The 55749-nt window shown below is 76.0% G+C and carries 57 protein-coding genes and 1 pseudogene (1 of these 58 only partly in view); 28 read left to right on the top strand and 30 right to left on the bottom strand.

The window, feature by feature from the left end; all coding sequences use genetic code 11:
* The 3 genes in view from WAA21_RS14065 to WAA21_RS14055 are tightly spaced (at most 14 nt apart) and all read right to left on the bottom strand, a layout consistent with a single transcriptional unit that may run on beyond the window.
* Positions 1–269: the 5' portion of a putative RNA methyltransferase gene (locus WAA21_RS14065; protein ID WP_336923453.1), read on the bottom strand. Its footprint begins 571 nt before the window's first position; 269 of the gene's 840 nt are visible here — the first part of the coding sequence; it begins with the start codon at positions 267–269; the stop codon falls past the left edge of the window.
* Between the two features lie 14 nt (positions 270–283).
* The gene (locus WAA21_RS14060) at positions 284–949 is read right to left on the bottom strand and encodes a response regulator transcription factor (RefSeq protein WP_336923451.1); all 666 of its coding nucleotides are present in this window, start codon (positions 947–949) and stop codon (positions 284–286) included.
* Positions 946–2295 (bottom strand): PspC domain-containing protein, encoded by a 1350-nt coding sequence (locus WAA21_RS14055; protein WP_336923449.1) that lies wholly within the window; start codon positions 2293–2295, stop codon positions 946–948. Before WAA21_RS14055 ends, WAA21_RS14060 begins: the two co-directional genes overlap by 4 nt.
* A gap of 329 nt (positions 2296–2624) precedes the next feature.
* Here WAA21_RS14055 and WAA21_RS14050 point away from each other — a divergent pair, with 329 nt between their 5' ends.
* Together WAA21_RS14050 and WAA21_RS14045 are read left to right on the top strand one after the other, a co-directional pair.
* Positions 2625–3950 (top strand): PspC domain-containing protein, encoded by a 1326-nt coding sequence (locus WAA21_RS14050; protein ID WP_336923448.1) that lies wholly within the window; start codon positions 2625–2627, stop codon positions 3948–3950.
* Positions 3951–4000: 50 nt separating this feature from the next.
* Positions 4001–4270 (top strand): hypothetical protein, encoded by a 270-nt coding sequence (locus WAA21_RS14045; protein WP_336923447.1) that lies wholly within the window; start codon positions 4001–4003, stop codon positions 4268–4270.
* A 54-nt stretch (positions 4271–4324) separates the two neighbouring features.
* Here WAA21_RS14045 and WAA21_RS17970 read toward each other — a convergent pair whose 3' ends face one another.
* Positions 4325–4711 (bottom strand): pentapeptide repeat-containing protein, encoded by a 387-nt coding sequence (locus WAA21_RS17970; RefSeq protein WP_442893295.1) that lies wholly within the window; start codon positions 4709–4711, stop codon positions 4325–4327.
* Between WAA21_RS17970 and WAA21_RS14040 the strand changes: the two genes are divergently transcribed.
* A complete protein-coding gene (locus WAA21_RS14040; protein ID WP_336923446.1) occupies positions 4710–5612 on the top strand; it encodes a Gfo/Idh/MocA family protein in 903 nt (300 codons plus the stop codon). The two genes, WAA21_RS17970 and WAA21_RS14040, sit on opposite strands and share 2 nt — an antisense overlap.
* Here the strand turns inward: WAA21_RS14040 and WAA21_RS14035 are convergent.
* The gene (locus WAA21_RS14035) at positions 5603–6535 is read right to left on the bottom strand and encodes a nucleoside hydrolase (protein ID WP_336923445.1); all 933 of its coding nucleotides are present in this window, start codon (positions 6533–6535) and stop codon (positions 5603–5605) included. The two genes, WAA21_RS14040 and WAA21_RS14035, sit on opposite strands and share 10 nt — an antisense overlap.
* Before the next feature lie 52 nt (positions 6536–6587).
* Here WAA21_RS14035 and WAA21_RS14030 point away from each other — a divergent pair.
* Together WAA21_RS14030 and WAA21_RS14025 are read left to right on the top strand one after the other, a co-directional pair.
* A pseudogene (locus WAA21_RS14030) lies at positions 6588–7610 on the top strand (DNA glycosylase AlkZ-like family protein).
* Positions 7611–7644: 34 nt separating this feature from the next.
* Complete coding sequence (locus WAA21_RS14025) at positions 7645–8535, top strand: LLM class flavin-dependent oxidoreductase (RefSeq protein WP_336923444.1); 891 nt, start codon at positions 7645–7647, stop codon at positions 8533–8535.
* A gap of 11 nt (positions 8536–8546) precedes the next feature.
* Here the strand turns inward: WAA21_RS14025 and WAA21_RS14020 are convergent, their stop codons facing one another.
* From WAA21_RS14020 to WAA21_RS14010, 3 genes are all read right to left on the bottom strand, one after another.
* Positions 8547–8918 carry a type II toxin-antitoxin system VapC family toxin gene (locus WAA21_RS14020; protein WP_336923443.1) on the bottom strand — a complete coding sequence of 124 codons (372 nt, stop codon included), beginning with the start codon at positions 8916–8918 and terminating at the stop codon, positions 8547–8549.
* Positions 8915–9166, bottom strand: a complete 252-nt coding sequence (locus WAA21_RS14015; RefSeq protein WP_336923442.1) for a type II toxin-antitoxin system Phd/YefM family antitoxin — start codon at positions 9164–9166, stop codon at positions 8915–8917. The genes WAA21_RS14020 and WAA21_RS14015 overlap by 4 nt, the downstream gene beginning before the upstream one ends.
* 66 nt (positions 9167–9232) lie before the next feature.
* Positions 9233–9997, bottom strand: coding sequence for an isocitrate lyase/PEP mutase family protein (locus tag WAA21_RS14010; protein ID WP_336923441.1), 765 nt, complete (start codon positions 9995–9997; stop codon positions 9233–9235).
* An 83-nt stretch (positions 9998–10080) separates the two neighbouring features.
* On the opposite strand from WAA21_RS14010, the gene WAA21_RS14005 reads away from it, so the two are divergent.
* From WAA21_RS14005 to WAA21_RS13990, 4 genes are all read left to right on the top strand, one after another.
* Complete coding sequence (locus WAA21_RS14005; protein WP_336923440.1) at positions 10081–10653, top strand: hypothetical protein; 573 nt, start codon at positions 10081–10083, stop codon at positions 10651–10653.
* 135 nt (positions 10654–10788) lie between these two features.
* Positions 10789–12186 (top strand): NAD(P)/FAD-dependent oxidoreductase, encoded by a 1398-nt coding sequence (locus tag WAA21_RS14000; RefSeq protein WP_336923439.1) that lies wholly within the window; start codon positions 10789–10791, stop codon positions 12184–12186.
* 112 nt (positions 12187–12298) lie between these two features.
* The gene (locus WAA21_RS13995) at positions 12299–12979 is read left to right on the top strand and encodes a hypothetical protein (protein ID WP_336923438.1); all 681 of its coding nucleotides are present in this window, start codon (positions 12299–12301) and stop codon (positions 12977–12979) included.
* Positions 12980–13039: 60 nt separating this feature from the next.
* Entirely contained in the window at positions 13040–16480 is a 3441-nt protein-coding gene (locus tag WAA21_RS13990) for a BTAD domain-containing putative transcriptional regulator (RefSeq protein ID WP_336923437.1), read from the top strand.
* Positions 16481–16515: 35 nt separating this feature from the next.
* On the opposite strand, the gene WAA21_RS13985 is transcribed toward WAA21_RS13990, so the two are convergent.
* The 5 genes from WAA21_RS13985 to WAA21_RS13965 all read right to left on the bottom strand — a co-directional run bounded on the left by WAA21_RS13985 (position 16516) and on the right by WAA21_RS13965 (position 21792).
* Positions 16516–17193 (bottom strand): hemerythrin domain-containing protein, encoded by a 678-nt coding sequence (locus tag WAA21_RS13985; RefSeq protein ID WP_336923436.1) that lies wholly within the window; start codon positions 17191–17193, stop codon positions 16516–16518.
* Positions 17194–17394: 201 nt separating this feature from the next.
* Positions 17395–18819, bottom strand: coding sequence for an ATP-binding protein (locus WAA21_RS13980; protein WP_336923435.1), 1425 nt, complete (start codon positions 18817–18819; stop codon positions 17395–17397).
* Between the two features lie 24 nt (positions 18820–18843).
* Positions 18844–20514: an FAD-dependent oxidoreductase gene (locus WAA21_RS13975; protein ID WP_336923434.1), complete on the bottom strand. Its 1671-nt coding sequence runs from the start codon at positions 20512–20514 to the stop codon at positions 18844–18846.
* On the bottom strand, positions 20514–20789 hold the full coding sequence (locus tag WAA21_RS13970; RefSeq protein ID WP_336923433.1) for a UBP-type zinc finger domain-containing protein: 276 nt from the start codon (positions 20787–20789) through the stop codon (positions 20514–20516). Before WAA21_RS13970 ends, WAA21_RS13975 begins: the two co-directional genes overlap by 1 nt.
* Before the next feature lie 118 nt (positions 20790–20907).
* Positions 20908–21792, bottom strand: a complete 885-nt coding sequence (locus WAA21_RS13965) for an SDR family NAD(P)-dependent oxidoreductase (protein ID WP_336923432.1) — start codon at positions 21790–21792, stop codon at positions 20908–20910.
* A 98-nt stretch (positions 21793–21890) separates the two neighbouring features.
* Here WAA21_RS13965 and WAA21_RS13960 point away from each other — a divergent pair, with 98 nt between their 5' ends.
* Positions 21891–22505, top strand: coding sequence for a TetR/AcrR family transcriptional regulator (locus WAA21_RS13960; protein ID WP_336923431.1), 615 nt, complete (start codon positions 21891–21893; stop codon positions 22503–22505).
* 94 nt (positions 22506–22599) lie between these two features.
* Complete coding sequence (locus tag WAA21_RS13955; RefSeq protein WP_336923430.1) at positions 22600–23496, top strand: GNAT family N-acetyltransferase; 897 nt, start codon at positions 22600–22602, stop codon at positions 23494–23496.
* An 8-nt stretch (positions 23497–23504) separates the two neighbouring features.
* Here the strand turns inward: WAA21_RS13955 and WAA21_RS13950 are convergent, their stop codons facing one another.
* Positions 23505–23825, bottom strand: coding sequence for a tetratricopeptide repeat protein (locus tag WAA21_RS13950; protein WP_336923429.1), 321 nt, complete (start codon positions 23823–23825; stop codon positions 23505–23507).
* A 7-nt stretch (positions 23826–23832) separates the two neighbouring features.
* On the bottom strand, positions 23833–24402 hold the full coding sequence (locus tag WAA21_RS13945; RefSeq protein WP_336923428.1) for a winged helix-turn-helix transcriptional regulator: 570 nt from the start codon (positions 24400–24402) through the stop codon (positions 23833–23835).
* 84 nt (positions 24403–24486) lie between these two features.
* Here WAA21_RS13945 and WAA21_RS13940 point away from each other — a divergent pair, with 84 nt between their 5' ends.
* Positions 24487–25050: an acyl-CoA thioesterase gene (locus tag WAA21_RS13940; RefSeq protein WP_336923427.1), complete on the top strand. Its 564-nt coding sequence runs from the start codon at positions 24487–24489 to the stop codon at positions 25048–25050.
* A gap of 4 nt (positions 25051–25054) precedes the next feature.
* Here the strand turns inward: WAA21_RS13940 and WAA21_RS13935 are convergent, their stop codons facing one another.
* Entirely contained in the window at positions 25055–25492 is a 438-nt protein-coding gene (locus WAA21_RS13935; protein WP_336923426.1) for an Lrp/AsnC family transcriptional regulator, read from the bottom strand.
* Between the two features lie 110 nt (positions 25493–25602).
* Between WAA21_RS13935 and ddaH the strand changes: the two genes are divergently transcribed.
* On the top strand, positions 25603–26472 hold the full coding sequence (gene ddaH, locus WAA21_RS13930) for a dimethylargininase (protein ID WP_336923466.1): 870 nt from the start codon (positions 25603–25605) through the stop codon (positions 26470–26472).
* A gap of 13 nt (positions 26473–26485) precedes the next feature.
* Here ddaH and WAA21_RS13925 read toward each other — a convergent pair whose 3' ends face one another.
* Positions 26486–27292: a hypothetical protein gene (locus WAA21_RS13925; RefSeq protein WP_336923425.1), complete on the bottom strand. Its 807-nt coding sequence runs from the start codon at positions 27290–27292 to the stop codon at positions 26486–26488.
* Positions 27289–28008 carry an ABC transporter ATP-binding protein gene (locus tag WAA21_RS13920; protein WP_336923424.1) on the bottom strand — a complete coding sequence of 240 codons (720 nt, stop codon included), beginning with the start codon at positions 28006–28008 and terminating at the stop codon, positions 27289–27291. Before WAA21_RS13920 ends, WAA21_RS13925 begins: the two co-directional genes overlap by 4 nt.
* A 183-nt stretch (positions 28009–28191) precedes the next feature.
* Here WAA21_RS13920 and WAA21_RS13915 point away from each other — a divergent pair, with 183 nt between their 5' ends.
* From WAA21_RS13915 to WAA21_RS13900, 4 genes are read left to right on the top strand one after another with little or no spacing between them, the layout of a single operon-like run.
* Positions 28192–29442 carry a sensor histidine kinase gene (locus tag WAA21_RS13915; RefSeq protein WP_336923423.1) on the top strand — a complete coding sequence of 417 codons (1251 nt, stop codon included), beginning with the start codon at positions 28192–28194 and terminating at the stop codon, positions 29440–29442.
* On the top strand, positions 29439–30203 hold the full coding sequence (locus WAA21_RS13910; RefSeq protein WP_336923422.1) for a response regulator transcription factor: 765 nt from the start codon (positions 29439–29441) through the stop codon (positions 30201–30203). The genes WAA21_RS13915 and WAA21_RS13910 overlap by 4 nt, the downstream gene beginning before the upstream one ends.
* Complete coding sequence (locus WAA21_RS13905) at positions 30200–30778, top strand: DUF1697 domain-containing protein (protein WP_336923421.1); 579 nt, start codon at positions 30200–30202, stop codon at positions 30776–30778. Before WAA21_RS13910 ends, WAA21_RS13905 begins: the two co-directional genes overlap by 4 nt.
* A 13-nt stretch (positions 30779–30791) precedes the next feature.
* Complete coding sequence (locus tag WAA21_RS13900; RefSeq protein WP_336923420.1) at positions 30792–31814, top strand: ketopantoate reductase family protein; 1023 nt, start codon at positions 30792–30794, stop codon at positions 31812–31814.
* 76 nt (positions 31815–31890) lie between these two features.
* On the opposite strand, the gene WAA21_RS13895 is transcribed toward WAA21_RS13900, so the two are convergent.
* The gene (locus WAA21_RS13895) at positions 31891–33114 is read right to left on the bottom strand and encodes a S8 family peptidase (protein ID WP_336923419.1); all 1224 of its coding nucleotides are present in this window, start codon (positions 33112–33114) and stop codon (positions 31891–31893) included.
* 233 nt (positions 33115–33347) lie between these two features.
* On the opposite strand from WAA21_RS13895, the gene WAA21_RS13890 reads away from it, so the two are divergent.
* Positions 33348–34436, top strand: coding sequence for an alkene reductase (locus tag WAA21_RS13890; protein WP_336923418.1), 1089 nt, complete (start codon positions 33348–33350; stop codon positions 34434–34436).
* A 24-nt stretch (positions 34437–34460) separates the two neighbouring features.
* Here WAA21_RS13890 and WAA21_RS13885 read toward each other — a convergent pair whose 3' ends face one another.
* Both WAA21_RS13885 and WAA21_RS13880 read right to left on the bottom strand, forming a co-directional pair.
* Positions 34461–35138 (bottom strand): Pr6Pr family membrane protein, encoded by a 678-nt coding sequence (locus tag WAA21_RS13885; RefSeq protein ID WP_336923417.1) that lies wholly within the window; start codon positions 35136–35138, stop codon positions 34461–34463.
* Positions 35139–35196: 58 nt separating this feature from the next.
* Positions 35197–36783 (bottom strand): multicopper oxidase family protein, encoded by a 1587-nt coding sequence (locus WAA21_RS13880; RefSeq protein WP_336923416.1) that lies wholly within the window; start codon positions 36781–36783, stop codon positions 35197–35199.
* A gap of 149 nt (positions 36784–36932) precedes the next feature.
* Here WAA21_RS13880 and WAA21_RS13875 point away from each other — a divergent pair, with 149 nt between their 5' ends.
* From WAA21_RS13875 to WAA21_RS13860, 4 genes are all read left to right on the top strand, one after another.
* Positions 36933–37502: a hypothetical protein gene (locus tag WAA21_RS13875; RefSeq protein WP_336923415.1), complete on the top strand. Its 570-nt coding sequence runs from the start codon at positions 36933–36935 to the stop codon at positions 37500–37502.
* Between the two features lie 22 nt (positions 37503–37524).
* The gene (locus WAA21_RS13870) at positions 37525–37896 is read left to right on the top strand and encodes a helix-turn-helix domain-containing protein (RefSeq protein WP_336923414.1); all 372 of its coding nucleotides are present in this window, start codon (positions 37525–37527) and stop codon (positions 37894–37896) included.
* 232 nt (positions 37897–38128) lie between these two features.
* On the top strand, positions 38129–38776 hold the full coding sequence (locus tag WAA21_RS13865; RefSeq protein ID WP_336923413.1) for an RNA polymerase sigma factor: 648 nt from the start codon (positions 38129–38131) through the stop codon (positions 38774–38776).
* A complete protein-coding gene (locus WAA21_RS13860; RefSeq protein ID WP_336923412.1) occupies positions 38773–40083 on the top strand; it encodes a hypothetical protein in 1311 nt (436 codons plus the stop codon). Before WAA21_RS13865 ends, WAA21_RS13860 begins: the two co-directional genes overlap by 4 nt.
* A gap of 71 nt (positions 40084–40154) precedes the next feature.
* On the opposite strand, the gene WAA21_RS13855 is transcribed toward WAA21_RS13860, so the two are convergent.
* Positions 40155–40772, bottom strand: a complete 618-nt coding sequence (locus tag WAA21_RS13855) for an ATP-dependent Clp protease proteolytic subunit (protein ID WP_336923411.1) — start codon at positions 40770–40772, stop codon at positions 40155–40157.
* Positions 40773–40907: 135 nt separating this feature from the next.
* On the opposite strand from WAA21_RS13855, the gene WAA21_RS13850 reads away from it, so the two are divergent.
* A complete protein-coding gene (locus tag WAA21_RS13850; RefSeq protein WP_336923410.1) occupies positions 40908–41111 on the top strand; it encodes a type II toxin-antitoxin system VapB family antitoxin in 204 nt (67 codons plus the stop codon).
* Entirely contained in the window at positions 41108–41509 is a 402-nt protein-coding gene (vapC, locus tag WAA21_RS13845; protein ID WP_336923409.1) for a type II toxin-antitoxin system VapC family toxin, read from the top strand. The genes WAA21_RS13850 and vapC overlap by 4 nt, the downstream gene beginning before the upstream one ends.
* A 12-nt stretch (positions 41510–41521) precedes the next feature.
* Here vapC and WAA21_RS13840 read toward each other — a convergent pair whose 3' ends face one another.
* Positions 41522–42538 (bottom strand): YihY/virulence factor BrkB family protein, encoded by a 1017-nt coding sequence (locus WAA21_RS13840; protein WP_336923408.1) that lies wholly within the window; start codon positions 42536–42538, stop codon positions 41522–41524.
* A 104-nt stretch (positions 42539–42642) separates the two neighbouring features.
* On the opposite strand from WAA21_RS13840, the gene WAA21_RS13835 reads away from it, so the two are divergent.
* The 3 genes from WAA21_RS13835 to WAA21_RS13825 all read left to right on the top strand — a co-directional run bounded on the left by WAA21_RS13835 (position 42643) and on the right by WAA21_RS13825 (position 45133).
* Complete coding sequence (locus tag WAA21_RS13835; RefSeq protein ID WP_336923407.1) at positions 42643–43437, top strand: hypothetical protein; 795 nt, start codon at positions 42643–42645, stop codon at positions 43435–43437.
* 106 nt (positions 43438–43543) lie between these two features.
* Entirely contained in the window at positions 43544–44764 is a 1221-nt protein-coding gene (locus WAA21_RS13830; RefSeq protein ID WP_336923406.1) for a DUF418 domain-containing protein, read from the top strand.
* A 96-nt stretch (positions 44765–44860) separates the two neighbouring features.
* Positions 44861–45133, top strand: coding sequence for a GlsB/YeaQ/YmgE family stress response membrane protein (locus WAA21_RS13825; RefSeq protein WP_336923405.1), 273 nt, complete (start codon positions 44861–44863; stop codon positions 45131–45133).
* Positions 45134–45220: 87 nt separating this feature from the next.
* On the opposite strand, the gene WAA21_RS13820 is transcribed toward WAA21_RS13825, so the two are convergent.
* On the bottom strand, positions 45221–47806 hold the full coding sequence (locus tag WAA21_RS13820; protein ID WP_336923465.1) for a replicative DNA helicase: 2586 nt from the start codon (positions 47804–47806) through the stop codon (positions 45221–45223).
* A 641-nt stretch (positions 47807–48447) separates the two neighbouring features.
* On the opposite strand from WAA21_RS13820, the gene WAA21_RS13815 reads away from it, so the two are divergent.
* Complete coding sequence (locus WAA21_RS13815; RefSeq protein WP_336923403.1) at positions 48448–49800, top strand: MATE family efflux transporter; 1353 nt, start codon at positions 48448–48450, stop codon at positions 49798–49800.
* Between the two features lie 117 nt (positions 49801–49917).
* Here WAA21_RS13815 and rplI read toward each other — a convergent pair whose 3' ends face one another.
* From rplI to WAA21_RS13785, 6 genes are all read right to left on the bottom strand, one after another.
* A complete protein-coding gene (gene rplI, locus WAA21_RS13810) occupies positions 49918–50364 on the bottom strand; it encodes a 50S ribosomal protein L9 (RefSeq protein ID WP_336923402.1) in 447 nt (148 codons plus the stop codon).
* A gap of 14 nt (positions 50365–50378) precedes the next feature.
* Positions 50379–50624, bottom strand: a complete 246-nt coding sequence (gene rpsR, locus WAA21_RS13805; protein ID WP_336923464.1) for a 30S ribosomal protein S18 — start codon at positions 50622–50624, stop codon at positions 50379–50381.
* Positions 50625–50765: 141 nt separating this feature from the next.
* Positions 50766–51371 carry a single-stranded DNA-binding protein gene (locus WAA21_RS13800; RefSeq protein WP_336923401.1) on the bottom strand — a complete coding sequence of 202 codons (606 nt, stop codon included), beginning with the start codon at positions 51369–51371 and terminating at the stop codon, positions 50766–50768.
* A gap of 14 nt (positions 51372–51385) precedes the next feature.
* The gene (gene rpsF / locus WAA21_RS13795) at positions 51386–51676 is read right to left on the bottom strand and encodes a 30S ribosomal protein S6 (protein WP_336923400.1); all 291 of its coding nucleotides are present in this window, start codon (positions 51674–51676) and stop codon (positions 51386–51388) included.
* A gap of 189 nt (positions 51677–51865) precedes the next feature.
* The gene (locus WAA21_RS13790; RefSeq protein ID WP_336923399.1) at positions 51866–53287 is read right to left on the bottom strand and encodes a hypothetical protein; all 1422 of its coding nucleotides are present in this window, start codon (positions 53285–53287) and stop codon (positions 51866–51868) included.
* Positions 53284–55503: a transglycosylase domain-containing protein gene (locus WAA21_RS13785; RefSeq protein WP_336923398.1), complete on the bottom strand. Its 2220-nt coding sequence runs from the start codon at positions 55501–55503 to the stop codon at positions 53284–53286. The genes WAA21_RS13790 and WAA21_RS13785 overlap by 4 nt, the downstream gene beginning before the upstream one ends.
* Positions 55504–55749: the final 246 nt, after the last annotated feature.

Here is a 55749-nt window from a genome sequence, read left to right as displayed (position 1 = left end):
AGCAGGCCGGCCGGCGGCGCGGCCGCGACGAGCGCGTCGCGCACCGTCGCCGTCACCGGGTCGTAGGCGCCCGAGCCGAGCACTCGCGCGCGGGCGGCGACCATGTCGGTGGTGTCGGCACGCAGCCGCGTCCCGCCGCTCAGCAGGACCACGTGCCCCTGTCGCGCCACGTCGAACGAGTGCCCGTCCGCGCACCGCAGGGCGCGCGGCGTCCCCTCGACGAGCGCGAGCGACGCCCCGCACACCGGGCACGCGAGCGCCGGGGCCACCCGGTCCAGCGCGCTCAGAGGATCCGCCTCTCCGCCGCCCAGCGGGTGAGCTCGTGGCGCGAGGACAGCTGCAGCTTCCGCAGCACGCTCGACACGTGCGTCTCGACCGTCTTGACGGAGATGAAGAGCTCGCTGCCGACGTCCTTGTACGAGAAGCCGCGCGCGATGAGCCGCATCACCTCGCGCTCGCGGGCCGTCAGGCGGTCGAGCTCGTCGTCGACGACCGCGAGGTCGGTGGCCGCGGTGCCGAACGCGTCGAGCACGAAGCCTGCCAGGCGCGGCGAGAACACGGCGTCGCCGTCGGCGACCCGGCGGACGGCGTCGACGAGCGCCGGGCCGTCGACGGACTTCGTCACGTAGCCGCGGGCGCCGGCCCGGATGACGGCTATGACGTCGTCGGCGGCGTCGGAGACGCTGAGGGCGAGCGCCCGCACCGGCGCGCCCTCGGGGGTCCGCAGGTGCGCGGTGCGGCGCAGCACCTCCGCGCCACCGCCCCCGTCGCCGCCGGGCAGGTGCACGTCGAGGAGCACGACGTCGGGACGCTGCGCGGTGACGACCGCGACGGCCTCGTCGACGTCGCCGGCCTCACCCACCACCCGCAGGTCGGGGGCGAGCGCGGCGAGCTCGGTCCGCACCCCGGTCCGGACCACCCGGTGGTCGTCGACGAGCACGAGCCTCATGCGTCCTCCTGCGGGGCGTGGGTGGTCCGGGGTGCCGGGTCGGCGGGCCGGGCGGGCTGGGCGGGCGGGGCGGGCTGGGCGGCGAGGTGCAGCGGGAGGTGCAGCGAGACCTCGGTGCCGCCGCCGGGGGCGCGCCTCACGCCGGCGCTGCCGCCCGCACGACGCATGCGGCCGAGCACGGACTCCCGCAGCCCGAGCCGGTCCGGCGGCACGCGCTCGGGGTCGTCGAGGTCGGCGAGGTCGAGGCCGTCACCGCGGTCGGTGACGAAGGCCCGCACCTCGCCGTCGGCCACCTCGACGTACACCTGCACGGGCGGACGCGCGTGGCGGACGGCGTTGAGCACCGCCTCCCGTGCGGCCGCGACGAGGGCGGCGGAGCGGTCGTCGAGCGGGCAGTCGCCCACCTGCACGACCTCGACCGGGACGCCGTGGTCGTCCTCGACCTGCGCGACGGCGTCGGCCACCGCGCTCGCGAGCGTCCCCTCGCGACCGGCGGCGTCGCCGTACAGCCAGCCCCGCAGCTCCCGCTCCTGGGCGCGGGCGAGCCGGGCGACGGCCTGCGGGTCGTCCGGGCGCCGCTGGATGAGCGCGAGGGTCTGCAGCACCGAGTCGTGCAGGTGCGCGGCGATCGCCGCGCGCTCGGTCTCCCGCACCCGGGCGAGCCGCTCGGCCTCGGAGCGGCGCCACAGCGTGAGGACGGTCGGCGCGACGAGCAGGCCCACGCCGCCGAGCACCGCGACGCCGGCGAGCAGCGCGGGACGCAGGGCCTGCGCGTCGGTGCCGGTGAGGGCGAGCAGGAGGATGCCGGAGCCCGCGAGGCCGACGCCCGCGAGGAGCCGGAGCGTGCCCGAACCGGTGCCGCCGGTGGCGCCGTCGACGAGGCGGCGTCGCTCGGTCGTACCGAGGGTCGACCACGTGAGGAACGCGCCGGTCGCGACCACCGCGAGCGGCACGACCGTGCCGACGGGCACGGCGACGTCGAGGCGCTGCAGGAGGAGCACGGCCCCCGCCACGAGGAAGCCGACGCCCCACAGCAGCCACACCAGCTGCTCCCCACCGGGGGTCCAGCGGCGGCCGCGTCCTCCCGCCGTCCGCGGCGCCTCACCGGCCGGGAGCACGCCGTCGCGGCGCGGGACGGCGACCCACAGCAGCAGGTAGACGAGCGGTCCGATGCCGGCGACGAGGGTGGCGACGAGGAAGGCGGCGCGGACACCGGCGACCGGCGCGCCGAGGTGGCGGGCGACCCCGGACGCGACGCCCGCGACCCAGCGGTCGCCCGGCTCGCGCTCCAGCGGCGGCCGCGGCGGCCGCTCGCTCGCGCCCCGCACGGGCGTCCCGGTGCTCACGTCCCCATCCTCCCGCCCCCGGGCCCGCCGCGGACCAGGGTCGGACCCCGGTACCTGCCGCGGCTCGTCCGGGGCGGGACCAGGGGCGCGCTCAGGGTCGTCCCCGATGTGCCGGGGGGTGCCGGAGCGGAAGCGTGTGCGGCATGACGGACGACGTGCGAGACCCGGCCGGCCCCGACGCCGGCCCCGCCGGCTCGGCTGCCGGCCCTGCCGCTGCCGGGCCCGGTGCCTCTGCTGCCGGACCTGGTGCCTCTGCTGCCGGACCCGGGGACGTCCCTCGGCCCGGCGCGACCGGCGCCGCTGGCACGCTCGAACAGCTGTGGCGGGCGATGCGCCGGACCGGCATCCGCCGCCCGACCGACGACCGCTGGCTGGGAGGTGTCTGCGCGGGCACCGCGCGCCGGCTCGGCGTCGACCCGCTCCTGCTGCGCGTCGCGCTCGTCGGACTGACGGTGCTCGGCGGGGTCGGCGTCATCGCGTACGCCCTCGCGCTCGTGCTGCTGCCCGACGCCGACGGCCGCATCGAGCTGGAGCGTGCGAGCCACGGCGACCTCACCGGCACGACGGTCGGCGCGGTGGCCCTGCTCCTGCTCGGTCTCGTCTCGCCCGGGCCGTGGGACCTGCTGCGCGGCGGTCCGCTGGTCGACGGCGGCGACCTCGTCGGAGCCGTGGTCGTGGGGACGCTGCTGCTCATCGGGCTGTCGCTCCTGCCCCGGCTCGCGGGCGCGTCGGCCGCCACGGGTGCCACGACGGACGCGGCGTCGGAGGCGACGGCGCCCTGGAACGAGGCGTACGGCACGAGCGCGTCCGGCGCCACGGGCTACGGCACCACGGGCTGGTCGGGCCAGGGGTACGAGGCCACCGGGTCGGTGTCCACCCGCTACGGGACGTACCCGTACGCGACCACGGCGGCCGGCACCACGTACGGGAGCCCGACGTCCGGCGACCCCACCGACCCTGGCACCGGTGCCGGGACTCCGGTCCCGCCCCACCGACCGACGCCCGGGCCGCCCGCCTACCGGCCGAAGCCGCCGCAGCGCCCCGGACCCGGGGCGGCCGTGTCGTCGGCCCTCGTCGGTCTCGCGCTGCTCGTGGCGGGCGGGCTGTGGTTCGCCACCGAGGCGGACCTGCTGCCCGGGCGGCCTGCGGTCGTGGCCCTCGCGGGTGCGGCGACCCTGCTCGGCGCGGCGATCGTCGTGCTCGGTCTCGCCGGTCGCCGGGACGGCGGGGTCGGCGGAGCCGCGTTCCTCGTGGTCGTGCTCGCGGGGGCGGTGCTCGTGGTGCCGAGCTGGCGGACCACCCAGCTCGTCGGCGAGGCGGTGTGGCAGCCGGAGAGCGTCGCCGCGGCCGAGCGCGGCGGCAGCATCGGGCTCGGCTCGGGCGTCCTCGACCTCGGTGCCCTCACGGAGCCCACGACCGGGACGGTCCGCATCCCCGTCCGCAGCGGCATCGGCAACCTCGAGGTGCTCGTGCCGGAGGGCCTCGACGTCCGCATCGAGGCAGGCGCCCTCGTCGGCGCGGTCCGCGACGAGCGCGACGACGTCGTCGAGGACGGTGTCGGCGTCGAGCGCACCCTCGCCGGCGACGACCCCGTCGTCGTCGTCGACGCCCGCGTGCTCGTCGGCGAGGTCGTGGTCAGCGGGGTGCCGCGGTGAGCGAGCAGCCGACCCCGAGCCCCGACCACCGACCTGAAGGAGCAGTCCCCGTGTCCGACACCACCACCGCCCCCGTCCCGCTCGCGCCGCAGGGCCCGGCCGTCGGCACCCTCGTCTGGGGCGTCGTCGTGCTGGCCGTCGGCCTGCTACTGGGGGCTCGCGAGGTCACCGACATCCGCGTCGACTACAGCCTGCTGCTGCCGGTCGGCCTCCTCGTCGTCGGGGCCCTGCTCGTCGTCGGCGCCCTCGTCACCGCTGTGCGGTCGTCCGGACGGCGGCGCCCCGGCGGGGACGACCGCGGACCGGCCGACGACGGCTGACACCGTCGCGAGCCGCCCCGGTAGGTCGTGCACGACCTTCTGGAGGCATGGTGCTCACGACGTGAGTCGCGCACGCCTGAGTCGCGCACGCCTGAGTCGCGCACGCCTGAGTCGCGCACGCCTGAGTCGCGCACGACACGGTCGTGCGCGACACGGTCGCGTGCGAGACGGTCGCGTGCGAGACGGTCGTGCGCGAGACGGTCGTGCGTGAGCCAGCGCGTCGCACCACCCCTCCCCGACGGTCGTGCACGACCGACCTGCCCGTAGGGACCGAACGCGCGACCACACCGACCGCGCGACCAGACCGACCGGACCGACCGGACCGACCGGACCGACCGCCCGACCGCCCGACCGGCGACACCGGCGCGACCGGCCAGACCGGCGCAACCGGCGCGACCGCGTCCGCCGGGACCGTGGCTCGGGTGGCAGGCTGCAGGTCATGCGGTTCGGGGTCGTCGGCACGGGCGGGTGGGCGCGCGACGTGCACGCGGCGGGCGTCGCCGCGACCGAGGGGGCCGAGGTCGTCGCCGTCTGGGGCAGGGACCGCGGCCGGGCCGACGCGCTCGCCGCCGAGCACGGTGCCCGTGCCCTCGCCGGGGAGGCGGAGGTCGACGACCTGCTCGACGCGGTCGACGCCGTCACGTTCGCGGTCCCGCCCGACGTGCAGGCGCCGCTCGCCGAGCGCGCCGCCCGCGCCGGACGCCACGTCCTCCTGGAGAAGCCGACCGCCCTGACGGTCGAGCGGGCCGAGGCCGTCGACTCGGCCGTGGCCGACGCGGGAGTGGCCTCGGTCGTGTTCATGACGGCACGGCACACCCCGGCCGTCGTCGACTGGCTCGACGGGCTCGCCGCACAGGGCGGCTGGACGGGCGCGAGCGCCGCCTGGGTCGGGTCCATCTACGCCGACGGCAGCCCGTTCGGCGCGAGCCCGTGGCGTCGTGAGCACGGCGCCCTGTGGGACGTCGGTCCCCACGCGCTGTCGGTGCTCGTGCCCGCGCTCGGGCCGGTGCGCACGGTGCGGGCCGCGCGCGGACCGGGCGACACCGTCCACCTCGTGCTGCGGCACGGCGAGGACGCCGGCGCGCCCTCGAGCGCGGTGACCCTCAGCCTCACCGTCCCGCCGCAGGCCGCCGCGCTGCGGTGCGACGTGTACGGCGAGCACGGCTGGACGTCGGTCCCCACGGACCACGGCACGAGCGCGCTCGAGGCGCACGGCCTGGCCGTCGCCGCCCTGCTCCGGGCCGCGGCCGGCGGGCCCGCGCACCCGTGCGACGCGCGCTTCGGCGCCGACGTCGTCCGCGTGCTCGCCGACGCCCAGGTGCAGCTCGACGCTCAGCGGTAGGTCGCCACCGCCGCGAGCAGCCGGTCCCAGAAGCGCTCGACGTCGAGGCCCTGCGCGACGAGGGCGTTCGGCGGCCGGCCGCTGTAGCCGTCGAGGTCGACGACCGTCGCCCCCGTCGTCCAGCGGCCCTCGGTCTCCACCACGACGTTGGTGCGGACGACCGGCACCAGGCTCGGGTCGAGCACCCGCGCGACCGCGACGGGGTCGTGCAGCGGCGGGTGCGGCATGGCGAACACGTCGCGGTACGTCGTCGCGAAGAACGTCATGAGCTCGACGCACACGCGCGCGACCGGTGTGCCGATCGCGTCCAGACGCGCGACGACGTCGGGCGTGACGAGCGCGAGGTGGGTCGTGTCGAGGCCGACGACCGTCACCGGGACGCCGGAGTCGAGCACCTCCTGCGCCGCCTCGGGGTCGTTGGCGGCGTTCGCCTCCGCGTACGGGGAGATGTTGCCGCGGCCCGTCGAGCCGCCCATCCACACGACGTCACCGATGCGCTCGCGGGCCGCGGGGTCCGCGCGCAGCAGGAGCGCGACGTTGGTGAGAGCGCCGGTCGCCACGACCGTCACCGGGTCCTCGCTGCCGGCCAGCACCCGCTGCATCAGCCGGACCGCGCCGCCCTCGACGGCCGTGACGGTCGGCTCGGGCAGGACCGGACCGTCGAGCCCGCTGTCGCCGTGGATGTCCGGCGCGACGCGCAGCGGCCGGGCGAGCGGCCGGTCGGCGCCGCGCGCCACCGGTACGTCGGTGATGCCGGCGAGCGTGCACAGCGCGAGGGTGTTGCGCAGGCACTTGTCGACCGTCTGGTTGCCGTGCACGACGGTCACGGCACGCAGGTCAACGGCGGGGTCGGCGTGGGCGAGGAGCAGCGCGAGCGCGTCGTCGTGGCCGGGGTCGCAGTCGAGCACGATCGGGACGGGCACGGCCCGATCCTGCCCGCTCCGCGCTGTCGGTGGACGGCGGGAGGGTGGACCCGTGGCGAGCGCGCGCGAGGTCGACCGGGGCGAGGTGGCGCTGCTGCGGCTCGTCGCGCACGGCCTCGCGCCGGACGGCCCGCGCGACCCGGCCGCGCCGGTCCGGCACCTGCTCGCGCTGCAGGGACAGGACCTGCCCGGGGCGCTGCGGTCCGTCGCGCTGCGCTGCGGGCGCGACACCGCCGCCGTCGCCGACGCCTTCGACGCCGGGCACGTCGTCCGCACGTGGCCCATGCGCGGGACGCTCCACGTCGTGACGCCGGGCGACGTCCGCTGACTCCTCGGGCTCACCGTCCGGGCGCAGCACGCCAAGGCGCGCCGACGGCACGAGGAGCTGGGCCTGACGCCGGCCGAGGTAGACCGCGCCCGTGCGGTCGCCCTCGGCGCCCCGCCCGGCGGCCTCACGCGCGAGGAGCTGCTCGCGCGCTGGGAGGACGCGGGCATCCCGACCGGGGACCAGCGCGGCTACCACCTCGTCGCACACCTGTGCCAGGCCGCCGACCTCGTGTGGGGGCCCGTGGTCCGCTCCGACGACGGGAGGGTCGTCGGCCAGCGCCTCGTGACCCTCGACGAGCGGTTCCCTCCGGCGGACGCGTCCCGCGAGGAGCTCGTGGCCCGGCTCGCCGAGCGCTACCTCCGCTCCCACGGCCCGGCCACCGTCACCGACCTCGCCCGCTGGTGCGGTCTCGGGCTGCGCGAGGTGCGGGCGGGCGCCGCCGCGGTCCGTGACCGCCTCGATGTGGTGACGCTCGACGGCGTCGAGCTCCTCATGGACCCCTCGACTCCCGAGCAGCTGGCCCGCTGCCGCGCCGCGGCCCGCCGCGAGCTGCGTCTGCCCGGGTTCGACGAGCTGCTCCTCGGGTACGCCGACCGCTCCGCCACCCTCGACCCGCAGCACGCGACCGCCGTCGTGCCGGGTGGGAACGGGGTGTTCCGCCCGACCGTCGTGGTCGACGGCCGGGTGGTCGGCGTGTGGCGGCCGGCGACCCGCAGCCGGACGGAGGACGTCGAGCGCTTCGGCTGAGCGGCCCGAACGCGCCGGTCGTTACGGTCGGGGGGTGCGAGTCGGTGTCGTCATCCTCCCGCAGCAGCGCTGGGCCGACGCCGCCCGCACGTGGCGGCGCGCGGAGGAGCTGGGGTTCGACTCGGCGTGGACCTACGACCACCTGTCGTGGCGGTCGCTGCGTGACGAGCCGTGGTTCGCGACCGTCCCGACCCTCGTGGCCGCCTCGACCGTCACGTCGACCATCACCCTCGGCACGTGGGTCGCGAGCCCGAACTACCGCCACCCGGTGCCGTTCGCCAAGGAGCTGATGAGCCTCGACGACATCAGCGGCGGGCGGTTCGTCCTCGGGGTCGGCTCAGGGGGCAGCGGGTACGACGCGACGGTCCTCGGCACCGACCCGCTGCCGCGCGCCGTGCGCACCCGCCGCTTCGAGGAGTTCGTCACCCTGCTCGACCTGCTCCTGCGGCAGCCGGCGACCACGTGGCGGGGCGAGCACTTCGCCGCGCACGAGGCGCGGATGCTGCCGGGCGGGCCGTCGGCGCCCCGGCTGCCCTTCGCGGTGGCCGCCAACGGCCCGCGCGGCATGGCGCTCGCGGCACGCCTCGGCGGGGGCTGGGTGACGACGGGTCCCGCACGCGACGAGGCCGACGACCGCCCCGACGCCCTGGACGCGTGGTGGCGGGGCGTCGAGGACCTCTGCGCCCGGTTCGACAAGGCCCTCGACGCCGTGGGTCGCGCCCGCGCGGAGCCGCGCCGCTACCTCAGCGTCGACGTCGGCCGGTACGCGCTGTCCTCGGTGGACGTGTTCCTCGACGCGCACGAGCGTGCGCGGGCGCTCGGGTTCACCGACCTCGTCACGCACTGGCCGCGGGCCGCCGGCGTCTACGCGGGCAGCGAGGCCGTCCTCGAGGCCGTTGCGGCCCGCCTGCCGTCGCTGGGGTGACCCGCCGACCGTCAGAAGAGCAGGACCTCGTAGTCGCGGAAGCGACGGTCGACGGTGAGCAGCCGCAGACCGCGTCGCCGGGCCTGCGCGATCAGCATCCGGTCGAAGGGGTCGCCGTGGTGCGGTGGCAGCGCACCGGCGGCCAGCCCGTCGTCCACCGTGACCGGAAGCTCCGTGAACCCCTGCTCACGCAGCTCGTCGTGGAGGCCGTCGGGCACGACCACCTTGCCGAGTGCCGCCTTGATGGCGATCTCCCACGCCGAGGCGGCCGACACCAGCACCTCCTGCTCACCGTCGGCGAGCGCCCCGCGCATCCGCTGCGGCAGCCTCTCGTCGTCACCCAGCCACCACAGCAGGATGTGGGTGTCGAGGAGGAGGCTCACGGCACTCGCGGCTCGAGGTCGCCTTCGAAGGCCGCTACGACGGCATCCGGTGTCTCGTCGAAGTCGTCGGCGACCACCAGCCGACCTCGCCACGCGCCCGGCACCCGCTTCACGCCGGCTCGCGCGCGCACCAGCCGGGCCACGGGTTGTCCCGCGCGCGCGATGACCACCTCCTCACCGTGCTCGACCGCCTCCAGCAGCCGGGACAGGTGGGTCTTGGCCTCGTGGACGTTCACCGTGCGCGTCATGTCTCCACCGTATGGACTAAGTCGGACTAAGTCCACCACCCGAGAACGGCTGCAGCCGCGCGGGACTCAGCGCCATGGGCGGACGAGCTCACCCACCCGCTCGGTCAGCGCCGTCTGCAGCAGCGGGCCGAAGGTGATGCGGTGCACGCCCATCGCCCTCAGCTCCTCGGGGGTGCCGGCCGGTGCGCCGGTCACGGGGTGCGCGGTGAGGTTGACCGGACCGTCGAGGCCGTCGAGCAGGGCCCGTGCCGTGGCGGCGTCCGGCACCTTGACCGGGTAGACGCACCGGGCACCCGCGGCCTCGCACGCACGCAGCCGCGTGAGCGCCTCCGCGAGCGGGTCGGGGAACGACGCGACCTTGCCGAGGAAGGCGTCGGTGCGGGCGTTGACGACGAGCTCGACACCGGCGTCGTCCGCGGCGGAGCGGATGGCGCCGACGTAGTCGGCGTGCTCCTGCACGTCGCGCATGCGGCCCTCGGAGTGCACGGTGTCCTCGACGTTGATGCCGACGACGCCCGCGTCCAGCACGCGCTCGACGAGCTCGGCGGCGGGCGTGTCGTAGCCGGACTCGACGTCGAGCGAGACGGGCACCTCGACGGCGCCGGTGATGCGCCGGGCGCCCTCGAGCGCGTCGATGAGCGTCATGCCCTCGTTGTCGGACTGGCCCCGGGAGTCCGCGAGCGGGTGGCTGCCGACGCTGAGGGCCTCGAAGCCCGCGTCGACGACGGCCCGGGCGGACCACGCGTCCCAGACGGTCGGCAGCACGAGCGTCGTGCCGGTGTGGTGGAGGCGGAGCAGCTCGGAGGCGCGGGCGGCGACGTCGGTGGTCATGGCCGAGGGTCGCACGCCGTCCGCACCGGCGCGTGTCCACAGGGCTCGGACGGGGCCGGGCACGGCCCTCCTACGCTGCCGTCGTGGAGCCGAGGGCGTCGCTGGCGGACCGCCTCGGCGGCAAGGGTGCCCTGACGGTCGCGGGGCTCCTCGCCGGCACCGTCCTGCTCCAGCGGTGGTGGCTGACGGGGCTGCTCGCCGTGCTCCTCGCGGGCGTCGCCGTCGCCGAGGTCCTGCGGTCGAGGCGGGAGCGGCGGCGCCGTGAGGAGGCGGGCGGCACCGGACCCCGCTCCTACACCGCGCAGGTCCACGACGGCCGCGACGAGCTCGTGGGTCCGGGGCGGGGCTGGTGGGCGTGGGCGTACACCACGCACCGGCTCACGCTCGTGGTCGGTCCCGAGGCGCTGGAGCTGGTCCCGACGGCCTTCCAGCGCCGGCGGGCGCACTTCCACCCCGGCCGGCTCGCCTGGCGGGACGTGACGGCACTGCGGTCGTGGGACGTCGGACGGGCCGTCCCCGGCGGGACCTTCTCCTTCCTCCGCGTGACGCTCGTGGCGCTCCGCCTCGTGGACGGGTCGCTCGTGTCCTTCTCCACCGACGCACCGGAGCTCGTCGCGGACATGGTGGCGCACCTCGAGGTGGAGCACGGCCGCTGAGGCCAGGTGCACGTGGCCGGGGAAGGGGGCGGGGTCGTCGGGCGTTGACGCTTGTGCAACGCTTCACAAGCCCCGAGCGACGGCGCTCCCCCACCACCCAGCGGTCGGGCGGCAGCCCGGCTCGGAAGGACCGCCATGACCACCAGCACCACCGGCCGCACGGCCGCCACCCGTCACCGGGTCGTCATCGTCGGCTCCGGCTTCGGCGGCCTCTTCGCCGCCAAGCGCCTGGCGAGGGCCGACGTCGACGTCACCCTCGTGTCCCGGACCGTCCACCACCTGTTCCAGCCGCTGCTGTACCAGGTGGCCACGGGGATCCTGTCCGAGGGGGAGATCGCCCCCGCCACCCGCGAGGTCCTCAAGCGGCAGGACAACGTCCGCGTGCTCCTCGGCGACGTGCTCGACGTCGACGTGGCGGCCCGCACCGTCACCTTCGCGGGGGAGGGCACCACCACGTCGCTGCCCTACGACAGCCTCGTCGTGGCCGCGGGCGCCGGGCAGTCGTACTTCGGCAACGACCGCTTCGCCGAGCACGCGCCCGGCATGAAGACCGTCGACGACGCGCTCGAGCTCCGTGCCCGCATCTTCACGGCCTTCGAGCGGGCCGAGCTCGCCACGACGCGCGAGGCGCGCGACCGCGCCCTCACCTTCGTCGTCGTCGGGGCGGGCCCCACCGGGGTCGAGATGGCGGGGCAGATCGCCGAGCTCGCCAACCGCACCCTCGCGGGCGAGTACCGCAGCATCGCGACGTCGACCGCACGCATCGTGCTGCTCGACGCCGGAGACCGGGTGCTGTCGTCCTTCGACGAGAGGCTGTCGCGCGACACCGCGGACCGCCTGCGCCGGCTCGGCGTCGACGTGCGCACCGGTGGCCTCGTCACCGACGTCGACGCGAGCGGCCTCACGGTCCGCGGCACGAAGGACGGCCGGGAGCGGCGCATCGACGCCGAGACCGTCGTGTGGGCGGCCGGCGTCGAGGCCAACCCGCTCGGCCGGCTGGTGGCCGAGAGGGCGGGAGCCGAGACCGACCGCGCGGGCCGCGTGAAGGTCGAGCCCGACACGAGCGTGCCGGGCCACCCGGAGGTGTTCGTCGTCGGCGACCTCATGGCGCTGGACGGGCTGCCGGGCGTCGCGCAGGTCGCGATCCAGTCCGGGAAGCACGCCGCCGCGACGATCGCCGCCCGCGCGGCGGGCAAGCCCGTTCCGGGCGCCTTCCGGTACTGGGACAAGGGCTCGATGGCGACGATCAGCCGGTTCGCGGCGGTCGCCGAGATCGGGCGCATCCGCCTGACCGGGTTCGTCGCGTGGGCGGCGTGGCTGTTCGTCCACCTGCTCTACCTCATCGGCTTCAAGAACCGGGTGACGACGCTGCTGCACTGGGCGATCAGCTTCGTCGGCCGGGGCCGCACCCAGCGCGCCGTCACGCGGCAGCAGATCGTCGCCCGCTCGGTGCTCGAGCGGGTCGAGAAGGAGCGCGTCGGCGGCACGGCCACCGACGCGCACGTGTCCGAGGCGGAGCGCCAGCGCGCCTGACGGCCGGGTCCCCGGACCCGACGGCCGGCCGCTGCCAGCCGTCGTCAAGCGCGGTGCAAGTGTCCCCGGTGAGGGTCGTCCCGACATCGACCCTCACCGGAAGGACACGACCATGAGCACCACACGCACCCTCGCCTGGCGCCTCGCCCTCGTCGCCGGAGGCCTCGCCATGGCCGCCGGCGGCGCCCTGCACCCGGAGTCCGACGGCGCCGACCCCCTGCGCGAGGAGCTCGCCGTCATGACGGCGGACCCCGCGTGGGTCCCCGGGCACGCGCTCACCACGGTCGGCACCGTGCTGGTCGTGCTCGGACTGTGGAGCGTGCTGCGCGCCGGTCTGTGGCCCACCGCTGTGCGCCGGCTGCTGCTCGTGACGACGGTCGTCTGGGCGCTCTACGTCGTCGAGACCGTCATGCACCTCGCCTCGGCGGTCGACGCGCACGCCCTCGCCCACGGCGGGGCGGCGCCGGTCGCCTTCACCCACATCGGGCTCGCCGCCGTCCTGTACCCGCTGAGCGGACTCGCCCTCGCCACCCTCGCGCTCGGCCTCGGCCGCGCCTGGGGCGGCTGGCGGTGGCTGCTCGCCGTGCCAGGCGTCGTCGGCGGCCTCGCGCACGCCGTGTCGGTCCCGCTCACGCTGGTGCTGCCGACGGCGGAGCTGTCCCCGTTCTTCGCCGTCGGAGGGATCCTCACCGCACTCTGGGCCGTCGCCACGGGCCTCGGCGGGCGCCAGGAGCGCCCCGCCGCGGTCTCCGGCACGCCCGTCCCCCGCGTCGCGCGCGCCGCAGTCGCCTGACCTGCGACGACCTCGCGCGGGACGTCCCGCCGGCCGGGCACCCGGACCTAGCATCCGAGCATGCGGGTCCGGGTGCTCGGCGACGTCGAGGTGCTTCTCGCCGACGGGCGCCCCGCCGACCTGGGAGGGCCGAAGCCCCGCGCGCTCCTCGGGCTGCTCGTCGCGGCGGGCGGCCGGCCCGTCCCCGTCGAGCAGCTCGTCGACGAGGTGTGGGGCGAGGAGCCGCCCGCGCGGGTCGAGGCGTCGCTGCAGTCCTACGTGGCGCGGTTGCGCCGCGAGCTCGAGCCGGGTCGCGGCGCCCGCGTCCCGGCCACCCGGCTGCGGACCCACCCCGGCGCGTACTCCCTCGCCGTGGACGAGGTCGACGCCGACCGGCTCGCCGACCTCGTCGGGCGGGCGCAGGACGCCGCCGGGCCGGACCCGGGCGGCGCCGCGCGGCTGCTGGCGGAGGCGCTCGGGCTGTGGCGCGGCGAGCCGTACCCGGGTCTCGGCTGGTGCCCGTCGCTCGCGGCCGAGGCCACCCGGCTCCGCGAGCTGCACGCCGCCGCGCAGGAGGCGGCGTGGCGGCTGCGGCTGGATCGCGGGGACAGCGCCGGCGTCGCCGCGGAGCTCGGCCGGGCCGTCGTCGTCGACCCGCTGCGGGAGCGGCGCTGGGCGCTGCTCGCGCTCGCGCAGTACCGCGGTGCGCGGCAGGGCGACGCGCTCGCGACGCTGCGCCGGGCGCGCGAGACCCTCGCCGACGAGCTCGGGGTCGACCCGGGTGAGGAGCTGCGGGCGCTGGAGGCCGCCGTGCTGCGGCAGGACCCCGAGCTCGACGGGCCGCGGCGGGGCGAGGGGGACGGCCGCCGGCACGCCGTGCCCTCCCGCCACGACGGTCCGGCCGGCCCCCCGGCCGGCCCCCCGGCCGTCGCCCCGTCCGCCGGCCCGTCGGTCGGCCCGTCGGTCGGCCCGGCCGTCGGCCCGTCCGTCGCACCGCCGCAGGTGCGTCCACGCCGGCTCGCCGGCCGCGACCGGCCGCTCGCCGACGTCGACGCCGCCCTCAGCGACGCGGCAGCCGGCCGTGGCCGCGTCGTCCTCGTGCACGGCGAGGCCGGGATCGGCAAGACGCGGTTCGTGGCGGAGGTCGTGGCCGCCGCCGGGGCCCGCGGCTTCCGCACCGGCCGCGGCACGTGGGACGCCGACGGCGGGCCGGCCATGTGGGGGTGGACGCGCGCGACACGCGAGGCGCTCGGGACGGACGTGCTCGCCGTCCCCGGGGGCGAGGTCGTCGACGCCGCCTCGCTGAGCCTGCGCCTCGCGGACGCGCTGCTCGCGGCGCTGCGGGGGCCGGTCCCGTCCGTGCTCCTGCTCGACGACGTGCACTGGGCGGACCCCGACAGCCTCCGTCTCGTGCGACGCGTCGCCGCGCAGGTCGGCGACGTGCCGGCCGTGCTCGTGCTCGCGATGCGCGACACCGGGGCCGACGCCCCGCCCGCGGTGCAGGAGCTGCTCGGCTCGCTCGCCCGCCTCGACGTCGTCCGGGTGCAGCTCGGTGGCCTCGACGCCGACGCCGTCAGCGAGTACGTGCACCACGACGCCGGCGTCCGCCTGACCCGGGACGCCGCCGAGGCGCTCGTCGCCCGGACCGGCGGCAACCCCCTCTACGTCACCGAGCTCGTCCGCCTGCTCGGGGCCGAGGGGGCGCTCGCCCGACCCGGCAGCGAGGCGTGGCAGCGCGTGCCCCGCGGGGTCCTCGACGTGGTCCGGCAGCGTCTCGCGCAGCTCGACGCGCCCGCGCCGGGGCTGCTGACGACGGCTGCGGTCGTCGGGCGGGGCTTCGACGTCGACGTCGTGGCCCGCTCGGCCCGGTGCCCCGTCGAGGACGTCGAGGACGCGGTCGAGGCGGGCCTCGCCCTCGGTCTGCTCGAGCCGGTCGGGGAGGCCGCACCGACGCGGTTCCGGTTCGTGCACGCCCTCGTCGCCGACGCGCTCCGGGAGAACGTGCCCGCCCCGGCCCGCACCCGGCTGCACGCCGCCGTCGCCGTCGCGCTGGAGGAGCACCACGCCGGACGGCTCGGCGCGCACGTCGCGGAGGTCGCCGAGCACTACCGCCTCGCCGGCCCCGCGCAGGCCCGCTCGGCCTGGGTGCTGACGGTGGCCGCCGCGCAGCAGGCCGCCGACCGCTCCGCCCACGCCGAGGCGCTGCGGCTGTTCCGCCTCGCGGCCGCGCTCCAGCGGCCGGGTCTCGTCGACGCCGTCGAGGCGGAGGCCGTGCTCGTCGGCCAGACGCGGGCGCTGCGACGGCTCGCCCGCCCCGTGGAGGCGTGGCACCCCGCGGCGGCCGCCGCGCGCTCCGCCCTCGACCGCGGGGACCCCACCGCGGCCGCGGCCGCCCTGCTCGACGTCACGGAGGACGCCGTCTGGGGGTGGCGGTTCCGCCCGGCCGTCGACCGCGACGCCATCGCGCTGTGGCAGGAGGTGCTCGAGGCGACCGGCGGCACCGGCGCGATCGACCCGCTCCCGCCCGTCACCCGGTCGCTCACCGAGGCCGCGCTCGCCACCGAGCTCCTCCACGACCGGGGGAGCCTGCCCGCGGCGACCGCGCTGGTCGACACGGCCGTCTCGCGCGCCCGGGCCGAGGGCACGCCCGCGCAGGTCGCGGCGGTGCTCCAGGTCGCGTGCGTCGCGCTGTCCCGGATGGGCGTCGCGCACCACCGCGCGGCGCTCGCGCAGGAGCTCGTCGAGGTGACGACGCGCCTGGGCGACGGGCGCGGGCTCGCGCTGGCCCTGACGAAGCGGGCCTCCGGCCGCGGCGAGCTTGGCCTCTGGGACGAGGCGTACTCCGACCTCGTGCGCGCCCGTGAGCTCGCCCGCCGCCACCACCACCTGCCGGTGCTCCTCGTGGCGGGGTACGGCGTGGGCGTGGTGCGGCAGTCGCGGGCCGAGTGGGGCGCCGCGACCGCCGAGCTCGACGAGCTGGAGCACCTCGAGGAGACGCTCGCGATGCCCGGCGTCGGCGTGGTCATGGCCCAGCGACTGGCCGTCCTGTTGCACCAGGACCGCCTCGGCGAGCTCGAGCCGGCGCTGCGGGCCGGTGCGCAGCACGCGCCCGAGCACCTGCGCGACCTGTACGCGCTGCACCTGGTGAGGACCGACCGGACCCGCGAGGCGCGGCTGCTGCTCGGGGCGTGGGCCGACCAGCCGCCCGTCGACGAGGACTACCTGTGGCCCACCATGACGGTGCTGCGGGCGTGGCTGTGGCTGGAGCTCGACGACGCCGCCGCCGTGGCCGCGCTACGCGCGCGCCTCGAGCCGCACGCGCACCTGGTCGCCGCCGGCGGCATGTCGTCGTTCTTCCTCGGCAGCCTCGCCCACACCGTCGGCCGGCTCGCGCTGCACTCCGGCGACGTCGAGGGCGCGCGGCGGCACCTGCTCGCCGCCCGGCAGGCGCACGAGCGGATGGGGCTGCCGGGCTGGGTCGAGCGCACCGACGCGCTGCTGGCACGCGCGGGCGCAGCCTGAGCAGCCCGCCCGCGCGCCGGGCGCCGTCACGAGCATCACGGGGTCGCCGTGCCGTGGACCGCGAGCGCCCGGCGGCGGTACGCGCGGCGGGCGATCCGGGGAAGGAGCCACCGGACGGGCGGGGGCGCGTCGCCGAGCATCCGCTGCACGGCCGCGGGGTCGCCGTCCTGCACGATCATGCCGAGCACGACCATGCCGTCGGCGCCCGTGGGCCCCTTGGCGCGGGCGGTCGAGCCCAGCAGCTTCCACTCCGCCGGCGTGCACGTGCGCGCCGCGATGGGCAGCAGGCGCTGCTCCTCGGCGTCGAGGTGCTCGACGAGGTGGACGTAGGCGCGGCCGAGCAGGTCCGCGAGCCGGTCGCGGTCCTCGGCGGCCGCCGTCGCGCGCCAGCGGGGCAGCGCCTCGCCGACCTCCTGCAGGAGCGCGTCGACGGTCTCGTGCTGGGACTCCATGAGGTGGACGACGGGGGCGAGCTCGTCCGGGACGCGCTCGAGCAGGAGCGGCCACAGCAGCTCGTCCTCGGTCGTGTGGTGCTCGTGGAGGCTGCGGGTGACGAGGGCGACGTGGTCGGCGACCACCTCGGCCCGCGCCACGTCACCGGCCGCGACGCGGCGGACGGCGGCCGGGGCCAGGCGCAGCTCCCGCCGGTACATGGTGTGGACGGCGACCATCTGGTCGGTGTCGACGAACGGGGTGGACGTGGTCGTGCTCACGGTGGGCTCCTGAGGGTGGGTGCGTGGTCGGAGCCACCGTGCGGCGGGCGCGCTGCAGCGGGCTTGCACCCGGCTTGCAGCCCCCGGCCGCCGCGACCGCGCTGAGGCCGGGCCGTGGCCACGACGACACGTGCAACGGGTGCGGTGCGCGCTTCGCGCCGCCGGAGGCCGTCGGATGTGTCGCTGGGGCCGGGCCCGCGGTCAGGGGCGCAGCGGCAGGCGCACCTGGAACCGGGTGTCGCCCGGCTCGCTCTCGACCCGCAGGTCGCCGCCGTGCCGGTTGACGACGATGCGGAAGGAGATGTCGAGGCCGAGGCCGGTCCCCTCGCCCACGGGCTTGGTCGTGAAGAAGGGCTCGAAGATGCGTCGGCGCAGGTCCGGCGGGACACCCGGGCCGGTGTCGCCGACCTCGACGAGGAGGGAGTCCCCGTCGCGCCGGGTGCGCAGCGTGAGCGTCCCGGAGCGGACCCCGTCGGGCCCGGTCATTGCGTGGGCGGCGTTGTCGAGCAGGTTGGTCCACACCTGGTTGAGCTCGCCGGGGTAGCCCTGGATCGGGAGCAGCGTCCGGTCGAGGTCCTTGACGACCTCGAGCCCCTCGAGCTTCCGCCCCATCATGACGAGCGTCGCCTTGAGGCCTTCGTGGACGTCGAAGGTCTGCTGGGCGGCGCGGTCCATCTGGGAGTACTGCTTGGCGGCCCCGACGAGCGTCGAGATCCGCTGGGTCGCGTCCTCGATCTCGCTCATCAGCTGCTCGGTCTCCAGCGAGTACACGATCCAACGCAGACCGCTCTCGAGGAGGTGGGCGGGCACCTCGTCGGCGAGGCGCTGCAGCCACGCGGGGGTCAGCCCGGCGGCGGTGAGCGGCGGCGCGAGGTCCCACGGCGCCCCGACGCCACGGTCCTCCAGCCAGTCGACGAGCTCGTCCTCCGCGTCGTTCGCCGCGAGGGCCGACAGGTCCTCGGCCGTCGTCGCGCACGCGAGCGCGTCGTCCTGCAGCCCCGCGAGGGCCGTGAGGACCTTCGGCTCCAGCTGCTGGTCGGCGAGCATCGCGAGCTTGTGGTGCATCTTGCGGACCCGCTCGCGCAGCGCGCTCGTCGCCCGCACCGCCGCGGCCGCCGGGTTGTTGAGCTCGTGGGTCAGGCCGGCCGTCACGGTCCCGAGGGCGAGCAGTCGTTCCCGCTGCCCGACGAGCTCGTTGCTCTGCTGCAGACCGAAGTACAGACCCTCGAGCAGGTGGACGGCCATGGGGAACCACTCGCGCACCTGGGCGCCGAACTCCGCGGCCGGCAGCTGCAGCAGGGTGGCCGGCGTGACGGCGCGGAACGAGTTGACGTACGTCGTCGTGCCCCGCTCCCCGACGTACGCCTGCGTCGCGCCGCCGTAGACGCCGACCTGCGAGGTGCGGGACGTCTCCACCTGGTCGCCACGGACGTTGCGGGTGACGGACACCTCGCCGGACAGCAGGACGTAGAAGCAGGTGGCCGGGTCGCCCTCGGCGAAGACGGAGTCCGCGGCGTCGTACGACACGACCTCGCCGTGCGTGCGCAGCCACTCGAGCTTGTCGTCGTCGAGCGCCTCGAAGAGGAACAGCGCGCGCAGCTCGTCGTTGGTCAGCGTGACCGCCATGGCGGCCTCCTCAGCTCCGGTGTCTCAGCTCTGGTCGAGGTAGCGGTGGGCGAGCGTCACCGCCATCGCGCCCTCGCCCACGGCGGAGGCGACGCGCTTGACGGACTCGGCCCGGACGTCGCCCGCGGCGAACACGCCGGGGACGGACGTCTCCAGGTAGAACGGATCGCGGCGCTCGGACCATCCCGCGGGCCGCTCGCCCTCGCGGACGAGGTCCGGCCCGGTGAGGACGAAGCCCCTCTCGTCGCGCGCGACGGTCCCGTCGAGCCAGTCCGTGCGCGGCGCGGCGCCGATGAAGACGAAGAGGTGGGACGCGTCGACCCGTTCCGTCGTGCCGCGGGTGCGGTCGGCGAGGGTGACGGCCTCGAGGTGGTCCGTGCCGTGGGCCGACACGACCTCGCAGCACGTGCGCACCTCGACGTTGTCGATGCCCTGCACCTGCTCGACGAGGTAGCTCGACATCGACGTCGTCAGCGTCTGCCCGCGCACGAGCAGGGAGACCTTCGCCGCGGTGCGCGCGAAGAAGACCGCGGCCTGCCCGGCGCTGTTCGCCCCGCCGACCACGAGGACGTGCTGGTCGCGGCACGCCTCGGCCTCGGTGGCGGCGCTGCCGTAGTACACGCCCCGTCCGAGCAGGTCCTCGCACCCGTCCGCGGGCAGCCGCCGGTACTGCACACCCGTCGCGAGCAGCACCGCGCGCGCCCGCACGTCGGAGCCGTCGGCGAAGCGGACGGTGCGGACCGGGCCGTCGACCTCCAGGCCGGTCACCTTGCGCGCCGTCAGCACCTCGGCCCCGAACCGGACGGCCTGCCGCCGGGCGCGGTCCGCGAGCTGGCCGCCGGACACGCCGTCGGGGAAGCCCAGGTAGTTCTCGATCCGGGAGCTCTGGCCGGCCTGCCCCCCCGTGGCGCTCGCGTCGACGAGGACGGTCCGCAGCCCCTCGGAGGCCCCGTAGACCGCCGCGCCGAGCCCGGCCGGACCGCCGCCGACGACGAGGAGGTCGTAGAAGTCCTCCGCCGGCGTCGTCGAGAGCCCTGCGAGAGCGGCGACGGAGGGGAGGTCCGGCTGGGCGTGGGCGGTGCCGTCGGGGGTGACGAGCACGGGCACCCGGTCGGCGTCGAGCCCGGCGGCCTCGAGCAGGCGCTCGCCCTCCGGCCCGTCGACGGCGACCCACGAGTACGGCGCCCCGTTGCGGGCGAGGAAGTCGCGCACCTCGTGCGAGGCGCGGGACCAGCGGTGCCCCACGAGCCGCAGACCGTCGACCTCGCGGTCGCCCTCCCGCCGCCACGTGTCGAGCAGCTCGTCGACCACCGGGTACAGCTTCTCCTCCGGCGGGTCCCACGGCTTGAGCATGTAGCGGTCGACGTCGACGACGTTGATGGCGCGGATCGCGGCGTCGGTGTCGGCGTAGGCGGTGAGCAGCGCGCGCCGCGCCCGTGGGAACAGGTCCATCGCCTGCTCGAGGAACTCCACGCCGTCCATGTCGGGCATCCGGTAGTCCGCGAGGAGGACCGCGACCCGGCTGCCGCGCAGCTTGAGCTCGCGCAGCGCCTCCAGCGCCGCGGCGCCGCCGTCGGCCCGCACGACCCGGTGCTCGCCCGCGTAGCGGCGGCGCAGGTCCCGCGCGATGGCGCGTGAGACGGACGGGTCGTCGTCGACCGTGAGGACGACGGGGAGGTCGCGCCCCTCCGCCATCAGGCCTCGGCGAGGGTGCGGTCGAGGTAGCACCAGCGCCACGTCTCGCCGGGCTCGAACGAGCGCACGACGGGGTGGCCGGTGCTGCCGTGGTGGGCGGTGGCGTGCCGTGACGGCGAGGAGTCGCAGCAGCCGACGTGGCCGCAGCTCGTGCACAGGCGCAGGTGCACCCACCGGCCGCCGTCGGCGAGGCACTCCTCGCACCCCTCGGGGGTGCGGGCGGGCGGCGTCTCCGCCGTCCCGGCGGGGTCGAGGTGCTCGCAGGTCGTGGGCACGGTGCCTCCCAGGTCTCGTGACGGGGGTGGCTGCGAGGCCGGGCTGATCCTCACCCGCCGGGCCGTCCCCGCGCCAGGGGGAGCCGGGACCGTTCCGCCGACAGCGGACGACGGCCCGTCAGGGCAGGCCGAACAGCCGGCGGACGAACCCGTCCCACACCCGGTCGCCGCCGAGGCGCCGCAGCGCCATGAGGCCGCGGGCGCCAGGGGTCACGACGTAGCGGCTCCGGGGCCGCTCGGCGGTGACGGCCCGCTCGACGGCGCGGGCGACCGCGTCGGGTCCCGCGGCGAGCGGGCCCGCGTAGGAGCGGGACATGCCGCGCTCGACGGCCGCGGTGAGACCGGCGTACGGCGAGGGCGTCCGCTCGTCCGTCCCCGCGGCCGGCTCGGACCGTCCGGTCCCGTCGCCGGCCGCGGCGAGGCTGCGCGTCGCCGTCGCGCCGAACTCCGTCCGGATGAGGCCCGGCTCGACGAGGCTCACGTGCACGCCGAACGGCGCCACCTCCACGCGCAGCGCGTCGTGCAGGGCGACGAGCGCGTGCTTGGACGCGTGGTACCAGCCGCCGCCGGGGAAGGTGAGGCGCCCGCCCATCGAGCCGACCGTGACGATGCGGCCGTCGCCGGCCTCCCGCATCTCCGGCAGGACGAGCCGGGTGAGCCGGGCGACGCCGATGACGTTCGTCTCCAGCTGGGCGCGGGCCGCGTCCAGCGACACCTCCTCCACCGGTCCGTACTCGCCGTAGCCGGCGTTGTTCACGAGCGCGCGCACCCGCCCGTGGTGACGGCGCGCGTCCTCGACCGCGGCGGCCGCGCTCGCGTCGTCGGTGACGTCGAGGGCGCCGGTCGTGCACCCGGCGGCCGCGAGCCCCGCGAGGGTGTCCGGCCGGCGGGCGGTCGCGTGGACCTGGTGGCCCCCCCGCACCAGCCGGAGCGCAGTGGCGCGGCCGATGCCGCTGGAGCAGCCGGTCACGAGGACGGCACCGGTGGGGGCGGGCGTGGGCATGGTCTCTCCAGAGGTATGGCCTAACGGGTGTTAGGCGAACGCGACTGACCTTACAGCCGTTAGCCTTCCCACGTCGACCCGAGCGGACGGAGCAGCGCATGACCCCCGGACCGGCCCGCCGGACGCGCAACGCCCGCGGTGAGGGCGCCCGGCTGCGGACGGAGCTGCTCGCCGCCGCGTCACGGCTGCTCGCGGGAGGCGACCCCGCGGCGGTGACCCTGCGGGCGGTCGCCCGCGAGGCGGGGGTCGCCGCGCCGAGCGTGTACGGGCACTTCCCCGACCTCGACGCGCTCCTGCTCGCGGTCGTCGAGCAGCACCTCGCCGAGCTGCGCGCTGCGTTCGACGCGGCCGTCGCCGGTCCCGGCCACGCCGAGGAGCGGCTGCGCGCGGGCGCCCTCGAGTACTGCGAGTGGGGCCTGCGGCACCCGGGCGCCTACGCGGTGGTCTTCGGGGGGCGGGCGGTGCGACTGCTCACCGAGGCGGAGGCGGTCGCCTTCGAGGACGGCGAGGCGATGCTGGACTCGCTCGGCGCCCTCGTCGCCCGGCTGCCCGGGGTCGCGGCGGCCGACGTCGCCGGCCTGCGGCTGGCGGCGTGGACCGGCGTGCACGGCGTCGTGTCGCTGCGCTCCGGCAAGCCCGGGTACCCCTGGCCACCGCTCGCCGACCACGTGACCGCCGTCCTCACGGGCGTCCTGCCCCGGGGCGGGGGCTGACCGGACGGCCCGGGTGTGCGACGGTGAGACCCCGCCGGGCCGTCGGGCCGGTGGTGACGACCGACGCCGACCCGCAGGTGGAGAGGAGCCGACGGTGGTGGCCCCGCAGCGCGCTCGCGGCTCCGACGCCCGCCCCGAGAGCCCCCTGCCCACCAGGCGCGCCCTGCGGGAGCGCCGCGCCGCGGCCGCCGGCCAGGGCGGGCAGCCCGACGCCCGGCCGGTCCCGCAGCCCGACCCGACGCCGAGCCCCCGGCCGGGCCCGTCGCCGAGCCAGCAGCCCGGCCCCGCAGAGACGACGCGCTCGCACCCGGCCCCCGAGGGCGACTCGGGCCGTCGCGGTCGCCTCGGACCCCTCCGCCGCCGTGCCCGACCGCGCCGCGCGGGCTCACGCGTCACGATCCGGCCGTTCCGCCGAGGGGACGAGGCCGGTCTCGCGCGGGTGTGCCTGCGGACCGCGGCGGACGGCGCGGACGCCACCGACCGGCACGCGCACCCGGGCCTGCCCGCCGCCGTCTGGGCGCTGCCCTACGCGCGGTTCGAGCCCGACCTGTGCCTCGTCGTCGACGACGGCACCCCCGAGGGCCGCGTGAGCGGGTACGTGCTCGGCACGAGCGACACCGTCTCGTTCGAGGACTGGTGCGAGCGGGCGTGGTGGCCCGCGCAGCGCCGGGCGTACCCGATGGCGGACATGGTCGAACCGGCGGACCGCGAGGCCGCCGCCCTCGTCCACTCCCCCCGGCGGACCCCCGCGCGCATCACCGACCGCTACCCCGCGCACCTGCACGTCGACCTGCTCCCGCACGTGCGGGGCGGCGGCTGGGGCCGGCGCCTGCTCGAGGGGTTCATGGGGGCAGCGGCCCAGGCGGACGCGTCGGCCGTGCACCTCGGGGTGTCGGAGACGAACACCCGGGCCATCGGCTTCTACGCCCGCCTGGGCTTCGCGCTCGTCGAGCGGACGGACGGTGCGCTCGTGCTCGGCCGCCCCCTGTAGGCCGCGGGTCAGCCCTCGAGCGCCGCCGCGACCCGGTCGTGCCCGGCGGCCTCGTCGGCGCGGGACAGCCGGCGCAGCGTCCGGGCCAGGCCGCGGCGTGCCCACGCGTCGGTCGGGTCGAGGTCGACGAGGGTGCGGAAGGCCTGCTCGGCGCGGCCGAGCTGCGCGGAGTCGAAGTAGGCGCGGGCGAGGTCCGTCGCGACCGCGCGGTCGCGAGGAGCCGCCTCGGCGGCCTGCGCGAGGAGGCGGGCCGCCCCCGCGGGGTCACCGGCCGCGAGGTAGAGGCGGCCGCGGGCGACGAGGCTGTGCGTGTCCACCAGGAAGTTCACGAGCGGCTCAACGGCGGGCGCGGCGCCGTTCTTCCACAGGTCCGTCCACAGGTCCGTCCGGAGGCTCGGACACCGCCCGGACGGCGCCCGGCCCCGGCCGGGGGAGCACGTCGCGCGGCTCCCTCACCTCGTGCCCGGCCGCGCAGCGGACCTCCGCGTGGACGAGCTCGCCGCACCCCCGGTGCGCGAACTCGATCGGCGGCTGGACCGCGCCGGCGTCGCCGGTCCAGCGGCTCCCCCACCGCCACAGCGCGACGACGACCGGGTACAGGTCGAACCCCTTGTCGGTGAACCGGTACTCCTCGCGCGCGCGCCGCCCGGGCTCGCGGTAGGGGACACGACGCAGCAGCCCGTCGTCGACCATGCGCGCGAGCCGCCGGGCGAGCACGTCGCGCGGGAGCCCCGTGCGGCGCTGCATGTCGGCGAAGCGCCGGACCCCGCACCCCACCTCGCGGACGACCATGAACGTGGCGCGGTCGCCGACCACGTCGAGCGCCGCCTCCACGGTGCAGCCCTCGGTCGTCCACTCCAGGGCGGGCACCGCTCCCGCCGCCGCCGGGCCCGTCACCTCGCTCACGCGGCCATGCTAGGTCCGCTTGACAGACCCAGCAACGGCCACGACCCTGGGTCCGGTCACCGGACCCAGCTGCGGAGGTACGACGTGAACCTGTGGCTCCGACTGCTCGTGCTCACGCTCACCGCCCGGCGCCGGCCCCGGGTCGACCTGCTCGGGGAGTGCGTGACCCGCTTCCGCGTCGCACCCGGCGACCTCGACGCGCTCGGGCACGTGAACAACGGCCGCTACCTCACGGTGCTCGACCTCGCGCGCACCGACCTCGTCCTGCGCTCCGGGACGTCGCCGGTGCTGCGCCGGGAGGGCTGGTACCCCGTCGTCACTGCCGAGACCATCGCCTTCCACCGCGAGCTGCGCCTCGGGCAGCCGTACACCGTCACCACGCGGACCCTCGGCTGGGACGAGCGGTCCGTCCTGCTGGAGCAGGTGTTCCGCCGCGGCCACGACGGCGCGGGCGAGGTGGTCGCCGAGGCCGTCGTCCGGGCCCTCTTCCTGCGCCGCGGCGGCGGCCGGGTGCCGACCGAGGAGCTGCTCGCGGCCACCGGGCACGGGGGCGCCGCCCCGCGCCCGCTGCCGTCGTGGGTCGCAGACTGGCACGAGGCGCAGGACGGCGTCCGGCAGCGACGGCGCGCGGAGCGGCCGGCCGCCTGAGGGCTCACGTCCGCTGCACGCCCCGGCTCAGGACGATCGCGCTCTTGGTCCGCACGACGGCCGGGTCGGCGCCGATCCGCTCGAGGACCCGCTCGAAGTCGTGGACGCTCGTCGCGCGCACGTGGACGAGAGCGTCGGCCTCGCCGCTGATCGTGCAGGCGGAGACGACCTGCGGGTGCCGCGCCGCCACGGCGAGCACCTGCGACGGCGTGGTCGACGGCGCGCACCACAGCTCGACGTACGCCTCGGTCGTCCACCCCACGGCCTCCGGGTCGACGACGGCCGCGAAGCCGGTGATGACGCCGGTCTCGCGGAGCCGGTCGACCCGACGCTTGACCGCGGGCGCCGACAGCCCGACGCGGGCCCCCACGGCGGCGAAGGAGGCACGCCCGTCGTCGCGCAGGATCGCGAGGATGCGTTCGTCGAGGTCGTCGAGGGCCACGCAACGATCCTCCGCTTCACCGCTCTCACACGCAACGACCAACCGCGGCGACGCATGATCGCGCAGTGACCTGACGGCACCGGCCCGCCGACAATTCGAGGGTGACGACCCTGCTCCCGGGGGAGCCCGCGCTCCCCGTCCCGTCGCCCGCGACCGCCCCCGACGAGCGGGTCGCCGTCCGCCGGCGCTTCCTCATGTGCGCCCCCGTGCACTTCGAGGTCGCCTACGCGATCAACGCGTGGATGACGCCGGGCGTGACGGTGGACCGCGCGCTCGCGCTGCGGCAGTGGACGGCGCTCAAGGACGCATACACCTCGCTCGGCCACGTCGTGGAGGTGCTCGACCCCGTGCCGGGTCTGCCGGACATGGTGTTCGCGGCCAACGGCGCCTTCGTCGTCGACGGGATCGCGGTCGGCGCGCGCTTCGCCCACCCGGAGCGGGCCGGCGAGGCGCCGGCGCACGCGGCGTGGCTCGAGGCGCACGGCTTCGGACCCGTCACGCCGACGGTCGGGGTCCACGAGGGCGAGGGCGACCTCACGGTCGTCGGCGACCTCGTGCTCGCCGGCACGGGCTTCCGGACGGAGCGCAGCGCCCACGCGGAGGTCCAGGAGCGGACGGGCCGGCCCGTGGTCGGGCTCGAGCTCGTCGACCCGCGCTTCTACCACCTCGACACCGCGCTGTTCCCGCTCGACGACACGACCGTCGCTTACTACCCCGGCGCCTTCTCCGACGGCTCCCGTCGCGTCCTCGAGCGGCTGTACCCGGACGCCGTGGTCGCCTCCGAGGCCGACGCGCTCGTGCTCGGCCTCAACTCCGTGAGCGACGGCCGGCACGTCGTGCTGCCGGCCGCCGCGAGGGGGCTCGCCGACCAGCTGCACGCCCGCGGCTTCGTGCCGGTGCCGGTGGACCTGTCGGAGCTGCTCAAGGGCGGGGGCGGCCCGAAGTGCTGCACCTCGGAGCTGCGCCCCCGCCCGGTCTGAGGCAGGCGGTCGCTCAGGCGATCTCGCGCCGCTGCAGCCGCAGCCAGCCCAGCGCGAACGGCACGACGGCCCAGAGGCCGGTGACGCTCGCCACCTGCGCCCACTGCCGCCCGGACAGCACGGTGTCCATCTGCAGCGCCATCGTCCCGGTCGCGAGGTCGACCCACGGGCCGACGTCCTGCAGCGCCGGCACGAGGAACACGACCGGGGCGAGCAGCGACGGCACGACGAGGTAGACGACGACCGCGAGCGGCGTGTTCTGGCACAGCAGGCCGATGCCCACACCGACGAGCACGTAGACGACCTGGAGCGCGAGCAGCTGGACCGGCACCTGCCACGCCATCGTCCACACCACGTCGCCGCCGAGCAGGGCGAGGACGCCCGCCGCCGCGACCGCGAGCAGGGCCGCCAGCAGCGCGATGGCGACGGCGAGCAGCACCGCGGCGGCCGTCTTGGCCGCGACGACCCGCCCGCGCGACGGCACGAGCGCGAACGTCGTGAGGACGCTGCGGGTGGAGAACTCCCCCGACACGAGGAGCACGCCGAGCACGGGCACGAGAAGGGAGACGGGGAGCAGGCCGTTCGCGAGGAGGAACCGCAGGCTCGGGTCGTCCTCGCCCGGCTGGAACAGCGCGCCCAGCACGAGGGCGCCGACGACGAGCACGCCGGTGACCGCGAGCAGCCAGCGTCCGGTCGTGGTGTCGACGGCCTTGCGGAGCTCGACGGCGACGAGACGGACCGTCGACGGCCGGGCCACGTCCAGGCCGGCGGGGCGGCGCGCGGGGGTGGGGGTCACGTCGTGGGCGAGGTGGGTGCTCATCGTGCGGCTCCAGCGGGCTCGGCGGTCGTGAGGCGGAAGTAGTACTCCTCGAGGTCGTCCTGCCCCTCGAGCAGCTCGGTGGTGGCGCCGGCGGCGCGGACACGCCCGCCGGCGATGATGACGAGGCGATCGGCCACGGCTGCGACCTCGCCGAGCAGGTGCGACGACAGCAGGACGGTCCCGCCGCCGTCGGCGAAGCGGCGCAGCAGGCCGCGCATCCAGCGGATGCCGTCGGGGTCCAGGCCGTTGGCGGGCTCGTCGAGCACGAGCACGTCGGGGTCGCCGAGCAGGGCGAGGCCGATGCCGAGCCGCTGCCGCATGCCGAGGGAGTAGCGGCCGACCCGCTGCCGGGCCGGCCGGCCGGCGAGGCCGACGAGCTCGAGCATGTCGTCGGCGCGGCTCGCGGGCACGTCGAGCAGGGACGCCGCGAGGCGCAGCGTCTCCCGGCCGGTGCGGCCGCCGTGCTGGGCCGACGCGTCGAGCATGACGCCGACGACGCGGCCGGGGTTCGGCAGGCGGCGGAAGGGCAGGCCGGCGACGGTCGCGCTGCCGGCGTCGGGCGTCGACAGCCCGCACACCATGCGCAGCGTCGTGGACTTGCCGGCCCCGTTGGGGCCGAGGAACCCGGTCACCGTGCCGGGCGGGCAGGTGAACGACACGTCGTCCACCACGGTCGTCGCGCCGTAGCGCCTGGTCAGTGAGCTCGCTTCGATCATGCGTCGAGCCTCGCCGCGGGCCGGCGCCGCCCGCAGCGGCCGAAGGGCCACCGTGCGGCGCCGTCGGTATGCGCCTGCGGGCGCGGACCGGTCCGGACGGCCACGTCCCGATCGACCTCCGGACCGGTGGGCGTCGACCTCCGGCCGTGGCTGCCGGTCGGCGTGCGTCCCTAGGGTGGCCGGGTGCGGGACGAGGACCACCTGGCGCTGAGCGCCGACGGGCGCCGCGACGGGCGGCGCAGCCGGCGCGACTGGGTCGTCGACTCGGTCGTGTTCGTGGTCGTCGGCCTCGGCTCCATCGCCACGGTCCTCGTCGCGAGCGCGCCGGTGGAGGGCAGCGGCTTCCGCCGGCCGTCGGAGCTGGAGCTCTGGCTGGACGTCGGCGTGGGGATCGCGCTGTGGGTCGCCCTGTGGTGGCGCCGGCGGTTCCCCGTCGTGCTGGGGGTGGTCTCCGCGCTCGCGGCCGCCGTCTCGGCCTTCGCGGGTTCCGCGGCGCTCGTCATGCTGCTGACGGTCGCGATCCACCGGCGGTGGCCCTCGGCGCTGCTCGTCGGCGGGGCGAACCTCGTGGGCGGCGCACTCTTCCTGTGGTGGTGGGACGACGGCACCTTCCCGTGGGTGCTGAGGCTCGTCGTGCTCGGCTTCGGAGCGGCGCTCACCGCGGCGGTCCTCGGCTTCGGGATGTTCCTCCGCGCCCGGCGGCTGCTCGTGGCCTCCCTGCGCGAGCGCGCGGAGCGTGCCGAGGCCGAGCAGCAGCGCTCGGCCGAGGCCGCACGGCAGGGTGAGCGCACCCGGATCGCGCGGGAGATGCACGACGTGCTCGCGCACCGGATCTCGCTCGTCAGCATGCACGCGGGCGCCCTGGAGTACAGCCGCGACGCCTCGCCCGAGGAGGTGGCGAGCGCCGCCGGCGTCATCCGCGACAACGCCCACCGCGCCCTCGTCGACCTGCGGGAGGTCATCGGGGTCCTCCGCACGGGCGAGGCCGGTGCCGACGCCGCCGACGACGGCACGTCGACGTCCCGGCCGCAGCCGACCCTCGACGCCCTGCCGTCGCTGCTGGCCGAGACGCGCGCGGCCGGCGTCACGCTGCGCGAGGAGGTCGACCTGCCCGACGCACCGCTGCCGCCGACGACGAGCCGGACGGCGTACCGGGTGCTGCAGGAGGGGCTCACCAACGCCCGCAAGCACGGCCGCGGCGGGGCGGTCGACGTGTGCGTCCGCGGCCGCCCCGGTGACGGCCTGTCGCTGCAGGTGCGCAACGCGCTCCGGCCCGGGGCCGCGGACGCCGCCCGGGACGTACCGGGCTCGGGGGTTGGGCTCGTCGGCCTCGCCGAGCGGGCCCGGCTGGCGGGCGGGCGCTGGGAGCACGGCGCCGCCGACGGGGTGTTCCGGCTGCACGTGTGGCTGCCGTGGGACGAGGAGGACGGATGAGCAGGGACGAGCGGGCCGACCACCTGAGCGGACCGGACGGGCGGGACGCACCGGACGCACGGGACGCACGGGACGCACCGGACGCACCGGACGCACCGGTCCGGGTCCTCGTCGTGGACGACGACCCCCTCGTGCGGTCCGCGCTGACGATGGTGCTGCGCGGCGCCGACGGCGTCACGCTCGTCGGGGAGGCCACGGACGGCGACGAGGTGCCCGACGCCGTCGCCCGCCACCGCCCGGACGTCGTCCTCATGGACATCCGCATGCCGCGCGTCGACGGGCTCACCGCGCTGGCCGCGCTGCGCCGGTCCCCGCGCGCGCCGGAGGTCGTCGTCCTCACCACCTTCGACGCCGACGAGCAGGTCGTGCGGGCGGTCCGCGACGGCGCGGCCGGGTTCCTGCTCAAGGACACCCCTCCCGCCGAGATCGTCGCGGCCGTCCGACGGGTCGCCGAGGGCGAGGCCGTCCTCGACCCGTCCGTCACCCGGGGGCTGCTGCGGCACGTGGCCGTGCTCGACGTCGGCGGTGGGGTCGACCGCCGGCAGGAGGCGGCGCGCGCCGCCCTCGGGCAGCTGAGCGAGCGGGAGCGGGACGTCGCCGAGGCGGTGGCCCGCGGCCTTGCGAACGCCCAGATCGCCGAGGAGCTCTACATGAGCCCGGCCACCGTCAAGGCGTACGTGTCACGGCTGCTCGCCCGCCTCGGGCTGGACAACCGGGTGCAGGTGGCGCTCCTCGTCCACGACGCGGGGCGGACGTCGTGAGCGACGACCGGGGCGCGGGGCCGGGACGGCGGGTGCTCCTGCTGCGGGCGGTCAACCTCGGCGCCCGCAACAAGGTGCCGATGGCGCGGCTGCGCGAGCTGCTGGACGCCGAGGGCCTCACGGGCGTCGAGACGTACCTGCAGAGCGGCAACGTCCTCGTCGACGACGACGGGACGCCCGAGGCCGACCTGGCCGCGCGGGTGTCCGCGCTCGTGCGGGCGCACTTCGACGTCGTCTCGCCGTGCGTCGTGCGCTCCGCGGCCGAGCTCGGCGCGACCGTCGAGGCGGCCGCGACCGCGGGGGCGCCCGGGCTGCCGGAGGACCCGCGCCTGTACGCCGTCGTGTTCCTCGCGGCGGTGCCGGACCCGGGGCTCGTCGCGACGGTCGACCCGGACGACTACGAGGAGCCCTTCCTCGTGACCGGGCGGGACGTGCACGTCGCGATGCCGCGGGGCACGCAGAACGCCCGGCTGTCGCACGCGTTCTGGGAGAAGCGGCTGCGCGTCACCGCGACCGCCCGCAACTGGCGGAGCGTGACGACGCTCGCCGACCTCGCGTCGGGGTCGCCCTCCTGACAACCTGCCGCGCATGCGGTTCGTGCTGATCGGCATCGGTGCGGTGGGCGGGACGGTGGCGGCGCGCCTCGCGGCCGCGGGCGAGGACGTGCTCGCGGTCGCGCGCGGCGCGCACGCGCGCGCGGTGCAGGAGGACGGCCTGAGGCTGGCGACGCCCGACGGCGTGCTGCACGTGCGTCTGCCCGTCGTGGCGGACCCGTCGCACCTGGACCTTCACGACGGCGACGTGCTCGTCCTGGCCGTCAAGGGCCAGCACACCCAGGCGGTGCTGGAGGCCCTGCCGCTGCGGGCCGCGGACCTGCCGGTGCTGTGCCTGCAGAACGGGGTCGCGAACGAGGCGCTGGCGCTGCGGCGGCACCGCGCGGTGCACGGGGTGTGCGTCGCGCTGCCGGCGCTGCACACCGAGCCCGGGCACGTGGCGGTCTTCATCCGGCCCTCGGCCGTGCTCGACGTCGGTCGCTACCCGGCCGGCAGCGACGCCGTCGACACCGAGGTCGCCGGGCGGTGGAGCGCCGCGGGGCTGCTCACGCGGGTGCGGGACGACGTCATGGCGTGGAAGCACCGCAAGCTGCTGAGCAACCTGGGCAACGCGGTCGAGGCGCTCACCGGCACCGGCCTGCAGGGCGAGCAGCGCGACGCCGTCCGCCGGCTGCACCGCCTCGCTCTCGCCGAGGGCGAGGACGTGCTGAGCGCGGCGGGTCGCCCGCTCGTCGACGAGGACGCGTGGGCCCGTGAGGTCGCCGACGCGTGGCGGCTCGCCGAGGTGCCCGGCGTGACGCGGGGCGGCGGGTCGACGTGGCAGAGCCTGCTGCGCGGCGCCGGCTCGGTGGAGGCCGACCAGCTGAACGGCGAGGTCGTGCTCGCGGCCCGGCTGCTGGGCCGGGACGCCCCTATCAACGAGCTGCTGCGACGCGAGGTCGTGGACGCCGCCACCCACCGGCTGCCGCCCGGGTCGGTCGACGCGGTCGCGCTGCTCGCCCGCGCGAGCGCGCTGCTCGGGGAAGGGCCGGGCGGGGACAACAGTGGGCCGCGATGACGTCTCCCCACGTCATCGCGGCCCACCGACCGTCGCGCCTGCCGTCGCGACGGCTCAACGGCACATCGGAGACCCCTCAGCCGATGTAGCCGGAGTACAGGAGCCGGTTCGGGGAACCGGACCCGGCGCCGGAGACGACGCCGGTGGTGCTGTTGCCGACGATGCTGCTCGCGACCGTCGACGGCGACGCGCCCGGGTTGCGCTGCAGGTACAGCGCGGCGACCCCGGCCACGTGCGGCGACGCCATGGACGTCCCGCTGATCGTCTTCGTCTGCGTGTTGCTCTGCCACCACGCGCTCGTGATGCTCGACCCGGGCGCGAACACGTCGACGCACGTGCCGTAGTTGGAGAAGCTCGACCGGGCGTCGGTGCTCGTGGTCGAGCCCACCGTGATGGCGTTCGCGGCGCGCGCCGGCGAGACGTTGCACGCGTTCTGGTTCTCGTTGCCCGCGGCGACGACCATCGTCACGCCGGCGTCCACCGCCCGCTGGACGGCCGAGTCCGTCGCGCTCGAGGCGGGACCGCCGAGGCTCATGTTCGCGACGGAGCCGCGCGGGGCGGTGCTCGCGACCCAGTCGATGCCCGCGATGACGCCGGAGTTGGAGCCCGAGCCGTTGCAGCCGAGCACCCGGACCGGCACGAGCGTGACCTGCTTGGCCACGCCGTAGCGGGCGCCGCCGACGGTGCCGGCCACGTGGGTGCCGTGCCCGTTGCAGTCGCTGGTCCCGCGGCCGTCGTTGATCGCGGTGGCGCCCGCGACCACGCGGCCGCCGAAGTCGGTGTGGCTCGCGCGGATGCCGGTGTCGATGACGTACGCGCGGACGCCGCTGCCCGTCGGCCCGTACGTGTAGCTGCCGCTCAGCGGCCGGGTGCGCTGGTCGATCCGGTCCAGCCCCCAGGTCGGGCTGTACTGGGTCGCCGCCGTGGTGACGACCTGGTCCGCCTCGACGTAGGCGACCGCCGGGTCCCTGCGGACCCGGGCGAGCTCGCGCGCCGACAGCTCCGCCGCGTAGCCGGTGATGCTCGCGTCGTACGTGTGGCTCACCTCGGCCCCGAGGCCGCGGGCCCGCTCGGCCGCCCGCTCGGCGGCCCGGGCCCGACCCGGGGCCGAGTCGGCGGCACCCTCCTCGAGCACGACGATGTACTGCCCGTCGATCGCGTCGGCCGAGGTGGCCTCGAGCAGCGGGGCGACGTCGTCCACCTGGGCCTGGGCGCCGGTGGCGCCGAGGCCGGACAGCACGAGGGCCGCGAGCGCGAGGCTCGCGGCGCACCGGCGTGCGCGGAGGGGGGCGTGCGGCATGGGGGGCGTCCTCCGGGTCAGGGGGGCGGGCGACCTCGCCCGACGAGCAGGACGGTAGCCCCTTGGACGCGCGCTTGTCACCTTTCCGGGTCAGAACCGGTGAGCATTACTGTCAAGACCACCGCCCCCCGGCGGCGCGCGGTCCCGCAACGCGCGGGGCGCCGGCCCGTGCTCCTCGTCACAGTGCGGTGCCGCAGGGATGCGAGCGGCGAGGGCGGGTGTTGCGACGGTTCGTGACCGACACCCGCACGCTTCTCCACCCCACCCGCCTCGGCGCCCTCGTCCTGCCCAACCGACTCGTCATGGCGCCGCTGACCCGCACCCGCACGGGCGCGGAGCGCCGCCCCGGACCGCTCAACGTCGAGTACTACCGGCAGCGGGCGACCGCGGGCCTGCTCGTCAGCGAGGGCGTCGCGATCAGCCCCGAGGCCGTCGGCTACCTCGACACCCCGGGGCTGTGGCGCGAGGACCAGGTCGAGGGCTGGCGCGCCGTCACCGAGGCGGTCCACGCCGGTGGCGGCCGCATCGCCGCCCAGCTGTGGCACGTCGGACGGATCAGCCACACGTCCTTCCACGACGGCGCGGCGCCGGTCTCCTCGACGTCCCGGGCCGCGGACGCCCGCTCCTACACCGCAGCCGGCTACGAGCCCGTCTCGACCCCGCGCGCCCTGGCGACCGAGGAGCTGGCCCGCGTGGCCGCGGACTACCGCCACGCGGCCGTCGCCGCCCGCGAGGCCGGCTTCGACGCCGTCGAGGTGCACGGCGCCAACGGCTACCTGATCGAGCAGTTCCTCACCAGCGGGGTCAACGACCGGACCGACGCCTACGGGGGCGACGTCGCCGGGCGCGCCCGCCTGCTCGGCGAGGTCGTCGACGCGGTGGTCGAGGGCTTCGGCGGCGCCGACCGCGTCGGCATCCGGCTGTCGGTGGGCAACGGTACGTCCGGGGCGACCGACGACGACCCCGCCGGGCTGCTCGCGCACGTCGGCGGGGTCCTGCAGCAGCGCGGCCTGGCCTTCGTGCACTACGTCGAGCCCGTGACGCCGGAGGGCCGCCGTACCGACCTCACGGCCGCCCTGCGCTCGACCTGGCACGGACCGGTCGTCCTCGCGCAGGGCTTCACCCCCGACAGCGCCGCCGAGGCCGTGCGGGAGGGCCGTGCGGACGCCGTCGCGTTCGGCCGGGCGTTCATCGCCAACCCGGACCTGCCGGAGCGGGTGCGCCTCGGCGCCGCGCTGAACGAGCCGGACAGCAGCACCTTCTACGGCACGGGCGCTCGCGGCTACACGGACTACCCGACCCTGCCTCAGCGCGCCGCCTGAGCCACGGCGACCGGACGCGGCGCCTCAGCCGCCGACCGGCCGGGGCGGCGCTGGACCGGTCGTGCGCCGCATCACCCGGTCGACCCCGTGCAGGAGGGCCGCCACCCCGACGAACAGCACCCCGACGACGGCCACGTTGAGCAGCACCCGGCCCCAGCCGAGCTCGTCGACGTCGACGAAGGGGTAGGGCCAGAAGCCGCCGACGAGCGGGCCCCGGACGAGCGTGAAGGCGGTCCACGCCACCGGGAACAGGAGCGTGACGGGCAGCAGCCGCCCGCTCGTCCGGCCGCGCGGGCCGAGGAGCACGAAGCCGCCGACCGCGAGGAGCGGCACGACCGTGTGCACGAGCGTGTCGGCGAGCAGGCCCCAGCCGGACAGATCGACGAGCCCGGCGAGGACGAGGTGGTAGACGATCCCGGTCACGCTGATCGCCGCCAGCGCCGTCAGCCGGAGCCAGCGGCGCGCCGGGCTGTCGCGGTCCGGGTCGAGCGCGAGCAGCAGGCTGCTGAGTCCCACGAGCAGGTTGGACTGGATCGTGAAGTACGCGAGCACGTTGAGACGGCGGTCCCACGGCTCGTTGAAGAAGCCGCCGTCGCCCGTCCCGGCCGTCACGACGTCGACGACGACACCGACGGCGACGCACAGCGCGGTCACCGCGAACCAGGTCCGGGCGAGCGGGCGCGAGCGCAGGGGGGCGAGCACGTCCGAGCGTCGCACCCGCCGCGGCGCGGGCACAACGGCGCGGGACCCCCGGGACCCGTCACGGGTGCCTGAGCGCTCCCGGGAAGATCGCCGCGACGTCGTCCGGCAGGTCCCCGTGCCCGTGGGTCCCGCCGTCGACCGTGCCCGGGTGCCCGCCCGCCGTCCCGGGCGCGACGACGACGAACTGGCCCATCATCCCGCGGTCGTGGTGCACGAGCAGGTGGCAGTGGAAGACGTACGGCCGGTCGGGGTCGACGTGCTCGGCGACACGGAACACGAGCTCGACCTCGCCGCCGGGCGGCACGTAGAGGGTGTCCTTCCAGCCGCCCAGGCGCGGGGGCGGTGGCGCGCCGTCGACGGCGGCGACGGCCATCTGCGCGTCGTGGACGTGGAAGCTGTGCGGGATGCCGTCGGCGTTGCGCACCGTCCAGCGCTCCACGGTGCCGGCCTCGAGCACCTCGTCCACCCGCCCCATGTCGAGCTCGCGGCCGTTGATGGCCTGGCCGTCACCGAGCTCGAACGTGCGCTCCACCGTCGCGTCGGCGGCGGTCAGGTCCGGTGCGTCGGCCAGCCGGGCGGGCAGCGGTGGCGAGGCACGCAGGTCGTCGGCCGCGCGGAGCTCGAGCAGGTCGAAGGCGTCCCGGGCGCCGGACATGCCGCGCACGGGCCAGGCGACGCCGAGCTCGGGCGGGGTGCTGCGCAGCACGACGCGCTCGCCCGGCTCGAGACGGACGACGACCTCGGCGCGCTCGCCCGGCGACAGCGGCACCGACGCGGTGGTGACGGGGGCGGGCAGCAGCCCGCCGTCCGTCGCGACCAGCTGCAGCGCGCGGCCGTCGGCCAGGCCGAGGTCGTAGACGCGGGAGGTGGAGGCGTTCACCACCCGCAGCCGGACGGCCTCGGTGGTGACGTCGAGGTACGGCCCGACCGTGCCGTTGACGAGGACGGTGCTGCCCAACCCGCCGACCGCGCCGGACGTCGACACGTCCCGTAGCGTCCCGTCGCGGTCGAGGCGGACGTCCTGCAGCAGCAGCGGCACGTCGTCGACGCCGTACTCCCCGGGGAGGCCGCCGGGGTCGTTCGCGGGGTCGTCGAGCAGGAAGACGCCGGCGAGGCCGCGGCCCAGGTGCGCCGCGGTCGAGCCGTGCAGGTGCGGGTGGTACCAGGTGGTGGCGGCCGCCTGGTCGACGGTCCACGTCGGCGACCACGTGGCACCGGGCGCGATGCTCGTGTGAGGGCCACCGTCCATCGCCGCGGGCAGTCGGTGCCCGTGCCAGTGGAGGTTCGTGGCCTCCGGCAACGTGTTCTCGACGTCGATGCGCACCGTCTCGCCGCGCGCGGCACGCAGGGTGGGCGCGAGGTGCGCCCCGTCGACACCCCACGTCCGGGTCGGGCCACGGCCGGTCAGGTCGGTCTCGCCCTGCTGCAGGGTGAGGTCGAAGACGCGCGTGCCGTCCGGCTCGACCGTCGAGGCGGCGAGCTCCGGCACGCGCAGCGGCCGCTCGAACGCCACCTCGCCGCGCGTGTCGAGCGGCCGGCTGAGCACCCCCGTCGCGACGAGCGCGACGCCCGTGATGGCGAGGAGGACCGGCACGACGAGCGCGACGGCGACGACGACGAGGACGGTGGGGCGGGTGCGAGCCATGACCCGAGGCTGGCCGTCCGGGGGCCGCCGCAGAATGGGGCGACCGGGCGTGACGGGGTCGGGCGGGCGCGACCTCCCGGGTGGGGCTGGCTGCAGGGTTCGGGACCACGGTCGGCCGTCCGGCCACCTGACCTGGCACGATCGGCCGGGTGGGCATGGGGAACCAGCACGAGGAGCACGACCCGCGCGAGGAGTTCGAGTGGGTCGCCCTCGCCGACCTCACCGCGGAGGACCACGAGCGCCTCGCCGCCGCCCTCGTCGGCTGGGTGGACGCCAACCCCGTGTGGCACGACGGCGCGGGTGAGCGGGTGCTGCTCGTCGACCTCGACAACCTGCGCGCGGGCCCCCTGCGCTGGAAGGCGCGGATGATGTTCGTCGTCGCGCTCGCGAGGACCGCGGACCACGTCGTCATCTCCGGCCACACCACCGCGGTGGCGCGCGGTCGGGAGCACCTCGCCGAGTACGCCGACGTCGCCCAGCCCGTGCCCGACGGCGCGGACCTCGCCGACCTCAAGCTGCTGGAGGGCGCGGAGGCCGTGCAGGCGGAGCGCCGGCAGGTGATCGTGCTGAGCAACGACGGGATCTTCGCCCAGCTCGCGGACCGCGGGCCGCTCACCGTCCTGTCGCCGGGGGCGAGCGCCCTGTCGGACCGGCTGTTCGACGCCGCCCGCGTCGTCATCGACCTCATGACGCTCGAGGCGCGTCTCGCCCCGGTGTGAGCCGGCGGCGTAGCGTTGGCGCATGAGGCCCGCTGCGCCCGCCGTCACCGCTGCCCCGGTGCGCACCACCCCGCCGCTGCGGGTCCTGCTCGGTCACGTGCTGCGACGGCACCGGCTCGCGCAGCGCCGCACCCTCGCCGACGTCGCACGCGCCGCGCAGGTGTCGACGCAGTACCTGTCCGAGGTCGAGCGCGGACGCAAGGAGGCCTCCTCGGAGGTGCTCGCCGCGCTGTGCCGGGCCCTGCTGCTCGACCTCACCGACCTGCTCGCGGAGGTCCGCGACGACGTGCTCGAGCTGCGGAGCACGGGCGCCGGGACGCGCGTCGTCGGCCTCTCCTCGCGCCTGGAGCGCGGCCCGGTCCGCTCGGTCCCCGAGGTCCGCGCCGCCGCCTGACCCCGGAAGGCCGGGTGCTCACCCGCGGTCGTGGGACGTCGCGGCGGCCCGTAGCCGGGCGCGGGTTGCGCGCGGTCCCGCGACCGAGATGTGTGCGCCTGGTCGTGGGACGTCGCGGCGGCCTCCGCGACCGGGTCACGACCAGGCCGTCCCACGACGGGGAGGTCGGGTGTAACGCCCCACCCGCGGCCGGACATGAGCGGGGTGTGGGACAGGGCAGGGGGACGAGGCGGTGACGACGGACCGCGAGCGCTTCGAGGACCTCTTCGAACGCTGCTACGACGCGCTCATGGCGTACGCGGTCCGTCGCACCGCCTCTGCGGACGACGCCGCGGACGTGGTGTCGGAGACCTTCACGACGGCCTGGCGCCGGGTCGCCGAGCTGCCGCCCGGCGACGAGGCGCGGCTGTGGCTGTACGGCACCGCACGTCGCGTCGTCCGCAACCAGCGCCGTGGCCTCCGCCGGCGCGAGGCGCTCGACGAGCGTCTCCTGCTGCATGCGCGGACGGCCTTCGCGCACGTCCGTGCGGTGGACCTGCACTCCCCCGACGGCGAGCTGCTCGCGGCGCTCGGGGAGCTGTCCGAGACCGACCAGGAGCTCCTGCGCCTCACCGCGTGGGAGGGGTTGGACGGGACGGAGGTCGCCCGGGTGCTCGGCGTCTCGCCGACGGCCGCGCGCGTGCGGCTGCACCGGGCGCGAGCCCGGCTCCGGGCGCGCTGGTCACGGCGGAGCACGACGACGGGCGACGGCGAGGGCCCCTCCGCTCCGCCACGGCCGGTCGGCACCGACAGCCACCCGACGCCGACGGGGGCGGTGGACCACTTCGTGCCCGTGGTGGGTCGCGGACGCGGCGAGGCGACGACGAGGAGGACGCGATGAACGAGCCCGGGGCCACCGACCAGCTTCTCGACCGGCTCGCGGCGGCTGATCCCGCGCGCCGCCTGCCCACGACCGACAGCCGCACGCTGCGCGGGCTGGCCGCAGCGGCGGCCGACGACTCGGCGCGCGGGTCGTCGCGACGGACCGGGACCCTGCCCCTCCCGACCGTCGTCCCCGCGGCGGCACGGCGCCCGTCCACAGGGGTGGGCGCGTTGCTCGTCGCCGCGGTCGTCCTCGTCCTGGCCGTCGGGTCGGCCGTCGTGGTGACGGGTCGACCGAGCGCCCTCGCCGAGGTCTCGGGGCGGGTGTCGGAGTGGACGGAGTCCCAGCCCGACCGCGAGGCCGAGGCAGCGCGCTACGAGGAGTGGCTGTCGGGCGTCCGGGGGTGCTTCGACGAGCAGTACCCGGACGCGGTCACCGTCGACGCGTCAGGCCTCCACGTGGCCGCGGACCGCCTGCCGGCCGGTGAGCGGCGGCAGTGGGACACGAGGACCTGCGTCCTCGCGGCCGGTGAGGCTCCTCGGCGCGCGCCCCTGAGCGACCGGGAGCTGCGCGCCCACCACGCCGCGCTGCGGAGCACCGCGACCTGCCTGGCGGCCAACCGGCTGGCGGCGGCCTCGAGCGACCCTGGGCTCGCCGGCCTCACGACGGCCTGGCGGGACCCGCGGCCGGCCTCCCCGCCCTGGACGCCGTACGCCGATGTCGCACCCACCGACCTGGTGCGGGCCTCGCAGAGCTGCCCCCTGCCCAGCCCACCGGCGCCGCCGGCGTGGGCGGAGGTGCAGTACGGGACCTGGTGGGGGCTCGACGCCACCGGCCTGTACGGCGAGGAGGCCGACCTGGGCGCCGGCGACCGGACCACGACCCACGCCGTCGCCTTCACGCGCGGGTCGGCGGAGGCCCAGGTCGCCTGCATGACGGCGAACGGGGTGCCTGCCGTCCTGCAGGACGACGGCGGGTGGCTGCTGGAGGACGAGGTGGTGGGGAGCGCGGACCGCGCGACCCGGGCGACGGCGGTCGACCTGTGCCTCCTCCGCCACCCGCGGCCCACCCGCTTCGACTGGGACGACCGCGAGGACGTCGCGGCCCTGTACGCGTGGTTCACGGACGTGCAGGCCCCCTGCCTACGGGCCCACGGCGTCGAGCCGGACCCCGCCCCCGGCCTCGAGGACTTCGTGCGCGACCCGTACGCGTACCGCCCGTACGGGGAGACGGAGGCGACGACGCTCGGCGACCACGACTCCTGGGTCGGGCTCACGACGGCCTGTGCCCAGGAGCCGCCCCTGGAGGAGCTGGCCACCGGCTGACGCTTTCGACCTCGACGCGAGAGGACACCTCCGCGACGACACGCCCGGTGGGGCGTCGCGGAGGCGCCCGCTCACACCGCGCGCGGCGGGGCGAAACCGTGCTGCACGACCGGCCGAGGGCCGACGAGGGAGCCCGGCAGGTCGGCCGCGCTCCGCACCACGTGGTCGACGAGGCCGTACTCGCGGGCCTGCTCGGCGTCGAACCAGCGGTCCCGGTCCCAGTCCCGGACCACCTGTGCGACGTCCTGGCCGGTGTGGTGGGCGATGCGCTCGGCCATCGTCGCCTTGACGGCCCGCATGTTCTCGGCCTGGATGGCGATGTCGGAGGCGGTGCCGCCGACCCCACCGAGCGGCTGGTGCATGAGGACGCGTGCGTGCGGCAGGGCGTAGCGCTTGCCGGGCGCGCCTGCGCAGAGCAGGAACTGCCCCATCGAGGCGGCGAGCCCCATCGCGACGGTGCACACGTCGTTCGGGACGAACTGCATGGTGTCGTACACGGCCATGCCGGCTGTCACCGAGCCGCCCGGGGAGTTGACGTACAGGTGGATGTCGCGCGTCGGGTCGTCGGCCGAGAGCAGGAGCAGCTGCGCGCAGACGGCGTTGGCGAGGGGGTCGTCGACCTGGGCGCCGAGCACGATGATGCGCTCGCGCAGGAGGCGGTCGCCGACGGGGTCGAGGGCAGCGGTCATGGTCGCAGCGTCGCCGCGCCTCGGGTCCGCTGACAGGGGCCTCTGCCCCGAGCGGATCTGCCGACGGCAGCAGCGTTCCGCGGTTGCGTACACCAGACAGGTGTACGTCACACCTTTCTGGTGTATCGTGCGGTCATGGCGCGCACGAACATCGACCTCGACGAGGCGAAGGTCCGCGCCGTCATGCGCCGGTACGGGCTGAGCACCAAGACCGAGGCGGTCGACATCGCCCTCACGTACCTGTCCGGCCAGCCGCTGACGATCGACGAGGCACTCGGCCGGCACGGTGCGCGCGACATCGACGACGTCCCGGCAGAGGACCCGGTCCCTCACGCGTGATCCTCGTCGACACCTCGGCGTGGGTGGACTTCGACCGCGCGACCGGCAGCCCGACCGACGAGCACCTCGTGCACCTGCTGCGCGACCGTCCGGACGAGCTCGCGACGACCGAGCCGGTGCTCATGGAGGTCCTGGCGGGGGCTCGCAGCGACACCGCGGCGCGACGGTTGCGGAGCCTGCTCCTGTCGGTGCGCCTGCTTCCGGTCGAGCCTGCGGCCGACTTCGAGGGAGCCGCGACCGTCTACCGCACGTGTCGCCGCCGCGGGATCACCCCGCACGGACTCAGGGACTGCCTCATCACCTGCGTGGCGATGCGCACGGGATCGCGCCTGCTGACCGCCGACGCCGACTTCCGGCGCATGACCACGGTGCTCCCCCTCGTGCTCGAGGAGCCGTGAGACGCGGACGGCTCAGTGCTGGACGCGCTCCTGCTCCTTGTCGGCGGGCTTCGTGTCGGCGGCGTCCGCGTCCCGCTCACCCATGGGGCGCTCCGGGCCGACGGTCGTGTCGCGCATCGTCTGGCGCTCGGTCTCGGCGTTGACCTCCGCGCCGAGCAGCACGATGAAGGCGGTGAGGTAGAGGAACAGCAGGAGGATCGCGACACCCGCGATGGCGCCGTACGTCTCGTTGTAGCTGCCGAAGTTCGACACGTAGAGGCTGAAGGCGATGCTGCCGAGCACCCACAGGACGGTCGCGACGACCGCACCGAGCGAGGCCCACGTCAGCTTCGGGTCGTCGCGGTCGGGGGCGAAGCGGTAGACCACGGCGAGGGCGACGGCGACGAGCGCGACGAGCAGGACCCAGCGGACGACCTGGGCGAGGACCGTCCCCACGATCCCGAGCCCGAGCGAGTCGAGCACCGGCGGCACGACCGCGACGAGCCCGACCGACAGGATGACGAAGACGATCGCGCCGAGGGTGAGCAGCAGGGCGAGGCCGCGCAGCTTGACGAAGCCGCGCGTCTCCTCCTCGTCGTAGGCGACGTTGACCGCCTTGATGAGGTTCGCCGTGCCCCCGGAGGCCGACCACAGGGCGAGCAGGACGGAGACGACGAGGCCGATGCCGAGCCCGCCGCTCTGCTGGCTCGCGACGTTCTCCATCTGCGTCGTGATGATGTCGCTCGCCCCGCCCGGCAGCCCCTCCGTGAGGTTCTCCGCCTGCTGGGCGGCTCGGTCCGGCGTCACGACCAGGCCCCAGATCGTGATGAGGGCGATGAGCGCCGGGAACAGCGACAGGAACGCGAAGAACGCGACACCCCCGGCGAGCATGGGCACGTTGTCGGCCTTGTTCTCCGCCCACGCGCGCTTCAGCACCTGCTTCCAGCCCGCCTTCGGGATCTCCCGCGGCGAGGACGCGTCGGCGCCGGGCTGCCTCGCCCCGTCCCGGACGTCGATGGTGCGGCTGCCGTCGCGTGTCGTCCTGCTCATGGGAGCGGGCGTACCCCGCCCGGGCACCGGCCATGCCAGTTCGTGGCCACGGGGCCGCCCCGGCGCGTACGGTGCGCTCCTGGCGCGACGCGGGAGGGGACGGCGTGGACGCTCTGGAACGACGGCTCGACAGGACAGCGGGGTCGGACCGGGTCGGGACGGTGGGCCGTCGGCCACGTCGCGCGGCCGGTCTGCCCCGGCTGCTGCACGTCGTCCTGCTCGTGTGGTGGACCGCTGTGCTGCTCGCGCTCCCGGTCGTCGGCGAGCGCGGGACGAGCGTGGCCGGGCTCCTGTCGGCCGTCGAGGCCGGCCGGGTCGAGGTCGTCGAGGTCACCGGCGGGCTGGCCGAGGACTCGACCGGCTGGGCGACGCAGACGGCGCGCTGGCGCGACGGCCTGGGGACGAGCGTCACCCAGCAGGTGCTCGTGCGGGGCACGTCGGTCGACGACGTGGGTGCCGACGGGCAGGTGTCGACGGTCGACCTCGCCGACCGGGTGCGCGCCGCCGACCCAGGCGTGGAGGTGCGCCGGCTGCCGCAGCCGACCGGCGGCGCCGGGGTCCTCGGCTACGGCCTCGACGTGGTCCCCGGCGCGGCCGCGGTGCCGCTGCTCGACCCTGCTGTGTTCGTGGTCGGCGGGTGGCCGGCCGCCGGTGTCGCCGTCGCGTGGTTCGGCCACATGCTGCTGGTCGGCAACGGCCCGCCGCCGAGGCGCGGGACGCGCTGGGGCTGGTTCTGGCTGCTGCTCCTGCCACCCGTCGGGCCGCTCCTGCAGCTGCTCGTCGGGTCCTGGGCCGGCCGCGAGCCACGACCCGGCGCTCCGGCGCGGTTCCGCCTGAACGGCTGGTGGGGGCTGCTCGTCCTCGTGCTGGTCGCCACCACGGTGAGCCCGCCGGTCTGAGCCAGCCCGCCCCGGGCCGCCGGTCGCGGCGGACGCGGTCGCAGCGGACGTCCCCGTGCGGTCGTCCGCGTGCGGGTGCGGACCGTCGCTGTGGCACGGTGCCCGGGTGAGCGTGCCTGCCTCCCCGCCACGTCCCGGGCCCGTCGAGACCCGTGACCGCCTGCTCGCGCCTGACCTCGCCCGGGGTGTGGCGCTGCTCGGCATCGCCCTGGCGAACTGCGTCGTGTGGCTGCCGGGCCGCGACATCGGGCCGCTCGGCAAGCCCGTGGACGGCTCGGCCGCCGACCGGGCCGTCGACACGGTGGTCGGCCTGCTCGTCGACAACCGCGCCTTCCCGATGTTCACGCTGCTGTTCGCCTACGGCTTCGTGCTGCTGCTGCGGCGCATGGCGGCCCAGCAGCTGCCGTGGCCGGAGGCGCGCGCGGTGCTGCTGCGCCGCAGCCTGTGGCTGGCGGTCTTCGGGGCGGCGCACATGCTGCTGCTGTTCTTCGGCGACATCCTGCTGAGCTACGGCCTGCTCGGGCTGATGCTCGTGTGGGTCGTGCGCTGGAGCGACGCGCGGTTGAAGGTGCTCGGCTGGTCGTGCCTCGTCGCCCTCGCGGGCCTGTCCGCGCTCGACGGCCTCGGCGGTGCGCTCGACCAGGACCTGCCCGGCCCGCTGCGGCAGGGCACCGTCGTGGGCGACGCGGTGTGGCGCCTGCTCACGCTCGTGAGCACGGTCTCGACGGCACCCTTCGTCGTGGCGGCCCTCGTACCGCCCGCCGTCGTCGGCATCCTCCTCGCGCGGCGCCGGGTGCTGGAGCGTCCCCAGGAGCACCTGCCGCTGCTACGGCGCCTCGTGCTCGTCGGCTTCCCGGTCAGCGTGCTCGGCGCTGTCCCGCTGGTGCTCGCGGCGACCGGTGCCGTCGACCTCGCCACCGGCTGGGACCTGCTGCTGGCGACGGTCCACGGCCTCAGCGGTCTCGTCGGTGCGGTGGCCTTCGTGGCGGCGGTCGCGTGGTGGGCCGGCCGCCGTCCGGCCGGGCCGCGCCCCGGCGGGCTGCCGGGCGCCCTCGTCGCCGTCGGTCGGCGCTCGCTCACGTGCTACCTCCTGCAGTCGGTGCTCTTCACCGTCCTGCTGCCGCCGTGGGCGCTCGGGCTCGCCGACGGCGCGGGGACGGCGACCGTCTCCACGGTCGCCGTCGGGGTCTACGTCGTGACGCTCGTCGTCGCCGTCGTCCTCGAGCGCGCCGGCGACCCCGGACCCGCCGAGCGGCTGCTGCGCCGGCTCACCTACGGCTCCCGCAGGTCAGCGGGGGGTGACGGGACGGCACCCGTCCGGCCCTGAGGTTTTCACCGGACACCCAGGGGGTACTCAGACCGCGGCGTACGCGCCACCCCGTCGACCTGACGCGACGGGGACCCCGTCGCAAGGAGAACTCACGTGGGAATCATCGGTTGGATCGTCCTCGGTCTCATCGCCGGCCTGATCGCGAAGGCGATCATGCCCGGCAAGGACCCGGGCGGCATCATCGTCACGATCATCATCGGCATCGTCGGCGCGCTGCTCGGTGGCTTCCTCGCCTCCGCGCTCTTCAACGTCGACGTCAACGACAGCTTCTTCAGCTTCGCCACGTGGATCTCCGCCATCGTCGGCGCGCTGATCCTCCTCTTCATCTACCGCCTCGTGGTGGGTCGCCGCTCCTCGCGCGTCTGACCCGCCCCGCTCGAAGGCCCCGGTGACCACTCGGTCACCGGGGCCTCGTGCGTCCGGCCCACCGACGGCCGGCGCGACGGCGCAGCGTCAGTGCGCCATGTCCATGAAGCGCGAGTAGTGCCCCTGGAACACCACGGTGATCGTGTCGGTCGGGCCGTTGCGGTGCTTGGCCACGATGAAGTCGGCCTCGCCCGGTCTCACGTCCTTGTCGTAGGCGTCCTCGCGGTGCAGGAGCACGACCATGTCCGCGTCCTGCTCGATGCTGTTGTGGACCGCGACGCCGTTGGCGACGAAGTTGTGCTTGCCCACGACGGTCGCGTCGAAGACCGGCTCCACCCCGTCGCTCTCGATCTCCACGACCTCGTCCCACAGCAGGTCGTTGACGGCGTAGATCTCGAGCTCCGCGCTGTCGAGGAGCTCCGCCACCCGGGCGAGGCGCTGCCGGGACGGGGCGTGCTTCCACAGCCCGCTGCCGCAGAACTGCGTGCCCATCGCCGCCGCGAACTGACGGTGCGTCATGCCCTTCTCGGCGAGCACCTCGCGGACGTCGTCCCACACCTGGCGGGGCACGGTGTCCACGTTCGGGTTGCCCGGACGGTCGCGCACGATGGACAGCAGACGCCGCGCGTTCTCGCCCCGGTCGCCGTGGACACCGATCTCCTGCAGGAAGCGGCGCTGCTCGTCCACTCCCGAGACGTCGAGGGTCCACAGCTGTCGGTAGGTCCCCTTGCGGGTGGCCGTACGGAGCCGGGTCGAGATGCCGAACCGCAGGAGGAGCCGCGACACCCCGTCCACGAGGTCCCGGCTCGTGGACGCGTAGTAGACGCGGCCCCCGCGCCCGTCGCGCTGGACGGTCACGGAGCCGTCCGTGGCCCACAGGTGGCGCAGGAAGAGGGCGATCTGTCGTTTGGGCAGCTGGTGGACGGCTGCGGGCACGAACTTCTCGTGCGAGCGCAGCCCGAACAGCCCCAGCCCGTCGAGCCACTGCGCGACCGGGTTCCGGCGACCGTGCGTGAGGCGGTAAGGAGAGGGCAGGCGCAGGCTGGTGCACCGGGCGGACGGGTGGTCGTCCCGCACCGCGCTGATGCCGAAGTGGGTCGCCGCGTCGGTGACGGCGGCGAGATTGGCCTCGTCGACGCTCGCGTAGCGCAGCGGCTGCCTCCGCACGAACGACCCGTCGCCGAGCAGGTGGGCGAGCAGGACCACCTCGCGGTCGTCCCACGCCGTCACGAGCGACGGCGCCGGGACGTGTCGGGGGACGGCGACGCGCGAGCCCGGGCGCAGGTCACCGAGGGCGGTCCAGCCCTCGTAGGCCATGAAGGGGTGGTTGGCCGTCGCGCGCACCTCCTTGCCCGACGCCAGGCGCAGGCGGAACACCTCGCGCGTACCGGTGGGGAAGACGTGGGTGAGGTGGCGCGTGACGTAGCGGAGCGACTCGTCGAGCGACCACACCGGGACGTCGGTCGCCCCGGAGGCGTACAGCTCTCCCATCGTCGTCTCGGCGCCCGTGTCGGCGCGCAGCACCTTCGTGTCCGCGGTGAGGCAGCCGGACTCGCGCAGGTCGGACATCTGCGGCTTCTTGTCGGTGCGCTGCTCAGGGCCACGGTTCAGCTGGCTGATGGCGATGAGCGGCACCTCGAGCTCCTTGGCCAGCAGCTTGAGCGCGCGGGAGAACTCGCTCACCTCCTGCTGCCGCGACTCGACGCGCTTGCCGGAGGTCATGAGCTGCAGGTAGTCGACGACGATGAGGCGCAGGTCGTGCTGCTGCTTGAGCCGGCGGCACTTGGCCCTGATCTCCGGCAGGGACATGTTGGGGCTGTCGTCGATGAACAGCGGGGCGTCGTTGCTCTGACCGAGGACGCGGGCGATCTTCTGCCAGTCGCTGTCCTGCAGCTTGCCCGTGCGCAGCGCCTGCAGCTTGATGCCCGCCTCGGCCGAGATGAGCCGGGTCGTGATCTCGGTCCGGCTCATCTCCAGGCTGAAGATGACGGTCGCCATGTTGTGGTGGATGGCCGCCGCACGCGCAACATCTAGTCCCAGCGTCGACTTCCCTACAGCCGGCCTCGCCGCCACGACGATCATCTGGCCCGCCTGCAGCCCGTTCGTCAGCTGGTCGAAGTCGCGGAAACCCGTCGGCACGCCGTGCATGCCGTCGGGGCGGGACTCCATCTCCTCCAGCTCGGTGACGGTGTCCTGCATGACCTCCGACAGCGGCCGGTAGTCGTCCCGCGACTGCCGCTCGGTGACGGCGTACACCTCGGCCTGCGCCTGGTTGACGATGTCGTCGACCTCGCCGCCCTCCCCGGCGTAGCCCAGGCCGGCGATCTTCGTGCCGGCCTCGACGAGGCGGCGCAGGACGGCCTTGTCGCGGACGATGCGGGCGTAGTACGCCGCCGACGCCGCGGTGGGGACGGTCGCGACGAGGGTGTGCAGGTACGGCGCCCCTCCGACCCGGTTGAGCTCGCCGCGCCGACCGAGGACGTCGGCGACGGTGACGGGGTCGGCCGGCTCGCCGCGCCCGAAGAGGTCGATGACCGCCTCGTAGATCATCTCGTGCGCGGGACGGTAGAAGTCGAGGCCCTTGAGCACCTCGCTGACGTCGGCGACGGCGTCCTTGCTCAGCAGCATCGCGCCCAGCGCGCACTGCTCGGCCATCACGTCCTGCGGCGGCATCCGCTCCAGCCCGCTGGGACCGGACTGCGCCCCCGGACGCCCGTGCTCCAGGTCGACCGGCGTCTCCGCGATGCTCACGTCCCCATCCCTCCCCGGGGGTGCCCCCGTCGCCCTCGGCCGTCTCGCGACGACCGTCCGCGTGTCGCCCTCCGGTCTACGCCTTCCCCCGGACACATGGTCGTGCGGAGGCCGGCGACCCCCACGACGCCCTCGCTCCGAGGTGGTCCGGGGCGCGACGCTAGGGGGCCGCACCGCGACGCGCCAAGCCCGTCGTGCACAGGGCCTGTGGACGGTCTGGGGACGGCCGGACGACCGTGCAGCGCAACCGCAGGCCGCGTTGTCCACCTCTGTGGACGGCTCTGTGGACGACACACCGGCGCGCTCGCGACTTCTGCGACGATCAACGCTCTGACCAGCAGGAACACCCCCACCGGGGGTGTGGAGGAAAACTCGTGGCGCGGTGGACGGCGCGTGTCCACGCCTCGGGCGCGGAGGAGCGGCACGCGGTGTGCGGCAGAATCGCCCGGTCGCCGACCTGCGGCGCCCGGTGTCGGCCCGTCCGTTGTCCACACGCTGTCCACACCGTCCGACGACGAGAGCCGACGACCGTGCCCCCGCCCGAGACAACCGCTGGTCAGCCGGTGCCCGGCCCCGTGCCCGCGCCGCCCGCCGCCGGTCCGCGCGAGGTCCTCGCCCTCGCCGTCCCCGCGCTCGGCGCCCTCGTCGTCGAGCCGCTGTTCCTCCTCACGGACACCGCGATCGTCGGCGCGCTCGGGACCGAGTCCCTCGCCGGGCTCGGCGTCGCCTCCGCCGTGCTGTCGACGCTCGTCGGCCTCTTCGTCGTCCTCGCCTACGGCACGACCGCATCGGTCGCACGCCGCCTGGGGGCGGGTGAGCTCCGCCGCGCGCTCGCCGTCGGTGTCGACGGGTGCTGGCTCGCGCTCGGCACCGGTCTCGTCGTGGCGGTCGTCGGCGCCCTCGCCACACCGACCGTGGTCGCGGCCTTCGGCGTCGCCGACGGCGTCGCGGCCGAGGCGAGGACCTACCTCGCCGTGTCGATGGCCGGCGTGCCGGCGATGCTGCTCGTCCTCGCCGCCACCGGCGTGCTGCGGGGCCTGCAGGACACCCGCACCCCGCTCGTGGTCGCGGCGGTCGGTTTCACGTGGAACGCGGTCCTGTCCCTCGTGCTCGTGCACGGGCCCGGTCCCCTGCCCGCGCTCGGCATCGCCGGCTCCGCCTGGGGCACGGTGGTGGCCCAGTCGACGATGGCCCTGTGGCTCGTCGTCCTCGTGGTCCGCGGGGCCCGACGGCACGACGCACCGCTGCGCCCGCACGGCGCGGGCGTCCTCGCCGCCGCCCGAGGCGGGGTCCCGCTGCTGCTGCGGACGGTGACCCTGCGCGGCGCGCTGCTCGCGACCGTCGCCGTGGCCGCCACGACCGGCGCCCCCTCGCTGGCGGCGCACCAGGTCGTCTTCACGTGCTGGACGTTCGGGGCCTTCGCCCTCGACGCGCTCGCCATCGCGGCGCAGGCGCTCACCGGCCGCAGCCTCGGGGCGGGCGACGCCGAGGGCACGCGGGCGACGACCCGTCTCATGGTGCGGTGGGGGGTCGGTGGCGGCGCCGTCCTCGGCGGGCTCGTGGCCGCGGCCTCCCCGGTGCTGCCGTGGCTGTTCAGCGACTCCGCCGACGTCCGCGCCGGCATCACCGCCGGCCTGCTCGTGGTCGGCGCCACCGCACCGCTCGCGGGCTACGTGTTCGTGCTCGACGGCGTGCTCATCGGTGCGGGGGACGGCGCCTACCTCGCCCGGGCGGGCGTCCTCGCGCTGCTCGCCTACGCGCCCCTCCTCGCGGTCGTGCCGCTGGCCGGGCTTCGGGGGACGGTCGGGCTGGTCCTGCTGTGGGTCGCCTTCGCCGGCGGCTACATGGCCGCCCGGGCCGTCACGCTCGGGCTGCGGGCCCGCTCCGACGGCTGGCTCGTGCTCGGCGCCGGGTGACCGGACCGAACCCGACCCGCCCCGAACCCACCTCGAACCCGCTCCACGCGCACCCGGAGACGGCGGAGGGCGGCCCGCCGCAGCGGACCGCCCTCCTCCGTGGGGCGCGTGCCGACGTCAGCCGGCGACGACCTCGACGTCCACGCTCGCGGTGACGTCGGGGTGCAGGCGCACCTGCACCGTGTAGCTGCCGAGGGACTTGATCGGCTGGCCGATCACGACCTTGCGGCGGTCCACCGACGGCGCGCCCGCGGCCTCGAGGGCCGTGGCGACGTCGGCGGGCGTGACGGCGCCGAACAGGCGGCCGCTCGCGCCGGCCTTGGCCTGCAGCTGCACGGGGGTCTCCTGCAGGCGGGCGCGGACGGTCTGCGCCTCCTCCACGCTCGCGATCTCGCGCGAACGACGGGCCCGCTGGATGGCGGTGACCTGCGCCTCGCCGCCCTTGGTCCACGGCGTGGCGAGGCTGCGGGGCAGGAGGAAGTTGCGGCCGTAGCCGTCCTTGACCTCGACGACGTCGCCGGGCTCGCCGAGCCCGTCGACCTCCTGGGTGAGGATGAGCTTCATCTCGGGGTCCTCCCTCAGCGACCGGAGCTCGAGTACGGCAGCAGCGCCATCTCGCGCGCGTTCTTGATGGCCTGGGCGATCTGACGCTGCTGCTGCACCGTCACACCCGTGACCCGGCGGGCGCGGATCTTGCCCCGGTCGGAGATGAACTTCCGCAGCAGGGCGGTGTCCTTGTAGTCGATGTAGTCGACACCCGCGGTCTTCAGCGGGTTCAGCTTCTTCTTGGGCTTGCGCAGCACCGGCTTCTTGGCGGCAGCCACGATCACTCCTCGTCTCGGTTCGGGTACCCGGCGCGCGTGCGCGCCGTGTCAGTTCTCTCGGCCGGCCCTCGGGCCGGGGTGACGGCCTCGGCCGCCGGGTGCCGTCGGCCCGCGGGCCGACGGTGCGAGGTCACGGTTCGGTCAGAAGGGGGGCTCGTCGTCCCCGCCGGCGTAGCCACCGGCCGCCGGGCCGGTCGCCCACGGGTCGGCGTAGCCGCCCTGACCGCCGCCCTGCTGGCCGCCCTGACCGCCGCCGGACCAGCCGCCCTGGCCGCCCTGCTGGCCGCCCTGACCGCCCTGACCGCCCTGACCGCCGCCGGACCAGCCTCCCTGGCCGCCCTGGCCGCCGCCCTGCTGGCCGCCGCCGAAGCCGCCGCCCCCGCGCTGGGTGCGGTTGACCTTCGCGGTCGCGTAGCGCAGCGACGGGCCGATCTCGTCGGCCTCCAGCTCGATGACGGTGCGGTTCTCGCCCTCCTTGGTCTGGAAGGAGCGCGACTTCATGCGGCCCGTGACGACGACGCGCGTGCCCTTGGTGAGGGACTCCGCGACGTTCTCGGCGGCCTCCCGCCAGATCGAGCAGCGCATGAACAGCGTCTCGCCGTCCTTCCACTCGTTCGACTGCCGGTCGAACGTGCGGGGCGTGCTCGCGACGGTGAAGTTGGCGACGGCGGACCCGGACGGCGTGAACCGCAGCTCCGGGTCGCCGGTGAGGTTGCCGACGATGGTGACGATGGTCTCTCCGGCCATGCTCGTCCTCCTCGTCAGCGGGCGTCGGGCCGGATGAGCTTCGTCCGGACGACCGACTCGTTGAGGTTGAGCTGGCGGTCGAGCTCCAGCGCGGCCGCGGGCTCGGCCTTCATGGTGACGACGGCGTAGATGCCCTCGTTCTTCTTGTTGATGGGGTAGGCCATGCGGCGCCGGCCCCACACGTCGACCTCGTCGACGCTGCCGCCCGCCTCGCGGATGACCGAGAGGTAGCGCTCGAGGCTCGGGCCCACGGTGCGCTCCTCGAGGTCCGAGTCGAGGATGATCATGAGTTCGTACTGACGCATGTCAGGTACCCACCTCCTGTGGTCTCGTCGGCCACGGGCGATCCGTGGCAGGAGGGTGCGTGCGTCGTGCCGACCGGTGCCCGTCGGAGGGCGGTCCGGCCCGGGCGCGGGGCCCGAGGCACAAGCCTCGATGGTACCGCCACGGCCGCGGGTCCCCGTACCACCTGCGGCGGGGTCCGGGTCGCGGGCCTACGTGAAGCGGACGAGGGGACGGTCCTGCCCGCGGGCGAGGACACCGGCGGTCGGGTCACCCCCGCCGGCTGCCTGCCGGACGTCGTCGGAGGCCGGGTGCCGGTCGCGCTGCCACGCGCACCAGGCGAGCCACGCGACGGCGGCGAGGCGCCCGACGAGCAGCGCGGCGTAGAAGCCCGGCGGCAGCGCCCGGTCGGACTGCGACAGCCCGACGAGGAACTGCCACACCGCGACGACGTACGCGGCCTCGGCCGCCCACCACCACAGGTGGTCCCGCCAGCGGGGGACCGCGAGCGCCGCCCACGGCAGCAGCCACAGCGAGGCCTGCACGGGCACGGTCTTCGACACCAGCAGGCTGAGGGCGACGAGGACGAGCACGACGACCGGCAGGCGGGGGGCCACCGGGGCCGACAGCACCCACACCGCGACGGCCCCGACGACGACCGCGGTCAGCACCGCCTGCGCGAGGGCCGTCTGCGCGCCGGTCGGGACCCGCACCGCGACGCCCTCGTCGGCGAGCAGGCGGGGCAGCACCATGAGCGAGCCGTAGCCGGCGTCGGAGGACCACCAGCCGCGCGCGGGGGCGGTCCACGCCTGTGGCGCGAGCACCGCGAGGGGCAGGTTGACGACGGCCCACGTGAACGCGGCGGTCGACACGGTCGTCACGGCCTCCCGCACCCGCTGCCCGCGCAGCGCGAGCAGCAGCAGCGCGAGCGCGACGAGCACCACGTGGAAGCGGGCGGCGACCGCGAGCCCCAGCACCGCACCGGCGAGCACGGGGCGCTCCCGCGCCCACGCCACCACCGCCAGCGCCCCGAGGGCGACGCCGAGGAGGTCGGCGGAGACGAGCCCCGACAGCAGGACCACCGGGCTGACGGCGACGAGCAGCGCGTCCCACGGCCGCGACCCGGCCAGGCGCGCGACCGCGAGGACGAGCGCGACGAGCGCGGCGGCGGCGAGCACCGCGTACACGTCGAGGAACACCCGGGGGCCGAGGTCGACCCCCTCGGCCGCCGGGGCGACGGCGGCGGCCACGCGCTCGACCGGGACCGCGACCAGCGCGACCAGGCCGAGCAGGAACGTCGTGAGCGCGGGCTGGCCGACGCCGTCGCCCGCCTCCGCGCCCAGCCCGAGCACCGCGGCGGGCGTGCCCCCGATCGTCGCGTAGACCACGGCGACGTCGCTGTAGCACGTGTGGACGAACTGCCCGGGGGTCGTCCACCCGGCCGTGCGGCAGTGCTCGAGCCGCACGAGCGCGAGCGCCCCGGTCACCGCCGCGACGAGGGCGAGCACGCGCCCCGCCGACCACCACGGGTGGGCGGGCGAGGCCAGGCGCGAGCCCGCCGGGCCGCCGAGGACGCGGCTGGCCCAGCGGGCGAAGGGGTCGTGACGGGTCGGCGCCACGACCGGTGCGCTCACGGCAGGGGACCGATGCTCGGCGGGGCGGGACGTCCACCGCCGCCGCCGCCGGCACCACCACCGCCGGCCCCGCCACCGCCGCCACCGCCGCCACCGCCGCCACCGCCGCCACCGGCCCCGCCGTCACCGGGACCGCCGGACGGCTCCGGCTCGGGCTCCGGCTCGGGCTCCGGGTCCTCCGTCGGCGTGGGGGTCGTGGTCGGCGTGGCCGTCTCGGTCGGCGTGGGGGTCGGGGTGGGGGTGGGGGTCGGCGTCGGCGTGGGGGTCGGCTCCTCCGTCACCGTCTCGGTCACCACCTCCGGCTCGGGGGCCGTGTCCACGGGCTCCGGCTCGGGCTCCGGCGCCGGGTCGCGGGAGAACTCGCGCGTGGGCGACGGCACGGCCTGCGAGCGCTCGGGGAAGTCCAGGACCTCCTCGCCCTCGAGCGCGGCGGCCATGAGGTCGGTCCAGATGTCGAGCGGGAAGGAGCCGCCCGTCGTGGTCTCGCGGCCCGGGATCTCGATCTTGACGGGGTTCCCCTCCTCGTCGACCTGGTAGATGCCGACCGCGGTCACCAGCTGCGGCGTGTACCCGACGAACCAGGCCGAGCGGCCGGCCTGGGACGTGCCGGTCTTGCCGGCCACGGGCCGGTCGAGCGACTGCGCCGTGTCGCCGGAGCCGCGCTCGACGACCTGGGTGAGGGCGTACGTCGCGTCGGCCATGACGTCGGCGTCGAAGACCCGGGAGCCCTCGACGTCGGGCTCGTAGGCCACCGCGCCGTTCGGCTGCTCGACCCGGGCGATGGTGTGCCACTCCCGCCGCACGCCCTGCGCCGCGAAGGTCGAGTACGCCTGCGCCATGTCGACCACGCGCGGCGACGCCGCGCCGAGCACGTTGGACAGGAACGGCTCCAGCCCGGCGGTGTCCTCGGGCAGGCCGGCGCGCAGGGCGACGTCGACCGTCGTCTCGGGCCCGATCTCGGAGTTGAGCGCGACGTAGGCGGTGTTGACGGAGTTGGCGGTCGCGTCGACGAGGTCGACGGTGCCGTAGTCGATCCCGCCGAAGTTCCGCACCGGCTGGTCGTAGCCGTCGAACTCCCGGCCCGAGTCGCCGTCGAAGGTCTGCGACAGCGGCACGCCCTGCTCCAGCGCGCCCACGAGCGTGAACGGCTTGAACGTGGACCCGGCCTGCAGGATGTCCTTCGTCGCGTGGTTGCGCTCCTCGGTGAGGTCCTCCCCGCCGTACATGCCGAGCACGCCGCCCGTGGCCGGGTCGATCGTCACCGCGCCGACGCGCAGCCCCTCCGGCAGCGTCTCGCCGTCGAGCTCCTCCTCGCTCGGCAGCCCGCTCTCGACCGCGGCCTCGACGGCGTCCTGGACCCGGGTGGAGAACGTCGTGACGACCCGGTAGCCACCGGTGTCGATCTCGTTCTCGGGGTAGCCGAGCTCGACGAGCTCCTCGCGGGCCGCCTCGAGCAGGTACCCGCGCGACCCCTCGTAGCGCGAGGAGGTCTCGGGCTCGACGGTCTCGGGCAGCTCGAGGGCGTCCGCCTCGGCCTGGGTGAGCTCGCCGGTGGCGACGAGGCCCTCGCGCACGTAGTCGAACCGCGACTGCGCCGCCTCGGGGTCGACGCGGGGGTCGTAGCTGTTCGGTGCGGGCAGCAGCCCGGCGAGCAGCGACGCCTGGGCGAGGTCGAGCTCGCTCGCGGGCAGCCCGAAGTAGGCCTGCGCGGCCGCCTCGATGCCGTAGGCGTTGCGGCCGAAGTACACGGTGTTGAGGTAGTCGGTGAGGATCTGGTCCTTGCTCAGGCGCTGCTCGACCTTGAGCGCGATGAAGATCTCCCGCACCTTGCGCTGGACCGTCTGGTCGGAGGTGAGGAAGTAGTTCTTCACGTACTGCTGGGTGATAGTCGACCCGCCGCCGGCCGGCTCGCCGCTGACGATGCCCCACGCGGCGCGCGCGATGCCCGTCGGGCTGATGCCCGGGTTGTCGTAGAACGTGCGGTCCTCGGCCGCCACGACGGCCTGCCTGACGGTCTCGGGGATGCCCTCGCCCTCGACGATCGTGCGGTCGATCTCCGCGAAGGTGCCGAGCACCGTCTCGCCGTCGGCGTAGTACACGGTCGTGGTCTGCGCGCCGACCGCCTCGTTGGGGTCGGGGACCGTCGTGCGGGCGTAGGCGATGCCGACGGCGGCGGCGCCGAGCAGCACCGCGACGAGCAGCAGGATGCCGAGCACCTGCAGCGTCCGGCGGAACCAGTGCCGGCGCGGACGCGCCGGCGGACGCCCCGCCCCACCCGGACCACCGGCCCGACCACCGGGACGCCCCGGCCCGCCCGGACGACCGGGCCCGCCCGCACCACCCGCGCGGCCGCCACCACCGGGGCCCGCGGGACGTCCCGACCCGTAGCCCCCCGACCCGTAGCCCCCCGACCCGTAGCCACCGCCGGCCGCGCCCCCGCGGGCGCCGCCCGCAGCGCCGGC

This window comes from Aquipuribacter sp. SD81, assembly GCF_037153975.1.
Classification (GTDB): Bacteria; Actinomycetota; Actinomycetes; order Actinomycetales; family JBBAYJ01; genus Aquipuribacter.
This window is presented reverse-complemented; position numbering and strand designations above follow the sequence as displayed.

Coding starts and splice junctions, on each gene's coding strand:
- WAA21_RS14060 (WP_336923451.1), bottom strand. CDS start 949: ATGAGGCTCGTGCTCGTCGACGACCACCGGGTGGTCCGGACCGGGGTG.
- WAA21_RS14050 (WP_336923448.1), top strand. CDS start 2,625: ATGCGCCGGACCGGCATCCGCCGCCCGACCGACGACCGCTGGCTGGGA.
- WAA21_RS14040 (WP_336923446.1), top strand. CDS start 4,710: ATGCGGTTCGGGGTCGTCGGCACGGGCGGGTGGGCGCGCGACGTGCAC.
- WAA21_RS17970 (WP_442893295.1), bottom strand. CDS start 4,711: ATGACCTGCAGCCTGCCACCCGAGCCACGGTCCCGGCGGACGCGGTCG.
- WAA21_RS14015 (WP_336923442.1), bottom strand. CDS start 9,166: ATGACGCGCACGGTGAACGTCCACGAGGCCAAGACCCACCTGTCCCGG.
- WAA21_RS14010 (WP_336923441.1), bottom strand. CDS start 9,997: ATGACCACCGACGTCGCCGCCCGCGCCTCCGAGCTGCTCCGCCTCCAC.
- WAA21_RS14000 (WP_336923439.1), top strand. CDS start 10,789: ATGACCACCAGCACCACCGGCCGCACGGCCGCCACCCGTCACCGGGTC.
- WAA21_RS13995 (WP_336923438.1), top strand. CDS start 12,299: ATGAGCACCACACGCACCCTCGCCTGGCGCCTCGCCCTCGTCGCCGGA.
- WAA21_RS13990 (WP_336923437.1), top strand. CDS start 13,040: ATGCGGGTCCGGGTGCTCGGCGACGTCGAGGTGCTTCTCGCCGACGGG.
- WAA21_RS13980 (WP_336923435.1), bottom strand. CDS start 18,819: ATGGCGGTCACGCTGACCAACGACGAGCTGCGCGCGCTGTTCCTCTTC.
- WAA21_RS13975 (WP_336923434.1), bottom strand. CDS start 20,514: ATGGCGGAGGGGCGCGACCTCCCCGTCGTCCTCACGGTCGACGACGAC.
- WAA21_RS13965 (WP_336923432.1), bottom strand. CDS start 21,792: ATGCCCACGCCCGCCCCCACCGGTGCCGTCCTCGTGACCGGCTGCTCC.
- WAA21_RS13960 (WP_336923431.1), top strand. CDS start 21,891: ATGACCCCCGGACCGGCCCGCCGGACGCGCAACGCCCGCGGTGAGGGC.
- WAA21_RS13925 (WP_336923425.1), bottom strand. CDS start 27,292: ATGAGCACCCACCTCGCCCACGACGTGACCCCCACCCCCGCGCGCCGC.
- WAA21_RS13920 (WP_336923424.1), bottom strand. CDS start 28,008: ATGATCGAAGCGAGCTCACTGACCAGGCGCTACGGCGCGACGACCGTG.
- WAA21_RS13910 (WP_336923422.1), top strand. CDS start 29,439: ATGAGCAGGGACGAGCGGGCCGACCACCTGAGCGGACCGGACGGGCGG.
- WAA21_RS13900 (WP_336923420.1), top strand. CDS start 30,792: ATGCGGTTCGTGCTGATCGGCATCGGTGCGGTGGGCGGGACGGTGGCG.
- WAA21_RS13895 (WP_336923419.1), bottom strand. CDS start 33,114: ATGCCGCACGCCCCCCTCCGCGCACGCCGGTGCGCCGCGAGCCTCGCG.
- WAA21_RS13880 (WP_336923416.1), bottom strand. CDS start 36,783: ATGGCTCGCACCCGCCCCACCGTCCTCGTCGTCGTCGCCGTCGCGCTC.
- WAA21_RS13870 (WP_336923414.1), top strand. CDS start 37,525: ATGAGGCCCGCTGCGCCCGCCGTCACCGCTGCCCCGGTGCGCACCACC.
- WAA21_RS13860 (WP_336923412.1), top strand. CDS start 38,773: ATGAACGAGCCCGGGGCCACCGACCAGCTTCTCGACCGGCTCGCGGCG.
- WAA21_RS13855 (WP_336923411.1), bottom strand. CDS start 40,772: ATGACCGCTGCCCTCGACCCCGTCGGCGACCGCCTCCTGCGCGAGCGC.
- WAA21_RS13850 (WP_336923410.1), top strand. CDS start 40,908: ATGGCGCGCACGAACATCGACCTCGACGAGGCGAAGGTCCGCGCCGTC.
- WAA21_RS13840 (WP_336923408.1), bottom strand. CDS start 42,538: ATGAGCAGGACGACACGCGACGGCAGCCGCACCATCGACGTCCGGGAC.
- WAA21_RS13820 (WP_336923465.1), bottom strand. CDS start 47,806: ATGCCGCCGCAGGACGTGATGGCCGAGCAGTGCGCGCTGGGCGCGATG.
- rplI (WP_336923402.1), bottom strand. CDS start 50,364: ATGAAGCTCATCCTCACCCAGGAGGTCGACGGGCTCGGCGAGCCCGGC.
- WAA21_RS13800 (WP_336923401.1), bottom strand. CDS start 51,371: ATGGCCGGAGAGACCATCGTCACCATCGTCGGCAACCTCACCGGCGAC.
- rpsF (WP_336923400.1), bottom strand. CDS start 51,676: ATGCGTCAGTACGAACTCATGATCATCCTCGACTCGGACCTCGAGGAG.